General features: G+C 51.1%; 42 protein-coding genes, 1 tRNA gene and 1 other RNA gene. 8 read left to right on the forward strand and 36 right to left on the reverse strand.

Annotated elements, in window-relative coordinates:
* The 13 genes from V3U24_01960 to V3U24_02020 form a co-directional block, all read right to left on the reverse strand.
* A partial coding sequence (locus tag V3U24_01960) for a sigma-54 dependent transcriptional regulator (GenBank protein MEE9166217.1) occupies positions 1-1,191 on the reverse strand: 1,191 nt, incomplete at its 3' end.
* Positions 1,188-2,123 carry an NAD-dependent epimerase/dehydratase family protein gene (locus V3U24_01965; GenBank protein MEE9166218.1) on the reverse strand — a complete coding sequence of 312 codons (936 nt, stop codon included), beginning with the start codon at positions 2,121-2,123 and terminating at the stop codon, positions 1,188-1,190. The genes V3U24_01965 and V3U24_01960, both read right to left, overlap by 4 nt.
* Before the next feature lie 133 nt (positions 2,124-2,256).
* Positions 2,257-4,245, reverse strand: a complete 1,989-nt coding sequence (gene uvrB, locus V3U24_01970) for an excinuclease ABC subunit UvrB (GenBank protein ID MEE9166219.1) — start codon at positions 4,243-4,245, stop codon at positions 2,257-2,259.
* A gap of 90 nt (positions 4,246-4,335) precedes the next feature.
* A complete protein-coding gene (locus V3U24_01975; protein MEE9166220.1) occupies positions 4,336-4,575 on the reverse strand; it encodes a hypothetical protein in 240 nt (79 codons plus the stop codon).
* Between the two features lie 21 nt (positions 4,576-4,596).
* Positions 4,597-5,499 (reverse strand): signal recognition particle-docking protein FtsY, encoded by a 903-nt coding sequence (gene ftsY, locus V3U24_01980; GenBank protein MEE9166221.1) that lies wholly within the window; start codon positions 5,497-5,499, stop codon positions 4,597-4,599.
* 12 nt (positions 5,500-5,511) lie between these two features.
* Positions 5,512-6,090, reverse strand: coding sequence for a CDP-alcohol phosphatidyltransferase family protein (locus V3U24_01985; protein MEE9166222.1), 579 nt, complete (start codon positions 6,088-6,090; stop codon positions 5,512-5,514).
* Positions 6,056-7,396 carry an ATP-binding cassette domain-containing protein gene (locus V3U24_01990; GenBank protein MEE9166223.1) on the reverse strand — a complete coding sequence of 447 codons (1,341 nt, stop codon included), beginning with the start codon at positions 7,394-7,396 and terminating at the stop codon, positions 6,056-6,058. The genes V3U24_01985 and V3U24_01990 overlap by 35 nt, the downstream gene beginning before the upstream one ends.
* Positions 7,389-8,672 (reverse strand): glycosyltransferase N-terminal domain-containing protein, encoded by a 1,284-nt coding sequence (locus V3U24_01995; GenBank protein MEE9166224.1) that lies wholly within the window; start codon positions 8,670-8,672, stop codon positions 7,389-7,391. The genes V3U24_01990 and V3U24_01995 overlap by 8 nt, the downstream gene beginning before the upstream one ends.
* A 1-nt stretch (position 8,673) precedes the next feature.
* Complete coding sequence (locus tag V3U24_02000; protein ID MEE9166225.1) at positions 8,674-9,693, reverse strand: glycosyltransferase family 9 protein; 1,020 nt, start codon at positions 9,691-9,693, stop codon at positions 8,674-8,676.
* A 72-nt stretch (positions 9,694-9,765) separates the two neighbouring features.
* Positions 9,766-10,752, reverse strand: a complete 987-nt coding sequence (locus V3U24_02005; protein ID MEE9166226.1) for a polyprenyl synthetase family protein — start codon at positions 10,750-10,752, stop codon at positions 9,766-9,768.
* 37 nt (positions 10,753-10,789) lie between these two features.
* A complete protein-coding gene (gene tatC / locus V3U24_02010) occupies positions 10,790-11,524 on the reverse strand; it encodes a twin-arginine translocase subunit TatC (GenBank protein MEE9166227.1) in 735 nt (244 codons plus the stop codon).
* Complete coding sequence (gene meaB / locus V3U24_02015) at positions 11,521-12,459, reverse strand: methylmalonyl Co-A mutase-associated GTPase MeaB (GenBank protein MEE9166228.1); 939 nt, start codon at positions 12,457-12,459, stop codon at positions 11,521-11,523. Before meaB ends, tatC begins: the two co-directional genes overlap by 4 nt.
* Before the next feature lie 58 nt (positions 12,460-12,517).
* The gene (locus V3U24_02020) at positions 12,518-13,198 is read right to left on the reverse strand and encodes a Crp/Fnr family transcriptional regulator (protein ID MEE9166229.1); all 681 of its coding nucleotides are present in this window, start codon (positions 13,196-13,198) and stop codon (positions 12,518-12,520) included.
* 190 nt (positions 13,199-13,388) lie between these two features.
* Between V3U24_02020 and rpsT the strand changes: the two genes are divergently transcribed.
* On the forward strand, positions 13,389-13,646 hold the full coding sequence (rpsT, locus tag V3U24_02025; protein MEE9166230.1) for a 30S ribosomal protein S20: 258 nt from the start codon (positions 13,389-13,391) through the stop codon (positions 13,644-13,646).
* Between the two features lie 33 nt (positions 13,647-13,679).
* Here the strand turns inward: rpsT and guaB are convergent, their stop codons facing one another.
* The 22 genes from guaB to V3U24_02135 all read right to left on the reverse strand — a co-directional run bounded on the left by guaB (position 13,680) and on the right by V3U24_02135 (position 37,627).
* Positions 13,680-15,167: an IMP dehydrogenase gene (gene guaB, locus V3U24_02030; protein MEE9166231.1), complete on the reverse strand. Its 1,488-nt coding sequence runs from the start codon at positions 15,165-15,167 to the stop codon at positions 13,680-13,682.
* Between the two features lie 3 nt (positions 15,168-15,170).
* A complete protein-coding gene (hutH, locus tag V3U24_02035) occupies positions 15,171-16,691 on the reverse strand; it encodes a histidine ammonia-lyase (protein MEE9166232.1) in 1,521 nt (506 codons plus the stop codon).
* 285 nt (positions 16,692-16,976) lie between these two features.
* Positions 16,977-19,802 (reverse strand): helicase C-terminal domain-containing protein, encoded by a 2,826-nt coding sequence (locus V3U24_02040; protein ID MEE9166233.1) that lies wholly within the window; start codon positions 19,800-19,802, stop codon positions 16,977-16,979.
* Complete coding sequence (locus tag V3U24_02045; GenBank protein ID MEE9166234.1) at positions 19,799-20,833, reverse strand: UbiA family prenyltransferase; 1,035 nt, start codon at positions 20,831-20,833, stop codon at positions 19,799-19,801. Before V3U24_02045 ends, V3U24_02040 begins: the two co-directional genes overlap by 4 nt.
* A 19-nt stretch (positions 20,834-20,852) precedes the next feature.
* Entirely contained in the window at positions 20,853-22,226 is a 1,374-nt protein-coding gene (locus tag V3U24_02050) for a sodium-dependent transporter (protein ID MEE9166235.1), read from the reverse strand.
* A 4-nt stretch (positions 22,227-22,230) separates the two neighbouring features.
* Positions 22,231-22,662 (reverse strand): DUF5683 domain-containing protein, encoded by a 432-nt coding sequence (locus tag V3U24_02055; GenBank protein ID MEE9166236.1) that lies wholly within the window; start codon positions 22,660-22,662, stop codon positions 22,231-22,233.
* Positions 22,659-23,558 carry a diacylglycerol kinase family protein gene (locus V3U24_02060; GenBank protein ID MEE9166237.1) on the reverse strand — a complete coding sequence of 300 codons (900 nt, stop codon included), beginning with the start codon at positions 23,556-23,558 and terminating at the stop codon, positions 22,659-22,661. The genes V3U24_02055 and V3U24_02060 overlap by 4 nt, the downstream gene beginning before the upstream one ends.
* An 8-nt stretch (positions 23,559-23,566) precedes the next feature.
* Entirely contained in the window at positions 23,567-23,956 is a 390-nt protein-coding gene (locus V3U24_02065) for a Rid family detoxifying hydrolase (GenBank protein MEE9166238.1), read from the reverse strand.
* A 75-nt stretch (positions 23,957-24,031) separates the two neighbouring features.
* Positions 24,032-25,492, reverse strand: coding sequence for an aminomethyl-transferring glycine dehydrogenase subunit GcvPB (gene gcvPB, locus V3U24_02070; GenBank protein MEE9166239.1), 1,461 nt, complete (start codon positions 25,490-25,492; stop codon positions 24,032-24,034).
* Positions 25,485-28,082, reverse strand: coding sequence for an alanine--tRNA ligase (gene alaS, locus V3U24_02075; GenBank protein MEE9166240.1), 2,598 nt, complete (start codon positions 28,080-28,082; stop codon positions 25,485-25,487). Before alaS ends, gcvPB begins: the two co-directional genes overlap by 8 nt.
* Before the next feature lie 3 nt (positions 28,083-28,085).
* Positions 28,086-29,642 (reverse strand): thrombospondin type 3 repeat-containing protein, encoded by a 1,557-nt coding sequence (locus V3U24_02080; GenBank protein MEE9166241.1) that lies wholly within the window; start codon positions 29,640-29,642, stop codon positions 28,086-28,088.
* A gap of 49 nt (positions 29,643-29,691) precedes the next feature.
* Complete coding sequence (locus V3U24_02085) at positions 29,692-30,366, reverse strand: RecX family transcriptional regulator (GenBank protein MEE9166242.1); 675 nt, start codon at positions 30,364-30,366, stop codon at positions 29,692-29,694.
* Positions 30,335-31,366 carry a recombinase RecA gene (recA, locus tag V3U24_02090; GenBank protein ID MEE9166243.1) on the reverse strand — a complete coding sequence of 344 codons (1,032 nt, stop codon included), beginning with the start codon at positions 31,364-31,366 and terminating at the stop codon, positions 30,335-30,337. Before recA ends, V3U24_02085 begins: the two co-directional genes overlap by 32 nt.
* 11 nt (positions 31,367-31,377) lie before the next feature.
* A complete protein-coding gene (gene thpR, locus V3U24_02095) occupies positions 31,378-31,959 on the reverse strand; it encodes an RNA 2',3'-cyclic phosphodiesterase (protein MEE9166244.1) in 582 nt (193 codons plus the stop codon).
* 75 nt (positions 31,960-32,034) lie between these two features.
* Entirely contained in the window at positions 32,035-33,240 is a 1,206-nt protein-coding gene (locus V3U24_02100) for a competence/damage-inducible protein A (GenBank protein MEE9166245.1), read from the reverse strand.
* On the reverse strand, positions 33,237-33,695 hold the full coding sequence (locus tag V3U24_02105; protein ID MEE9166246.1) for a phosphatidylglycerophosphatase A: 459 nt from the start codon (positions 33,693-33,695) through the stop codon (positions 33,237-33,239). Before V3U24_02105 ends, V3U24_02100 begins: the two co-directional genes overlap by 4 nt.
* Positions 33,692-34,333 (reverse strand): CDP-diacylglycerol--glycerol-3-phosphate 3-phosphatidyltransferase, encoded by a 642-nt coding sequence (gene pgsA / locus V3U24_02110; protein MEE9166247.1) that lies wholly within the window; start codon positions 34,331-34,333, stop codon positions 33,692-33,694. The genes V3U24_02105 and pgsA overlap by 4 nt, the downstream gene beginning before the upstream one ends.
* Positions 34,334-34,344: 11 nt before the next feature.
* The gene (gene recR / locus V3U24_02115) at positions 34,345-34,938 is read right to left on the reverse strand and encodes a recombination mediator RecR (GenBank protein ID MEE9166248.1); all 594 of its coding nucleotides are present in this window, start codon (positions 34,936-34,938) and stop codon (positions 34,345-34,347) included.
* A 3-nt stretch (positions 34,939-34,941) separates the two neighbouring features.
* On the reverse strand, positions 34,942-35,277 hold the full coding sequence (locus tag V3U24_02120) for a YbaB/EbfC family nucleoid-associated protein (protein ID MEE9166249.1): 336 nt from the start codon (positions 35,275-35,277) through the stop codon (positions 34,942-34,944).
* An 18-nt stretch (positions 35,278-35,295) separates the two neighbouring features.
* The gene (dnaX, locus tag V3U24_02125; protein MEE9166250.1) at positions 35,296-36,927 is read right to left on the reverse strand and encodes a DNA polymerase III subunit gamma/tau; all 1,632 of its coding nucleotides are present in this window, start codon (positions 36,925-36,927) and stop codon (positions 35,296-35,298) included.
* 105 nt (positions 36,928-37,032) lie between these two features.
* Positions 37,033-37,297: signal recognition particle sRNA large type (gene ffs, locus V3U24_02130), an RNA gene on the reverse strand.
* Positions 37,298-37,554: 257 nt separating this feature from the next.
* Positions 37,555-37,627, reverse strand: a tRNA-Ala gene (locus V3U24_02135).
* A 546-nt stretch (positions 37,628-38,173) separates the two neighbouring features.
* Between V3U24_02135 and V3U24_02140 the strand changes: the two genes are divergently transcribed.
* The 6 genes from V3U24_02140 to V3U24_02165 all read left to right on the forward strand — a co-directional run bounded on the left by V3U24_02140 (position 38,174) and on the right by V3U24_02165 (position 44,747).
* Positions 38,174-38,965 (forward strand): class I SAM-dependent methyltransferase, encoded by a 792-nt coding sequence (locus V3U24_02140; GenBank protein MEE9166251.1) that lies wholly within the window; start codon positions 38,174-38,176, stop codon positions 38,963-38,965.
* 88 nt (positions 38,966-39,053) lie between these two features.
* Entirely contained in the window at positions 39,054-40,400 is a 1,347-nt protein-coding gene (locus V3U24_02145; protein MEE9166252.1) for a Gfo/Idh/MocA family oxidoreductase, read from the forward strand.
* A 222-nt stretch (positions 40,401-40,622) separates the two neighbouring features.
* The gene (locus tag V3U24_02150) at positions 40,623-41,699 is read left to right on the forward strand and encodes a Gfo/Idh/MocA family oxidoreductase (GenBank protein MEE9166253.1); all 1,077 of its coding nucleotides are present in this window, start codon (positions 40,623-40,625) and stop codon (positions 41,697-41,699) included.
* Positions 41,700-41,839: 140 nt separating this feature from the next.
* On the forward strand, positions 41,840-42,751 hold the full coding sequence (locus tag V3U24_02155) for an ROK family protein (GenBank protein MEE9166254.1): 912 nt from the start codon (positions 41,840-41,842) through the stop codon (positions 42,749-42,751).
* A gap of 226 nt (positions 42,752-42,977) precedes the next feature.
* The gene (locus V3U24_02160) at positions 42,978-43,934 is read left to right on the forward strand and encodes a DUF1080 domain-containing protein (protein ID MEE9166255.1); all 957 of its coding nucleotides are present in this window, start codon (positions 42,978-42,980) and stop codon (positions 43,932-43,934) included.
* Positions 43,935-44,294: 360 nt separating this feature from the next.
* Positions 44,295-44,747 (forward strand): hypothetical protein, encoded by a 453-nt coding sequence (locus V3U24_02165; GenBank protein MEE9166256.1) that lies wholly within the window; start codon positions 44,295-44,297, stop codon positions 44,745-44,747.
* Between the two features lie 62 nt (positions 44,748-44,809).
* Here the strand turns inward: V3U24_02165 and V3U24_02170 are convergent, their stop codons facing one another.
* Positions 44,810-44,995 carry a hypothetical protein gene (locus V3U24_02170; protein ID MEE9166257.1) on the reverse strand — a complete coding sequence of 62 codons (186 nt, stop codon included), beginning with the start codon at positions 44,993-44,995 and terminating at the stop codon, positions 44,810-44,812.
* Between V3U24_02170 and V3U24_02175 the strand changes: the two genes are divergently transcribed.
* Positions 44,971-45,816 carry an adenylate/guanylate cyclase domain-containing protein gene (locus V3U24_02175; GenBank protein ID MEE9166258.1) on the forward strand — a complete coding sequence of 282 codons (846 nt, stop codon included), beginning with the start codon at positions 44,971-44,973 and terminating at the stop codon, positions 45,814-45,816. The two genes, V3U24_02170 and V3U24_02175, sit on opposite strands and share 25 nt — an antisense overlap.
* Positions 45,817-46,192 lie beyond the last annotated feature (376 nt).

The raw sequence follows: 46,192 nt of genomic DNA on the forward strand, positions 1-46,192 counted from the left end.
TATTTTCTGTTTTTTTTCCAAACCATACTCGTTGATCTTGCGATAGAGGGTGCGTTCGCTGATGCCCAACACGCTGGCCGTCTTTCTCCGATTGTTATTGAATTTTTTCAACGTCCGGGTGATAATCTCGACTTCCAGATCTTTCATGGTAACGTCGCCAATGACCCGGGAACTGATAGCCCTCGGGTGATCCGCCTCTGAAACTTCGGCAGAGGGACCCAAGAGTAGACTTCTTGTGGGGAGAAACCCGACATCTCCGGTTCTCGTGACGTCATCATCCATCAGGACAGATTTCACGTCCCGGAGATCTTGCCGTATGAAAAACAGCTGTTGGAGAATGAGTTCCCTTTCGGCCTGAGAAGTCGATTTGACAAGGGGAACGGGTAAATCCTTTGAGACTTCCCCCAGATGTGGGGTTAGATGTTTAAGTACCAGTTCGGCGGAAACTCTGTTTCCCTTTTCAAGAATGATGATGCTTTCAACAAAGTTCTTCAGTTCCCGCACATTGCCTGGCCAGTCGTACTGTTTCATGACCTTCAACGCGTCAGAAGTGAACCCCCTGAAAACGATTTCGTTCGTTCTGGAGAACTGCAGAGCGAACCGTTCCGTAAGCTCGTCAAGATCTTCCAGGTGATGGCGCAGTGGTGGGAGTTCGATCGTCACCGTCTGAAGACGATAGAACAGGTCCTTCCTGAAACTGTCCCTTTCAGTTTCTTTGAACAGATCCTTGTTTGTGGCAGCTATCACCCGAACGTCCACGTTTCGTGTCTTTGCGTCGCCCACACGCATGAACTCCCCGGTTTCCAGTACCCGGAGGAGTTTCACCTGCGTTCCGGGAGGCGTTTCCCCGATTTCATCCAGGAAAATCGTTCCGCCGTCGGCCTCTTCAAAGTAACCCTTTCTGTCCTCCCCGGCACCGGTGAAGGCCCCTTTCTTGTGACCGAACAATTCACTCTCAATTATCCCGACGGGAATGGCTCCGCAATTGACTGTGACGAGCGGTTCGTTGAAACGCTTGCTCAGTTTGTGAATGGCGCGAGCAACCATCTCTTTCCCCGTTCCTGATTCCCCCACAATGAGTACGGACATATCGATGGGTGCTATTTGACCAATCATTTCCAATACCTGTTCCATGGAATCGGACCTGCCAACCATACCCGATATCTTTCGAATCCGGTCCAGTTCAGTCAACGTATCGTCTCCTCCTCCATTGAAAAATAGGCATATGTCTTTTCCAGTCCCTCTCTTATATCCGTCGAGGGCACCCACCCGAGTATCTTCTTTGCGCGGCGGTTGTCCAGCACGCTTCTTCTCTGTTCACCTTTCTTCGCAGGGCCGTGATGGGGTTCCACGGACTTGCCTGACGTCGTGGCCAGAATGCTGAATATTCTATTGATATCCGTCTCCCGACCGGTCCCAATATTCAAAACTGAGTTCTCACCATGGTCAAGGACCACCACATTTGCCTCAACTACGTCCGCCACATAGACAAAATCCCGCGTCTGCTTCCCGTCCCCATTGATTGTGGGCATTTCGCCACTCACGAGACGACGGGAGAAAATGGCCACAACACCTGCTTCACCATCTGGATTCTGCCGGGGCCCGTAGATGTTGGCATACCTGGCAATAAAACAGCGCAGACCGTAGGTCTTGGCGTAGAAATCGATGTACTTCTCAAGGGAGAGCTTTGACACACCGTATGGTGAGACAGGCCTGAGGAGATGATTCTCATCAGCGGGAAAGGTGTCCTGCTCCCCGTAAATGGCACCCCCTGTTGAAGCGAAAATGAATTGCTTCACACCTGTCTTTACTGAAGCCTGTAGTAGGTTCAGACCTCCCAGGATGTTGACGTCTGCGTCAAATACGGGATCGGCCACGGATGCCCTCACATCCATCTGCGCAGCATGATGATTCACCACGTCAAACCGCTCTCGTTCGAAGATCTCCACGATCGACTCGGCGTCCCTTATGTCCACCTCATAGAACCTGCAATCCCTGTTCACGAAGTCTTTCCGTCCAGTGTACAGATTATCGATAACGACCACTTCGTGGCCCAGAGCAAGATAGGCATCCTGCACATGAGAGCCTATAAATCCTGCTCCGCCTGCGACGAGGATCTTCATGTAATTCGGTCTAAGGGTCGCTCGGTGATGGGTAACGATGCCCGTATAGTCCTTCGGCTGCGTCTCAAGAAAACATTCGCCCCACGACTGACGAAAGACAACTTCACGACACGGGCCTCGCAACCGAAAAACGTCAAACGATTTCCTTCCTCAACTTCTCAATCTCGTCGCGGAGTCTGGCCGCTTTTTCAAATTCCAGGTTTTCGGCAGCTTCGATCATCTCGGCCTTCATCATGTCCAGAACCGCTGCCTTATCCATCTCGTCAAAGAAATCCCCTTTTCGACCGTAGTCAGTGACGGTGGTGTCCCGACACGCATCTGCCACAGAAGTAGTGGACAGCACCTCCTCCACCGACTTGTAGATGGATCTGGGCGTAATGCCATGTCTCTCATTGTAATCGTGTTGAATCCTGCGACGTCGGTCACTCTCGTCCATGACCGACTTCATGGACTTCGTAACGGTGTCTGCATAGAAAAGGACCTTGCCGTTCAGGTTCCGGGAAGCTCGCCCTGCTACCTGCATCAAAGAGGTTTCTGACCGCAAGAATCCCTCCTTGTCAGCATCGAGTACCGCCACCAGGGATACCTCGGGCAGATCAAGTCCTTCGCGGAGGAGATTTATCCCCACAAGCACGTCAAATTCCCCCAGCCTGAGGTCTCTTAGAATGGTCACCCTTTCAAGGGAACCGATTTCGGAGTGGAGATAACGGACTCTCAAGTTCATTCCTATGAAGTAATCCGTCAGGTCTTCCGACATTCGTTTGGTCAGGGTCGTTACTAATAACCTTTCCTTTCTTGCAACGCGAGACTTGATTTCGCCCATGAGATTATCGATCTGTCCCCGCGTAGGTCTCACCTCGATTTCCGGATCCACGAGTCCGGTGGGCCGGATGAGCTGTTCCACTACGACTCCCTTGCATTTCAACAGCTCACGTTTCCCGGGAGTTGCGGAAACAAATACCACCTGGTTGATCACGTCATCAAATTCTTCGGATTTCATGGGCCTGTTGTCCAGGGCGGACGGCAGACGAAATCCATGTTGTACAAGAACTTCCTTCCGACTCCGGTCCCCCCAGTACATCCCTTCAGTCTGGGGAAGCGTCACGTGTGATTCATCAGCAAACATGAGGTAATCATCGGGGAAAAAGTCCAGCAAAGTCCAGGGCCTCTGACCCGGCTCACGACCCGAGAAATACCGTGAGTAATTCTCAATGCCGGAACAGTAACCCACTTCCAACATCATTTCCAGATCGAAGTTTGTCCTCTGTTCCAACCGCTGAGCTTCCAGCAACTTCCCCTCTGAACGCAATTCCTCAGCCCTTTGGGACAATTCTTTCCGGATTTCGTCCACGATTCCTCTCAACGAAGATTCATCCGTGATGAAGTGCTTGGCTGGATAAACGATGACAGAATCTATGGATCTGATGATTTCTCCCGTAACCGGATCAAAAGAATGAATGGATTCAATATCGTTTCCCAATGTCTCCACCCTCACGGCGACATCCTCGTATGCGGGAAATAGTTCTATGATATCACCCAGAACGCGAAATCTTCCCCTTTCCAGCACGGAATCATTCCGTGCATAATGGATGTTGATGAGGGATGTGAACAGGTCTCGCCGGGAAATCTTATCTCCTCTCCGGAGGGAAACAGTTTTCTCCTCATATTCCTTCGGAGATCCAATCCCGTAAATACAGGAAACGCTACTCACCACGATTACATCACGCCGCTCCAGAAGAGAACTCGTAGTCTTCAGGCGGAGCTTGTCAATCTCTTCATTGATTGAGGAGTCCTTCTCAACATAAGTATCCGTAACCGGAAGATACGCCTCTGGCTGATAGTAGTCATAGTAGCTGATAAAATACTCCACGGCGTTTTCAGGAAAGAGTGATTTGAATTCTCCGTACAACTGAGCCGCCAGGGTCTTGTTGTGAGAGATGACGATGGTGGGGCGCTGAACAGATTCTATGATCTTGGCCATGGTGAAGGTCTTGCCACTCCCTGTCACCCCCAGCAAGATCTGATACTTCTCTCCCAGCTGCAAAGCTTCCACCAGTTCCCTCACAGCGTTCTCCTGGTCACTGGTGGGATGAAAATCGGTATGGATTCGAAACTCTGACATTATGTCTTAGAATTTACCTTCACCCGACAGATTTATCAAGGAACCGAGTGAGAATTATTTTCAGGTGACAGGGGAAATCCTTCCCCGCGGTCAGGTCACTTTACGCCTGAGCAGGTTCAGGAAGCGTCTGCCCGAATTGACTCCCATGAGGGCCAATCGCGTTGGCAGAGAACCCGATGCGATGGCAGCGATATAGGTGGCCATGTTCTCAGGCGACAGCATATGGAAGTCAGGCGGCCTTCGCTCATACACGTCAAAGAATTCGGTGTTCACCGTGAGATGCTCCCGGAAAACCGCAACCCCCGTAATCGGGATGCTATCCCAGCTCATGAACGGAACAATGCACTTCTCTTACGCCTCCTGTCCCAGCAGAGACGAGACGTATTCTGAGGGAACGAAACGGATCAGGTCGTCCAGTGTCTCTCCCACTCCGAGAAAAGTGACAGGAATATTCAACTCACGGCTGATCCGAAAAATGATCCCTCCCTTCGCTGTACCGTCCATTTTGGTCAGGATGATCCCGCTCAAGGGAATGTGCTCATTGAATACTGACGCCTGAGACAGTGAATTCTGACCCAGATTTGCGTCAAGAGTGATATAGTTGACAAGGCGGAACCGTGGGAATTTCGTGGAAACAACACGGTACATTTTTTCTACTTCTCTCATGAGATTCCCGGATGTATGCAGTCGCCCCGCCGTATCGATGATGGCAATCTCGCGTCCCCGCGATTCAGCAGCCTTCATCCCGTCAAATATGACAGAGGAAGGATCCCTTGAAGCGTCGTTCCAGATCAGATCCACTCCTGCTATGGCGGACCACCCTTTCAACTGTTCCACAGCGGCGGCTCGATATGTGTCGGCCGCAATAAGGAGAACGTTGCGTCCTTTTCTCCGTAGTCGATGAGCCAACTTGGCCACCGTGGTTGTTTTTCCAGTCCCATTCACTCCAACAACTAAAACGGCTGTCGGCACACTGTTTTCGAGATCATCTGATGCGTTCTGTTTCACCAGAATCGATTCAAGATGGTTCCGGAGGTCTTCTCTCAAACCGCTCTTATTTCCCCGTTCCCTCATCCATTCCAGTATCTCCTGGGTCGTCTTTACCCCCATATCTGAAGAGAGAAGTAGGGGTTCAAGCTCCTCCATCGTTTGCCGTGACAGTCCTTTCAGATCGATCCTACCCAGGATTTCCAATATCGATTTCCTGGATCTGGTCAGGGACTCAAGAAGTTTGACAAACGGAGAACCTACCACCCTATATCCACCTTATTGTCTTAGCAAGGACAGATGTAACAACACATACTGAATCCAGCTGACGATCGCTATCGCCGTTGCCACAAGTAACAGATAGAATCCCACGGCCTCCACGCGAATCACGTACAGGAAAACGGCTGCGGTCGAGATCAGCACTGTTAACTTTCCAAGCAAGGTGGAGCTCAGCACAACTGAATAGTGGTTCATGATGTACACTCCGCTCAAGGAAATGGACAAATATCTTACCATATAGACTATCATGAACCATAAGGGGAATTGACGCGTCTGGTCCATTGTCATAAACAGCACGACGGAGAGTAGGGCAATGGCATCCGCAGTGGGGTCCAGGATCTTACCCACATTCGTGATCTGGTGCGCGCGTCGAGCGAAAAAACCATCGAAGATATCGGTGGCAATGGCCAGGAGAATAAGACCAACGACAGGGGCCGTGGAATCCAGAGAGAGGAAGTAGACGATGGGAAGAGCCAGGAACGCCCGGAGAACACTCAGTCCATTGGAGAGGGTGATAACCCTTTGAGGGTCTGTAATAGAAGGCTTATCGGGATTTCCCCGCATGATGGAGAGACTCACTCCTCAGTGTCATTTTCTTAATCACACCATCTTCGATGCACACAGCTTCGTTGCAAAGCGCTCGGGCAATCCGTTTGGAATGACTGATCAAGACAAGGTGCTTCCTGGTCATGCACCCGCGTATGAATTCGATGAGTTTCGCTTTCTGATTCTCTCCCAGTGAAAACGTCGGCTCGTCAAGAACAACAAGATCGTAATTCGCCAGAAGCATTAGTACTACGAGAGCGACCCGAACGACAGAAATCTTCTCCCGATGAATCTGCTTGTGTCTCAGAATTTCCCAGGAGATCTGAAACTCCCGAAGCACATGCCGAAACAGTTTCTTTTTTCCTGGCTCAAATAGACCGCCTTGAGTTAACTCCTCAAGCACCTCGTCAAAAGTCCTGCCGCCGAAAAGACGCTCAGGCAGCTGGGGCAGTAATCCCTTTTGGGGCCGCCGGCCGTCACCTGCGGAAAGCGTGACATGCCCACGCAGTGGGCTCTCCATGCCTGCGATTAGATTACCCAACGTGGATTTGCCGCACCCGTTTTCACCCAATACCGCCAGCGATCTGAATGGACCGATCCTGATCGTCTGATCTGAAAAGAGAGACGGTGCGCCATCGTAGCGGAATGAGAGTCTGTCGATTTCCATAACGAGTTTCCCCCTGGGCGGTGAGTAATCAGTGTTGAGGGGTGAAGAGTCCACTATTCCGGAAATCAGCCTATCGAGGCGTAGCTCCCAGTAACTGGTGGCGTTCTTCAGGTCCCGCACGTCAGAAGTAAACCAGAGCACGACAGCATTCTCATTTCTGCAATGCGCGTTAAGAATCTCCGCGACCTTTTCTTTGTTTCTTTGACTTAAGAAGGCGAGACCGTCGTCTATGACCAACAAATCCGGTCGGACCGACAGCGCCGTTGCCAAGTTCAAGAGCTCCTTCTCTCCACCCGACAGGGAATTTGGATGACGATCTCCTCCCCATGGAAAATCGAATGTGTTCGCGATTCTCCGGACTTCCGATCCTATGTGCCGTGAGTCCCACCCCTCGTTTTCCATATTGAACGCCAGTTCTCGCAGGACCGTGGGAGAGACAATCTGGTCATCCGGATCCTGCATAACCAGCATTGGGTTTTGCATGAGAGTTGGGCGTTCGAGAAGGAATGTTCCCATTTCTGCTGGATCGGATACTGAAAAGATTTCGCGACAAAGGCGGGATTTCCCCACACCGCTCTCTCCGTAGATCAAATGAATGCCGGGACGAAGGGCTATTCTTGCCGAAGAAGTATCGAACTTGGGAAAGCGAATGGTAAATGAAAATTCAGTCACGGAGAATTCCCCTCACTACCCTTGTCGCAGAGCCGATATTCCTGTGAATGACACCGGTGGCAGCGAGACTCGACTCCACGAAGAAATCGTGATTATCGATCAACTTGTCCATAGTGGAACGGAACTCCTCCTGCGATGAGATTGTGAAACCACCTCCCGAGTTAAGAAGCTCCTCAGCGGCATGCGAATTGTGGAAGCGGGGGCCGAACACGGTTGGCAACCTGGCGATGGCCGGCTCCATAACATTGTGAATCCCTGTTGAGAATCCCCCTCCCACATAGGCTATGCGACCCTGCCAGTACAGTTCAGCAAGCATACCAACCTCGTCAACAATGACCGCCCTCGCTTTCCTGAATTCACCATTCTTGCATTCTGAAAACAGCTTCGGCTCGATGTCGGAGGAGTCAAATGACCTCATGGTCCGCTCCAGGAATTTCGAATCAGGTTCATGGGGAACCCAGTAGAGGAGCAGCTCTGGATGTTCATTCAATAGATCAAGTATGGGTGGTAGTACGACGTTCTCATCATCAGGCCAGACACTCCCTGCAATGACGCGCAACTGCCTTTCCAGAACGGATTTCGTTCTTTCAACTGACGGCCTATCTGCCATCTCTTTCACCTGATCATACCGGGGATTGCCCAAGACCCTGACGATACTCCTGCTTCGCTTGGCCAGGAGTCTCTTGATGGCTATGTGGTCCCGCTCTGAGACCGTGTAGACCGAATCGAGATTGTTGTAGATGTGTCTGTAGAGATTAGAAATGACAGGCCAGAGTCTCGAACTGCCTCGATTGATTCTCGCTGAAAAGAGCGTTGTTTTGATTCCCAACCTTCTGGCGGCCCAGATAAGATTGGGCCACAAGTCGTACTCCGCAAATATTAATTTGTGAGGTCTGACGAGTTTCAATGACCGCCGGCAAGTCCAATAGAAATCAAGAGGCAGGTAAATCTTGCAGTCAATATTGGGATCAAAGACGTTCTTGTAACCTGAGGGTGAAAAGAAACTGACAACCACGATGCTGTCCGGTTCCACCTCTTTCAGTCCGGCCAGAACCGGGCGTACCTGTTCATACTCTCCGTGAGATGCGGCATGGAACCATAGTACCAGTTGATCGGGATTTCTGCGAGAGAACTGTGCCGTCAGTTTTCGCAGGGAGTTTCTCCGTCCTCGAAATCCCTCCCGGACTTTCTCATTGAAGATCGATACAATAAACCCGGCCACCATCAACAGTGGAAGGAAAGCTAAGTTGTACAGAATCTTCCAGATGACCTTCATTCTAGCCCCCGTTCAAAAGAGATTTGAAGGACGTGAAAACGGCATCGGACCTGATCCCGGTCATGCAGAACCGATCAGTGCGGTAGCAGGGACGACTTCCATTTTTTGAGCAGGGCTGGCACCATGGGTGGGCCGTAACCATCACGGAGTTTCTTCTTCTGACCCGTGCTCCCGTCTCCCTGGATGTGGGACCGTTGATCATCACGACGGGAGTTCCCAGCGCCTCCGCCCCATGAATCAGCCCCGTGTCACTGCCTATTGCCGCTCTGGCACAGGAAAGAATGGCGAGAGACGTTCGAAGATCTGTCACTCCTCTCAGGTTGACAGAATCGGGAACCTGGCTGGCTATGTCATCACAGACGGAATCTGACGAGCCACCGAGCAAAACAATGCCCAGCTTTTCTTCCCGGGCAATAGCTGTCAACACCTCGATGTAACCAGCGACCGGCCAGATTTTTGAGCGCCAGGCGGCACTCGGAATGACGGCGGCAAAGTCTCCACTGATTCCGTACGATTTCAATTGGAGGCGGGCCCGCTCCTTTTCCAGGGAAGAGATGTACAGCCTGGGTCTTAGGTTGGGACGTTCCCCGTTCTCGCCGTTTAAGAGAGCCCAGTAGTCCGAAAGCACGTCGTAGTTTCCACCGAATCGGTTGTGGTGGAGATAGAATAACAGGAATCGATTCAATCTCGGTTTTCTGTACGTAAGCCAGTGACGATTCTTCAGCCACCACCGGATATACTTCGTCCGTAACGAGTTATGAAGATCCAGGCAGAAATCATAGTCAAAATCACTCAATCTCATTGCGAGGCGCCGCAATGAACCTACGGTAGCGCTTCTCTCAACCAGAATGATTCTGGCCAGATGGGGATTGCCTTCAAGGATCGAGCCGTAGTCCCGAAGCGTCAGGAAATGAAATTCATATCCCGGCATCTTACGATGAAGATACTCCACAACCGCCGTCGTGAGAACAATGTCTCCGATGGAGCTGAAGCGAAGGATCAAAAGCCTGTTCCGACCCATACTTTGGTGCTGCCGTTGATGCTCAATCGATTTGACGATGGTGAGGAATCAATCTACCGACCATTCCCACCCCTAGCGAGTTCGCCGGGTGTTGTAATGGGTAAGGTCGGTCAGCGATTTCTTATAGGGAGTATCGGGAAAAGTACCCAGAGCTTCAACTGCCTGTCCTGAGTAATCTTCAATCCGGCTCTGAGCGTAATCAAAACCGCCATGCCGGTCAACAATATCTTTGAGCGTTTCCATGTCGTTGGAGAGCGAACCGTTGAAGAGTATCCGGTTCATCCTTCGACGTTCTGCGGGTGTCAATTCGGAAGATAGTGTATGGATGACCGGGAGCGTGATCATATTCTTTGTCATGTCGAGCTGGGTCTCTTTCCCCATCTCCTCCTCTGAGCCCAAAAAGTCGAATAGATCGTCCTTGATCTGGAATGCCATACCGAAGTTTTCACCGTACGCCTGAAGTGCCCGCTTCTGTGATTCGTCCTTTGACGAGGTGATCACGCCGAGCTCACAGCAGGTGGAAATGAGGGCTGCAGTCTTGTCCCTTATCATCTGGTAGTAGACGTCTTCCGTCATCGATTTACGGAAACTCTCTTCAATTTGCTGCATCTCCCCTGAGCTCAGTTTCTCTGCCGTGGCTGAAATAAGATCGAGCACCTCAAAGTCCCTGATTCGAATAAGGTTGGACAGGACCTTGCTGAGAATGAAGTCCCCCATGATGACGGATGTTTTGTCTTTCCAGATACGATTAACGGTGGGAAAATCTCGTCGAATCTTAGCCCCGTCGACAACATCGTCGTGCATCAGTGACGCAACATGAAGGAGTTCAACGATGGCGGCTGCTTTGTAGCTGTTGAGGGTGGGACCTCCACATATGCGGGCTGAGAAAATGGTAAGAATAGGTCGTATTCCCTTCCCTTTGAGACGGAGAAGATAATGCCCGATAGCGTTGATGAGCCTCACTTCGGACTTCAGAGCATCTTCAAATTCCTTCTGAAAGATTTTCAGGTCTTCAAGGATGGGCTCCACGATAGACGTGAGTTCTGTCGATTTCTTCATGGATGTTAATTTACCCTCAATCCATCCTCAAGGTCAGCTAAAATTTTCTGCTGAAGAGTCCGGAGACACCGATACTCAGTTCATAGAGAACGACGAGAGGAAAGGTCATGAGTCCAAGACTCAGAGGGTCTGGAGGAGTTATTAACGCTGAAAGGACCATAATGAAAATGTACGCGTGCCGCCGATAATGCCTCATGAACGCTGGAGTCACGAGGCCGATAGAAGAAAGTATCATCACAAGAACGGGCAACTCGAAAATAAAACCCGAGGCCACGAGGATCCAGAGAATGTAGCTGAAATAGTAGTTGATTGAAAAATCATTGCGGATGTCCACATGACCCATGGACATAAAGAAATTCAGGGAAAAGGGGATGATCACAAGATAGGCAAACAGTACGCCTGCGATAAACGAAATGAAAGAAAACGTGATAATGGGAATCGCATACTTCCGTTCATTCTTCAGAAGTCCCGGTGCGGCAAATTTCCACGTTTGATATGTGATGACGGGTAGTCCCAGGACAATGCCTCCCACGAGAGCGATTCCCCATTTCAGCATGAACATCCCATGGACACGAAGTACCTGAAGCTCAGGAGGGGGGTTCAGTGACGTGGCGGGTCTCAACAAAATCCAGAAGATGGGATCTATGAAAATGAATACGATAACGGCCCCCACGACGATTCCACCAAGCGATTTGATAAGTCTCCAGCGCAATTCCTCAAGGTGATCGAGGAATGGCATTTCGCCTGCACCTTTGCGATTCTCGTCTTTCATGCCAATGAAGCCATAAGATCCCGGGCAGCTTCGTAGGGGGAGACGTTATTCTTCCTGAACTGTTCGATTCTCCGGTTGAGATCGTTCTCCCTCACTTCCCCCAAGAACCGCCTGGTCAGCTCTTCACGAACTTCGTTTCGTACCCGGGCCGAATACTGCTTACGACGCCTGGAGCTGAATGTCCCCAGTTTCTTCAGTTTTTCGACAAGACCTACGATCTCTCCGTAGACGTCTTCCACCCCTTCACCCGTGGTCGCCACGGAAAGAAGGGTTTTGGGTATGAATTGTCTCTCCTGGAACGATTCTCCAACATACTCCTCAAGCGTCCGGGCAACAATTCGAGCCCCCTTCCTGTCGGCCTTGTTGACAACAAATATGTCGCCAACTTCGATGGGACCCGCTTTCATGAACTGAATTTCATCGCCCGATTCCGGGACGAACATGACGATGGTAACATCCACACTCTCAATGACTTCCAGCTCAACCTGCCCGATCCCAACGGTTTCGAAAAGGATATAGTCTTTGCCGGTACAGGCCAGAATTTCACCCACGTGACGGGACATTCTTGCTAGCCCACCTGTCCGACCTCGCGTTCCCATGCTTCTTATGTACACCTTTTTGTCAAGTGCGTGTCGATCCATTCTCAGGCGGTCACCCAGCAGAGCACCTCCTGAAAACGGGCTGGTGGGATCCACTGTGACAACCCCCACCGATTTCGAGTCCTTACGCATCAGACGGATGATTCCATCGATGAGAGTACTCTTTCCTGCACCAGGGGGTCCGGTGAACCCTACCCTGATGGCTTCCTGTGCGTATGGGAAGATCAGGCTGAGAATGTCATCCAGGTCTCCCGTCTCATTCTCCAGACGAGATATCAATCTGGAGACCGTCCGGAGATCGTTCTTCCTGAGGTCGTTCAGGATGTCTGAATTCATTGTGGAGCCAGGCTGCTTACTGGGATTGAATGGGGAACAAGACCCCGGAAAGACGAGGTTAGCCGAAAGCTCGTTTGAACTCGGTGTAATCCAGGATCGAAAGAGTGCGACCGCGTCGCTCAATCATCTCCTTCTCCTCGAGCTTTCTCATCATCCTCGAGACCGTCTCTCTGGAGGTGCCGGCCATACTGGCGATATCCTGCTGGTTCGGGAGATTCCGGATATGCACGACACCATGTCGAATCATCCCCAGCTCTTCAGCAAGACGAAGGAGGGTAATACCAACGCGGTGCTGTGCATCGGTTAAGGAAAGGCTTTCAATCTGCTGATCACTCTTTCTGATCCTCCCGGCCAATTCAGTAAGAAGAGAGATGGCCATCTTGGGAAATTTCTCGAGGATTTCAAGGAAGTCACGGCGTCTCAACATCAACACTGTGGAATCTTCAAGGGCGATGCAATTCGCCGACCTTGTTTCTCCGTCCAAGAGCGACATTTCCCCGAAAAAATCACCTTCACCCAACATGGCCAGGATAACTTCCCTCCCGTCCTCGCTCACCCGCGTAATTTTTACGCCTCCGCTACCGATGATGAAGAACGCATCGCCAAACTCTTCCTCCATGAGAATGATATTGTTCTTATTATAAGAACGCTTGGTCATGCGGGACAAAATATTTTCGAGGGCGGAAGAACTGAGCTCAGAAAAAATAGGGACGGTAGAGATGAGTTCGAGATCAGTCACGACTCAAAAGTAAAGCCTCGCGCCAATAAATCAAACTGTTTTCGACCGTCCCGGGAGCAGGTGTCCCGTTCACGAAACCAACGCATCCTTTCAATCATTGATTATTCCGTGCGTGACCGATAAATTCGCACCGGTTTTCTTTGAAGGGATTGTGATGCAAATCATCCTATAAGTCGAACAGGGAATCGAAGTGGAAAAACAGAAAAGATCAGCCTTGAAGGGACAGAGACAGCAGAAAGTACGGTACGAAAGAAACAAGCACTATAGATCTCGAATGAAGACAGCGATCAAGAGGGTACTTTCCTCATCAAAGAAAGAGGAGGCGGAGACCCTTCACAAAGACGCGGTATCTCTCATTGACCGGTTGGTTACAAAAGGGATTATTCACAAGAATACTGCTGCCAGACGGAAATCTGCTATCAGCCGTCATCTGAATTCCCTTTCATAGCCTCTACGCTCTCGCTCACGGGTCTCAGACCATTCACCCCACGTCATTGATCCTGTCGAGGACTTGATAGTTGGGGGATGCCTTTATTATTTTCACATCGTGGGGGTGACCTTCGCGGTAAGACGAAGGGGAAATCTGGATGAAGCGAGTCTTAGTTTGCATCTCAGAAATGTTGGCGGCACCGCAGTAACCCATCCCTGTTCTTAAGCCCCCCACCAGTTGATAAGTGGCTGACCGGACGCTTCCCCGGTAGGGTACCATCCCTTCCACGCCTTCGGGAACCATCTTGATTATCTCTTCACCTTCCTGGAAGTATCTGTCGGCACTCCCCTGCCTCATGGTCCCCAGTGAGCCCATTCCCCGGAAAGACTTGTACTGGCGACCCTCATAGTGTATGACCTCACCCGGACTCTCGTCCAATCCCGCCAGCAATCCTCCCAGCATGACACAGTCAGCTCCAGCAGCGACCGCTTTGGCGATGTCACCGGAATAGCGGATTCCACCATCTGAAATGAGAGGGATATTCTCCGCCGATGTCACTTCGCGGCAGTCTATAATCGCCGTCAACTGCGGTACGCCAATACCGGCCACCACCCGGGTAGTGCAACTTGCCCCTGCTCCGATCCCTACTTTGACGGCATCCGATCCTGAATCAACCAGTGCCTTCGCTCCCTCGGAAGAAGCCACATTCCCAGCTATGATAGAGACCGACGCATATTCCTTCTTCACCTTTTCCAGGCTATCGAGAACACCCTTGGAGTGTCCGTGGGCGGAATCCAAGAACAGGATGTCCACACCCGAATCGATGAGCGCCGCGGCCCGGTCCAGAATGTCCTCCGTGACACCTATCGCGGCTCCCACCCTCAACCGGCCGTGGCGATCCAGTGTGGCTTTGGGGTGTTGCTGTTTCATGAGAATATCCCTTACAGTCACCATCCCGGCCAGTTTCCCGTTCCCCTCCACAAGGAGAAGCTTCTCAATTCTGTGCTTCTGGAGAATCTCCTTTGCCTTGTCAAGAGTCGTGTCTTTTGAGGCCGTTACGAGATTCTCCCGTGTCATACAATTGTGTACAGACTGATCGAGATTTGTCTCGAATCGAGTATCGCGTTCGGTCAAAATGCCAAGGAGATTATTATCGTCATCCACGATGGGAAGGCCGGAGATGTTGTGCTCTTTCATCACAACGATTGCCTCCCGGATCGACCGGTCAGGAGAAAACGTGACGGGATTGAGAATGACGCCACTTTCAGCCCGCTTGACTTTCACCACCTCCCTGGCTTGCCTTTCTATGGACATCGCCTTGTGGAGAACGCCGAGACCGCCCTCCCTGGCCATGGCGATCGCCATATCCGCCTCGGTGACTGTATCCATGGCGGCACTGATAATCGGGATTTCCAAGCCGATGCGCCTCGTCAACCTGGTGGAAACGCCCACGTCCCGCGGGACCACCTCGGATTTACTCGGTACCAGGAGAACATCGTCGAACGTCAACGCCTTCCTGAAATCTCTTTCCTTCGCCATCGTCTACTCCAATCTAACTTTTGATTCGACACTTGAAATGATCTTTCCAGTCCCTACCAGATCGACAGCTTTGTCGATTTCTGGAGATAAGACACGGTCCTCCCTTGAAAATCTCACGTGCCTTCGGACCAGTAACCTCATGGCCTGAGTGGCCGGTGAGGGTCTGAGGGGACGATGGAGATCAATCATGTGAGTAGCAACCAATAACTCAATCCCGAGAATGCGAATTACATTCTCGACGATACGGAGAAGCTTCCTTCCGGCCCAGAGCGCCATGGATACAAAATCCTCCTGGTTTGACTGCGTGGGGATCGAATCTACAGATGCGGGAAATGCCTGCGTCTTGTTTTCGGAAGCGAGCGAGGCGGCCGTCACCTGTGCCATCATGAAACCCGATTCGAGTCCGGGATCGCCCGCCAGGAACCTGGGGATCTTTCCCTCTATACCTTCCATGATCCGGAATATCCTCCGCTCTGAAATCGCGCCAACCTCTGCAGCCGCGATGGACAGAACATCCATCGCCTGTCCTACTATCTCAGCATGAAAGTGACCCGACGTCGCTATCTGTCGCTTACGGGGAAAGAAGATGGGATTATCGCTCACACTGTTTATCTCATTCTCGATTATTCTCTTCGCACAAAAATAGAGCTCCCTGCTGGCCCCGTGCACATGTGGAATGCACCGGAAACTGTAGGGATCCTGGACAATCTCACAATCGGAATGAGAAGCGACGATTTCGCTTCCCTGCAATATTCGCCACACATTGGTTGCCGATTGAAACTGGCCCCGATGCTTCTTCAGTCGATGAATGGTAGGATGAAATGTCTCCCGGGATGAAAGCGTCGCTTCCACGGACATGGCCCCCACACAATCCGCCGCCTTGAGAACCCTTTCCATGCGTATCAAAGCAAGAATGCCGAGAGCCGTGGAAGCCTGAGTCCCGTTAATGAGACTCAGAGCCTCCTTGGGCTGAAGTACCAGAGGCTCCAATCCCACTTCCCGCAGAACCACCATTGAGGGGAGAATACGGTCACTGAAATGAACTTCCCCTTCACCAATGAGCGCCAGTGCCATGTGGGAAAGGGGAATGAGATCACCACTCGCCCCCACTGACCCCTTTGACGGGATAACCGGCAAGATGTCCTCGTTCAGAAAATCCCGCAACTGCCTCACCACTTCCCATCTCACACCGCTGTATCCAAAACTGAGATTGATTAGCTTGAGAAGCAGTATCGTGCGGGTGACCCCGTAGTCGAAGGGATCGCCCATACCCGCAGCGTGACTCCGCACCAGATTCAACTGTAACTGGTTCTGGTCCCTCTCATCAATCTTTTCCTGACTCAAAGCACCAAATCCGGTATTCACACCGTAAATCATCTTACCGGATTTCAGCATCTCCTGGAACTCTTTGTGGCAGTGCATGATTTTGTCTCTTATATCAACTGATACTTGAATCCTCTGAGATTGGTTCAGAAGAAGTTTGAAATCGTCAATGGAGAATCTCTGACCTTTTATGCGAATCATGGGGACTTGAGAATTTACCTTCCCATCCTCTTCTGAATCAAGCCATTTGCCCGGGTCTAGCCTCTACTACTCTCCGCAAAAACTCTCCGCAGGATCAAGTGGAGAAGAGACAGAATCTAATGATGATCATATTTGTAAGAAGACCGAGATCTAAATCCGGTTGTTTGGAAAATCACTGTCATGTTCTCTTATTGGTCGATCCATAATTATCCCTTTATCCCTTGCCTGCCAGCCCTCATTCTTCGGGAGCAGGCTGGCGGGGTGACTTCGTGGTTAGTCTATCCATCAAGACAGCTCAGAGGGATCGTGAAAAGGAATCATGGAAACGGGGATCGCCTTCTGAAAATAGTGTCCATACCTCTTCTTCACCACGCGGTTGTCCATGCTGATGAAAATGCCTTCGTCACGGGTTGTCCTGATTAGCCTGCCAAAGCCTTGCCGAAACCTCATCCTCGCTTCAGGTACAGAGTACTCGAGAAATGGGTTGCGTCCCATTTCGAGCAGTTTTTCTCCGTACGCCTCTACCACCGGATCATTGGGTACGTCGAAAGGGAGTTTTGTGACGATGAGAATTTCGAGAAGATCATTCGGCAGATCCACCCCTTCCCAGAAGGATCTCGTTCCCATGAGAATCCCCTTTCTGGAGTTCTTCAAGGCGGTCAACAGGGAGGTGCGCGAAGAGACCGGGCTCTGAACAAGCGGGTTGATATTGTGAGCCACTCCCCGGGCCACCAGTTCCCTGAAACTCTGTTCCAGTGTCTTCCACGAGGTAAAGAGAACCATGGTTCGCCTTCCCCACTTGCTGTGGACATGTTCAATGAGGTCCGAAATCAGACCGGGGAATTTCGAGGAATCGGGAGATGTGTCACCGGCCCACTGGAAATAGCGGCACTGCTCTTCGAATCTGAAGGGACTGTCAAATGAATCCTCAAGAATTCGCTTGTCCCCGACAGCATCTATTCCCAGCCGGGAAGCCACATACTCAAAACCGTCACCTCCCCTCAAAGTGGCAGACGTGACGACAACAGAGTCGAGTGGGCGGAACAGAATCTCAACCAGATCCTTACCCACATCGACCGGGACACCATTCAATGAGAGGGTCAGTTCGCCATTTTCAAACCTCCCTGTCTCCCAGTAGACCCACTGCTCCTGATGCTGAATCGCCACCGCATCGATACGGGATTTGATTTCCGAAAAGGACTCGGTTAACCTTTCGACAGTAGCCGCGGTTTCCTCATCCGCCGATTTCTCGGGAAGTCCGTTCAACTTAGCTTCTAGAGAACTGACCTCGCGGAGCCCGGACTGGATGGCTTCTGCCAGATCCCGCAGATCCGGACCGACCGACTGGAATTCATCTTCAAAGGATCGGTACCTTTTCCTCTGCTCAAACCATGCATTCGCAGCGTAATTTTCCGCGTGATTCCCGGCCAACTTCTGGAAGAACTGTCTGCTTGCATTGAGAACATTTTCGGTCGCCTCCTGAACGCGGTCGAACTGTCCCACCACTTGAGGATGACTCCTTCCAGTTACCTCCATCCGGTTCCTCAGACGACGGGATCGACTGGAAGTCCTGTCCGCCGAACTCAAGAGATTCCTTATCCCGCGGTGGTCTATCGTCACCTGAAACTGATCATAGGCCGACCGTACAAGGTTGTGCGCCTCGTCGACAATAACCCGCGTCACGGGGGGAAGAATACCGGGATTTGACATCTCCGCCAGCAAGAGAGAATGATTGACCACGACAAGATGAGCCCCTCGACTCGCTTCACGGATGGGTCCCAGAAAACAGCCGTCATGACCGGCGCAGAGTTGACGAGTACAGAAACCCGGTTCGCTATGGATCAGCTCTTTGACACGCCTCGATTTTCTATGGAGGAAACCGGGACATTCGTCGAAGTCCCCCGATTTGGTCCATGTGAGCCAGACAATGACGGGAACCAGACTTTGGGCCTCAGACGGCGAAAGCATCCCCTCAGGATTCTCCAGCAACCTCTCGAGGCGAGTCTCGCAGAGATAATTCCGTCTCCCTTTCAAGAGAGTTGCGGTGAAAGGAATATCCAGAGCCGCGGCCAGTTTGGGTATTTCCTGAAGAAATAACTGGTCCTGCAGGTGTTTTGTGTAGCACGAAATTATGGTTGAATCATCTCTCTTCTTTGCCTGCTCGAGGGCAGGATAAAGATAGGCCAATGATTTCCCCAACCCTGTGCCGGCCTCGGTGATGCCGATTGCCCTCTCAGAAAAGACTTTGTCGATGAAACTGGAATAACGGATCTGGTGGGACCTCACCTCAAACAATCCAGCTCCTTCTCCCCCACTTTTAGCGTTTTGAACAAAAAGACCGTTCTCGCCAAAAAGGTGATCCGAGGAAGGGGGAAATTCCTCTGATGAACCGCGGTAATCGAAGACATTGGAACTCAGATTCTTATCGATCTTTGACTCCACCAATCCTGTTTCCGTAAGATTTTCCTTCACCAGATGATTGGCGAGATTCAAGAACAGCTCTTTTGTTGATACGGGAAACGGTTTGAGAACGGTCAGAATCTTCTGAATCACGGAGAGGGGATACGAGCTCGCTTCTTCGACCAGACGAAGAAATATGTGTCCCGCCTGTACTGCGTCTTCCAACGCCCGATGCCCGTGACCCTCGTCGTAGCCGAAATATGATCCAACCGATCTCAGGTTATGGCTGTTAAGAAAAAAGAGGAACGACTGAGCCAGAAAAAGAGTGTCGTAAGCAGGGTATTGCTTGGGAGGGTCATGGGGACGGTGTCTGTGCATCAACTTTTTCAGGAAGCCAAGGTCAAAACCGATATTGTGGGCGACAAGGGGATCTTCTCCCAAGAAGCGAGTCATCTTGCCAAGAACGTCCTTTTCCGCAGGGGCTCCGGAAACCATGTTGTCATCGATGCCCGTGATTGCGGTGATAGTCGAAGGAATGGGCCTTTGGGGATTTACGAGTGTGGACAGGGAATCTTCGACCTCACCATCCCGGAATCGCACGGCCGCAAACTCGATAATTCTGTCTCTGTCCGGATCCAGGCCTGTCGTCTCGAAATCAAAGGCAACAAAACTGTTAAGATCCAGTATCCGGAGAAGACCAGAAAGTCTCATTCAGGATGCGGTTCGGTGGGCAAGTCGTGACTTACATGGAAGGTTGGATAGTCCACATTGAACCGAAAATAATAGTAGAATTTCGAGAAGTAGAACAAGACTATGAGGGCCAGGAAAAACCATGGGTACCTGACGCACACGAATGCGGCGAGAATGAAGACGGGATAGCGGACTGCTCTCTGAATATGATCCATTCGTGTGAAGGCTAGCGCCACCAGGAAAAAGGGGAGCGACACAGCAGAGGAAGTACTGATCACGGCGTCGTGGTGGAGGTAGCCGAGAATCATGGAGATGGACAGGAAAACGGTTCCCCAGACGACGGCCGGACGGGATCCGAATCTCACGGCGAAGGTACTCTTCTCGGCCTCCCTATCCCCTTTCAGGTCGGAAACACCACCCATGACCGACCAGGCCACAAACGCCAGTACGTACGGCAAGGAAGAGAAAAGTCCTGACAGAGTACCGACTGAAGCGTGGTTCCATCCAAGCATAAAAAGGGACGTGGCCGCAAGAGCGTGTGAAATCAGACTCAATATCGGTCTCCCGCTCCAAAGGAATTTGGGATCGTTATGAAGGATACCCCACGCGAAATAGAGGAGCAAGGCCCAGACGATACCCATGGGAACACCGCCTATCACTGATGTTCCGATGACCAAAAGTGATCCCGACACTGCCAGAACCGTTATCAACTTCCGGACTTTTTCCGGTTCCATACCTTCTTCTTGAACAAGGGTGATTCTCTGATTAATCCTGTCGGCGTGACTGTTCCGAATCTGGTACTGAACGAAGGTGGCTCCCACAAGGAGTGTCACTCCGGACACAAGAAGGAACGCTTGCCAGCTTATGTTTTCAACCCAGTACAGCTCTGGGTTTTCTCCAGCCGCAGCTACGCTCACTCCAGCCAGAATCATGATCCAGATAGGAAAGAAAAGCGGTGGGTTCATAAGAAAGAAAGTGTCAAAGAAGCGGATCCGTTCCCTGATCTTGTAATACAACTCCGAGTCGTACTTTATCAAACGAGCCACAATCATACGGGTATTTTCAGCACCGCTACCCCACCAGAGGATGCCCGGTGATCGTCTTAAATATCTCGTTCACAATAATCAGAAAAACCACAAGTGCAGCAATACCGAACATGGTCTTCCCCAGCCTGACAGACACTATTTCTCTCCGCAAACCCCGGGCCAGTTCCTCCAGAAATGACGGCAATCCCCACTTCGCGAGGATGAATATGCCCGTCAACATTCCACCGATGGGCAACATGTACTTTGAAGAAGCTTTGTCGAGGAAGTCAAAGAAACTGACTCCAAAAAATGTGGGAAAATCGTCAGGACCACCGAGAGAGAGGGAGGAAAACGCTCCCACGACTCCGATGATTCCACCGAACAGATAAGTGGCCCGGGCTCTTGGCCAACCTTTTTCGTCGATGAAATATGCTGTCACCACTTCCAGAATGGAGATGGCTGATGTGAGAGCGGCCAGAAAAAGAAGAAAGAAAAAAAGCGTGCCCCAGATGAGCCCACCGGGAATCTGCGGAAAGATTGTGGGCAGAACGACGAAAATCAGTCCCGGCCCCTCAGCCGGGTCCGCGTTCAGAGCGAACACCGTGGTAAAAATGGCAATTCCCGCGAACAGGGCGATAGCCGTATCGATGGCAATCACCCAGAACGCGGAAGATAGGAGATTCTGACTTCTCCCCAGATAGCTGCCGTAGGTGATCATTGTCCCCATGCCGAGGCTCAACGTGAAGAACGAATGCCCCAGCGCCAGGACGATGCTTGATGCCGTCAGATCGCTGAACTTGGGTAGAAATAGAAACTTGACCCCTTCAACTCCTCCTGGCAGCGTGATCCCGCGAAAGACGAGAACCAGAAGGATGACAAGAATCAGAGGCATCATGATCTTGCTCCAGCGCTCAATCCCGGATTTAACCCCATTTACAATAATCCACATGCAAAGCCCCATGAAAATAGCGTGCCAGAACAGGGGGTTCCATGTGTTGGTAACAAAGTCATTGAATCTCTCACTGGCCAACGTGGAATTGCCCGCGAGATCCACAAAACTGCCAGACAGCGACATGGCCGCATACTTTAAGGTCCAGCCTCCCACAACGCTGTAGAATGAGAGGATCACGAAAGCCGAAGCCACTCCCAGGAAACCCACATGCTTCCACACTGTCCCTGGGGCGAGTTTCTTAAATGCACCCACGGGACTCAACTGGGTACGCCGGCCAATCACAAACTCTCCGATGACGATGGGCATCCCCACGATCACGATGCATATGAGGTAGATCAGAGTAAACGCGGCCCCGCCATTCTGACCGGCCATGTGTGGGTATTTCCAGATATTTCCGAGACCCACGGCAGATCCCGCTGCGGCCAGGATAAATCCCATTTTCGAACCCCAATGCTCGCGATCTTGCACTATCTCACTCCTTCCGTAGATTACTCAGCGCATGTGGAGTCCCATCAACGGACTTTATCTCCTCTTGAAACTCTCCAGTGTCAAAGCTGGAAAGATGGCTGTCGACAAGGGCGTCCACCAGATTGTAGACATAAATGAATCCCGCCCACCAGGCGTATTTGTTCCTCTTTTCGCGATACCGGTGTTTTGGCAGGTCGGAATCCTCGGTCCAGTCCCTGTACGCCACACGATTCTCGCGAAATTGGTATGCCACATAGAGTTCGGCACTAAGAATCAAAATGGCCTTCAAATATTTCCCATTATAAACCTGACCACCGCCCGGAATGAGAGAATAGAGTACGGCTCTTGTTGGTGATTTTTCTGCATACGTGGTGTCAGACGACTGAGTTGATAGAAGCGTTGAGAAGGACACGAGGAATGGAACTAGCCACTTCACTCGGCATTAATACCCTGGCCCGCCTGGTGCCAATTGCCTATCACCGAGAGCCCTTTCGGTATGATCTCAATGTGAAGGTCGGTTGTCTCTCCGTCCGGGATTTCACCGTCAATGTGAACGGGAAAAGGAACTTCGCTCTGAATGTCGATTCGGCGGGACCGGTGGGATGTCACCTCATCGATATCGTTGATATTTCCGTTGAACAGCTTGGGAAAATTCATCACAACCTTCATGGAAGAGATATCGCTCACATGGCAAACATCAAACGTGCCATCGTCAAGTAGAGCGTCCGGCGTCAATTTTAGACCGGCACCCACGGACCACCCATTGCCCACGCACAGCAAATATGTGGTCTCCTCAATCACCTCGTTGTCGAGTTCTATTCTCATGGGGATCGATTCATATTTGGCCAACGTCTTCAACGTGGCCCACAAGAATAGCGCCGTTCCCTTAAGCCAGGCAGTTTTCAGACTTTCACGATTGACGCGAGCATCGAATCCGACACCCACCACATTCGTGAAGAAGCGGCCGTTCACCGTCCCAACGTCGATTTCCTTTCGAACGCCCTTAACCAGCAACCTCGCAGCCTCTTCGATGCGCAACGGAATTCCACAACTCCTGGCGAAGTCATTCCCTGTTCCAAGAGGGATAATTCCAAGGGGTGTGTCAGAGCCAATAAGGCCGTTCGCAATTTCATTCACGGTGCCATCTCCGCCAAAAGCCACGACCAGGTCAAATTTTTCCATCTCCTCTGTGGCAATTTCGGTAGCGTGCTTCGGGGCCTCTGTCCAACGAACCTGGTAGTCCTCGTTCGCCTCGTCCAGCAGGGATGTGAAGTGGGGCATCCGCTTCAAAGTCCTCCCCCGTCCACCTCCAGGATTGGCAATGATGAGCATTGACACGATTAGCCTCTTACTACTGCAATACAGTCGATTTCGATATCGGCTCCAAGGGGCAACCGGGACACCTCCACCGAGGTTCTGGCAGGCGGTTCATCCTTGAATAGTCTGCGCAGAACCTGATTGAGCTCCCCGAGTTTTGAGAGATCTGTCATGTAAACCGTCAACTTTACTGCGCAATCCAGACTGCTTCCCGCACCACTCAGGATGCCGTTCACGTTTCTCAAAACCTGCATGACCCTTTCCTTGAAATCTCCCGTCACAAGCTTTCCCGTTGCCGGGTCGATGGGTATCTGGCCCGCCGTGAAAATGAGATTGTCGCTCACAATCGCCTGACTGTATGGGCCTGAAGCTTTTGGGGCCAGTTCCGTTCTCACGGCAAATCTGTTCGTCATTTCTTGGTCTCCTTACAGAGGAGTCACTCCCTTGCTCTCTGCACTTTTTCTTGGATTCCTTCCATTTCGGACCCGCTATCTCCGGGATGGTCCAGGCGTCCATCTCAGCTTCAGGTCACGATTGGCCGTCGTCTCGTCCAAACGCCTCACAGGTGTAGTGTAGGGAGCACGGCGAACCTGGTCCGGGTTCTCTCTTGACTCTTCGTCAATTTGAAGGAGAGCATCCGCAAACCGGTCGATACTCTCCTTCGACTCAGATTCGGTGGGCTCTACCATCAGGGCCTCGGGGACGCTGATGGGAAAATAGACAGTTGGCGCATGGAATCCGAAATCCAGCAGACGCTTACCAATATGGAACGCCCTCACACCCCTTTTTTTCTGCCTTGCCCCGGAAATGACGAACTCATGCATGCAATGATCATCCGCGAAGACCTCGTAGCGATCCCTAATTCTGCTTTTTAGGTAGTTGGCATTCAGGATAGCCTGGCGGGAAACCGTTTCCATCCCTTCCCCGCCAAGCATGCTGATGTAAGTGTAGGCTCGCACAAGAATGCCGAAATTCCCGAAAAAGGCATGCAACCGACCCACAGAATTCCGGAGATCATAGTTCAGACCATAGCGGTCTCCCTGGTGGTCTACAACGGGTACTGGCAGGAATTCGGTAAGTCTGTCAACCACACCAATGGGGCCCGCACCGGGACCTCCTCCTCCATGAGGTGTGGAGAATGTCTTGTGGAGATTGATGTGAACAATGTCAAAGTCCATATCGACGGCTCGAACGATTCCCAGAAGAGCGTTCAGGTTGGCTCCGTCCATGTACATGAGCCCATCCACCTCGTGGACCAGACGGGCTATTTTCGTAATATCGTATTCAAATAACCCAAGGGTGTTTGGCTGAGTGAGCATCATTCCCGCGACATTTTCGGAAAGCTTCGCTTTCAGGTCTTTCAGGTCAACTCGTCCCCTGTTATTGGAATTGACCTCCATTACCTCAAATCCCCCCATGGCCACGCTGGCAGGATTGGTTCCATGAGCGGTGTCCGGTATGAGAATGTACTTTCTCCTGCTTCCCTTCGTTTCGTGATATTTGTGCATAATCAAGACACCGGCCAATTCACCCTGGGACCCTGCGCTGGGCTGAAGGGTGAACCTGTCCATTCCCGTGATGGATTTCAGTTGACCCTCGAGTTCTGCCATCACAGAAAGGGCACCCTGAACCGTCTCCTCGGGTTGACGCGGATGAATGTGCAGGAAGCCGGGAAGTTGCGCCATCGCGTCATTGATTTTTGGATTGTACTTCATGGTGCAAGACCCGAGGGGATAAACGTCCTTGTCCACGTGATGGTTCTTCGTTGAAATGTTGGTGAAATGACGTACGACTTCAGGCTCCGATACCTCTGGAAGGAGAGCATCCTCTGTTCTCAGAATGTCCCCTTCAAAAATATCGGTAGCCTGGATTTCGGGAACGTCGGGATCAGGAAGACTGAATCCAACTTTCCCCTTTCGACTCTTGTCAAAGATGAGATGGTCAGACATCGGTTCCCTTCAGGAGCAGGGTGAGCTCGTCCAGGATTTCTCTGAGAACGGTATCAAGTCTTTTTGAATTCTTGCCTCCCGCCGTAGCAAGGTGGGGCTTTCCTCCACCGCCCCCACCCAGCTTCTTGCCGAAAGACTTTGCCAGATCATCGGCTCTGATTCCCTCGCGGACGAGATCGGGCGAAACAACGCACACCAGAGACGGTTTTGTTTCTATGCTGGTACCCAGCACCCCAATGCCGCTTCCCAGGACCTCAATCAGGTGATCGCCCACTTGTTTCAAGTGATCCAGGTCATCCTCCTCCACCCGGGATACCAGAATACGGTGGTTCCCTACCTCCCGGCTCTCTTTCAACATTCTTGCCAGCTTGTCGCCACCCCCGGATGACCTCCGTTTTTTCAGATCTTTCTCAAGCTTCTTTCTTTGCTCAAGTAAAGCTACCACCCGGTCGACGATCTCGTCAGCGGGAGCATTGAGCAATTCCCGGACTTTTGACAGAGATTCAAATCGTCTTGCCACGTGCTCCACAGCTCCGACACCGGTAACAGCAAAAAGTCTTCGTACGCCGGAAGCGAGCGAGGACTCTTCAGTTATCTTGAAAAAACCGATGTCTCCCGTCCGCTTCACATGAACGCCCCCGCACAACTCCTTTGAGAAGTCACCAATGGAGATTACCCTGACCTGAGCCCCGTACTTTTCTTCGAATATGGCGACGGCTCCCCCCTCCCGTGCTTCATGGAAATCCCGGACACTGATGTCCAGTTCGGTGTTGTTCCGGATTTCCCTGTTGACAATGTCTTCGATTTTTCTCAATTCTTCCGGGGAAACCTTTTCGTAGTGGGTAAAATCAAACCTGAGGTAGTCGGGCCCGACGAGAGATCCCGCCTGCTGGACGTGATCGCCGAGAACAAGTTTTAGCGCCCTGTGGAGCAGATGTGTGGCCGTGTGATTCAGCGTAATCTTCTTTCGTCTTTCCCCCTCCACCTGTGCGGTAACGCGCTCCGAGGTGATCTCGGCCCTTTCCAAAAACGTGCCCACATGAATATGAGTGTCTCCATCCTTAACCGTGTCCGTCACTTCAAGTCTGAAACCGTCGCCTGTGAGGATTCCAGTATCGCCGACCTGGCCCCCCTGCTCCCCGTAGAACGGTGTCTTGTCCAGCACCACCAGGATATGACCACTGGACTCCTGGTAGCGGCGGATGAAAGATTCCGAAGAGAGATCCGTGTAACCCAGGAATTCCGAATCGTCCCCTTCCGTAACGACTGTCCATTGCTTCAAGGAGGGGTCGAAACTGAATCTTGCCTCCGACCGGGCTCTCTCCCGCTGACGCGTCATTTCCCGTTCAAAACCCGCCGTTTCCACCCCCAATCCCTTCTCCTTTGCCATCTGTTTCGTTAAGTCCAGGGGAAAACCGTACGTATCGTAAAGTCTGAAAGCATCCTCTCCGGGGATTGTTTCGCCGGACAGATTCTCAGTGATCCGTTCGAACTGCTCCAGTCCCCTGTCGAGAGTCTCGTTGAATTTGATTTCCTCGACTTCCAGCACTTTTTCCACGTGAGCCTTTCTCTCCACGAGCTCGGGATAGACCTCGCCCATTTCTTCGATCACGGTTTCAGCCAGGCGGTAAAGAAACGGCTCGTGAAATCCGAGCTCCCGGCCGAAACGGGCCGCCCGTCTCAAAATCCGGCGTGACACGTGACCTCTCCCCTCGTTGGAAGGAAGCACGCCATCTGCGATTGCGAAGGAAAGCATCCGAGCGTGGTCGGTAATGGCCCGGTAGGCAACCGGATGATCTTCGCATTGTGTGGTCGTGATCTCTTCGAGTCTTCGGGTCAACGGCTGAAAAAGATCCGTTTCGTAATCGCTTGTTTTATTCTGGAGTACAGCCGTAATTCTTTCGAGGCCGGCCCCCGTATCCACATGTTTAAGCGGAAGATCGTCCACGGAACCGTCCGGGTTCAGATTATTCTGAATGAATACGAGGTTCCACAGTTCCCAATACTGGGGGGAGGCATTGATCTGTTTCCTGTCCTGCTTTGAAACATCTTCCCCCACATAGTAGTGAATTTCGGAGCAGGGACCACAGGGGCCCGTCTCTCCCATTTCCCAGAAATTGTCTTTCTTTCCAAAGCGAAGGACACGTTCGGGCTCAATGTCAGTCACCTTTTTCCAGAGCTCGGCTGCTTCATCATCTTTCTCGTATACGGTGGCCCAAAGACGGTCCTTGGGCAATTGCCAGACTTCTGTCATGAGTTCCCAGGCCCACCGGATCGCCTCCTCTTTGTAGTAATCACCGAACGACCAGTTGCCCAGCATCTCGAAGAATGTGTGATGAAAGGCGTCGTATCCCACATCTTCGAGATCGTTATGCTTACCGCTTACACGAATACATTTCTGAGAGTTGACCAGACGGGGGTGTTTCGCTTTCTCTTTGCCAAGGAACACATTCTTGAACTGATTCATCCCGGCATTGGTGAACAACAGGCTGGGATCATCCCTCGGAATGAGGGAGGAACTGCGGACTGAGGCGTGGTCCCGTTCTTTGAAAAAGTCGATGAAGGTTTGTCGGACTTCTTTCGCTTTCATAATTCAGAAACTGAAGGACGTCTCTATGGTGGTGATATTGATGGACTCACCTTTATCGCTCACGTCACCGTCCCCGTTCACATCGGAAAAGGTTCTGCGGTTCACGTAATTGAGGGTAAGACCTCCCGCCAGCTCAATGCTTACCCGGTATCCCATGACCGTACTCTCGGAGGCCATGAATTCGAATGGATTTTCAACATTCCGCTGATAGTAGAACAATGAGGCCCCCTTTAATCTTGAAAATCCTTGCCGAAGCAAGACTGTCGCTTTCAAACTCTGATTCTGACGTTCTTCGAATTGGTCGAGGTCGGGCTCCCAGATCTGTCCCGTCAGGTTCTGGTACTCGGTCACAAGGGAAACAAGGCTGCCCAGATTCACACCGAACTTACCGTAGAATCCCCTCTGCTTCCCAAAGGTCCCCAGCTTACTTTCCTTCGTTTGAATGGTCATCCGCCCCAGGGAATTCTGACTAAAAGTTGCCCTCTCAACCTCGTAGGACAGGTCCCAGTACCAGAAGTCAAATCGTCCGTCCCCGGGGATAATGCGGTATTCCAGATTCAAGCGGACCGGTCCATAACGGGTGACAAACCCCACGGGAACGATCCCCACTCCCAAATCAACTTCCGTGCTGTCACTCGGGTCCTTCGTCTTTCCTATCAGTTTGGCAATCTCTGCGTAAACGGCGACGGACACGTTTTCACTATCAAGAACTGGATAGGCCACGTCGACGGCAGCACCCACTATCGCGTCACTATTGTCCTTCACGTTTATGGGTTCGCTTTTTGCCCTGATGTCCTTATCCAGGACGTACGGGACACCGCTCCAACCGGAACTCGCATTTAGAGTGTCCGTAATCCCATCGCCGTCTATGTCCAGGTCCTCAGAGTCGCGGATGCCATCACCATCGCTGTCGAGGTATTGACTCTTGTCATCCGGAAAATCGTCCACAAGATCGGGTCGTCCGTCGTCGTCACGGTCTTTCAAACCGAGATATTGGTTTCTATCGGCAACAAGGGAGACACCGATTTCAAAATAACCGGGTACGGAAGTAGTCACCCTCGCTCCAAATAGACCCACGTTCTCTTTGAAATCGTTGACGAATCCGGTTATCCCGTATCTGTCCGATTTCGCCTTGTACTCCAGGCCAACCTTTCTCACCTGAGGATATTGAATGGTATTGGAGTAATCGGCCACCAGAATGCCATACCCGAGCGTTACATGATCCAGGGAACCCACGCGGACATAGAGGGGGTCAACGGGGGAGCCGTACCGGATGTAGTAGATCTTGTCAATAATCGTATTCTTGAAGGCCGAGAGGGATGAAAAATCCCATTCGTCCCGGTGAATATTACCATCAGAATCCATGTACAAGACAATGTCGAGAGCAACGCCGAATTCTCCCATGGGAATCACCGGGCGAAAAGCGAACTGATTCCACAACTTCCTATCGATTGTGACAGTGCCGAAACTCCCTTCCATCGATTTTTCCGGCTCATCCTGAGCCAGGACGAGACCCGCGAAAATGGAAAGGAAAAAAGCGGTGCGGTGTACTTTTTTCATCGTGAGAGACTCCGAATAAAATCGAATTTACCGTCCACTCCAGGCATATTCAATCGCTTTTTAGACGAGAAATCACGGGTTCCATATCCTCCCATGTGTACCCTTTCCTCCTGAGTAGATTTATCAATCTGGCTCTCTCTTTCCGCTCCAGCCGTTCGCCCGGCTCAATACCTTTGTTTTTCAGGAGTCTCTCAATGAGAACGCTGGGAGGGTGTTGGCGATAGGTATCTTCAAGGATTTCCTCGATCATATCCCGGTCTACTCCGGCCTTCATGAGCTCGTCCTTCAGAGCCCTGGGGCCCAGTTGTTTCCTGCCTGTCCGGTCCCGGGCGAGCATTTCGGCAAACTCCCTGTCGTTCAAGAAACCCTTTTCCTCCAATTCCCGGAGAACGGGCTCTATCATCTCCATGCTCCACCCTTTCTTCAACAATTTTCTCTGCAATTCGCGAGTGCTCCGCTGCCGGTAACTCAAAAGATTGAGGGCCGCACCCTTGACCTTTCCCTGCTCGTCCTGAGAGACGAGCATGTTGATTTCCCCATCTGTCAAACGGTCGCCAATCTCGATCCCATGGTCATAAAAAATGCCTTCAGCGATGCTGAAGGCAAACTCCCCATCAAGATAAATGGACCGCCGATCCGGACGTTTTACATTGACCTTGATATGCGTAACTTCATTCTTCCTTGCCATCCCATCAGGTGCCGGGCTCTTGACCGGTCTTCTCAACTTCCATGCCCAAAAACGCCCTCACTTCACTCTCTATGCTTGAGCGAACATCGTCATATTCTTTGAGATAGCTCCTCACGGCTTCCCGTCCCTGGCCGAGCTTTTCGTCCCCGTATGAATACCAGGCGCCGGACTTTTCCACGATATCGCCGCTGACGGCTAGGTCAAGCAGATCCCCCTCCCTGGAAATACCCTCACCGTACATTATGTCAAACTCCGTCTGCCTGAACGGCGGGGCACACTTGTTTTTGACCACTTTTACTCTCACCCGCGACCCGATGCTTTGATCCCCATCCTTTATGGTTGAGATGCGACGAATATCCAGGCGGATAGAAGTGTAGAATTTCAATGCCCGGCCACCGGGGGTAGTTTCAGGACTCCCGAACATGACGCCTATTTTTTCACGGATTTGGTTGATAAAAATGACGGCCGTGTTTGACTTCGACACAGCCCCCGTTAGTTTTCGAAGAGCCTGAGACATCAATCTCGCCTGCAATCCAACATAACTCTCACCCATTTCACCTTCGAGTTCCACTCTTGGAACCAGAGCTGCCACGGAATCAATGATAACCAGATCGACGGCACCGCTGCGAACAAGCGTCTCACAGATATCAAGGGCCTGTTCACCGGTATCTGGCTGTGAAACCAGCAAATCGGTAATATTCACACCCAGTTTTTGGGCATAGAGAGGATCGAGGGCGTGTTCGGCGTCTATGAAAACGCCATATCCCCCTTTTTTCTGGGCTTCTGCGAGGATGTGTAAGGAAAGCGTTGTTTTTCCTGACATTTCCGGTCCATATATCTCCGTTGTTCTTCCCCGGGGAATTCCCTCGATGCCCAGAGCGGCATCCAGCGACAGGGCTCCGGTGGGAATGACATCGAATTTCCCCGTCATTTTGTCCTCTCCGAGGCGCATAACGGATCCCTTCCCAAACTGACGGTCAATTTGACCAATCGCGAGTTCCAGCGCCTTGAGCTTCTTCTCATCATTTTTGCCCATTGTTCTCTCCGTTATTTTGTGGGCGTTAATTCAAAGATTCCAAGTACGGAGTAGATAGGTCCTCCAGGGACAAGGTCACTCTGAAAAAACTTCACCTTCTGAACACTAAAATCGATAGGATCGTACTCAGAATTTATAAAAAGGGATACATCCGGGGTAACCTTTTGTGGATATCGAACGCGCCCGATGGTCACATGGGGCGAGTATTCCCTATTCTCAGGAGGGTATCCCAGCTTTTTCAGATTGGCATTGATATCCTCCACAAGCGCCTTGAGTTTTTCCACCTCTCCACCGATCCCCAACCAGAGAACCCTGGGTCTCTCCTTTTTCGGGAACACACCGGTATCCCGGACTTCCAGCGAAAAATCGTGGTGCCCTTCTACCGCCTTTGCTACTGCCCGTTTGATGTTTGAAGCCTCCTCCGGAGGGGTGGCACCGATGAAGCGGAGAGTGAAATGAATGTTAGCGGCCTTGATCCACTTCACCACTTTTGCCTTAGCCTCAACCGTTGTCTGGAGGTGGATTGCCGTCGACTTCACCCTGTTGGGAAGTTCCACCCCCAGAAATGTGCGAAGTAATCGCTCAGCTGCCATCGCCAGGAAGAAGTCCCCTCACTTCCATTCCATAAAGTATCTCTCTAAGTGAAAATGCTATCACACAACCTGATGTTAAATTGCGAGTCTCAACATATTCAGCGCAGCCTGAGCAGCGAGTTCCTTGTTAAAGCGTCTGTTTTCGGAAAAAATGAATCGTTTCACCTGTCTCTTTCCGGAGAAGTCGAGACCTATATAGGTGAGACCCACGGGTTTCTCCTGTGTGGCACCGCCCGGCCCGGCGATGCCTGTAGTGGAGATTCCCATCTGGGCTTGAAATCTGTCCCTTACCCCCTGTGCCATCTGTCTGGCCGTTTCTTCACTCACTGCGCCTTCAGCCTCGAGTGTCTTCTTTTTGACTTCGAGGATTGAAATCTTGGCCTCATTACTGTAAGTCACGACGCCTCCAAGAACGTAGTCAGAGCTGCCCGGTACATTGGTCAATCTATCGGTCAGGAGTCCACCCGTGCACGACTCAGCCGCGGCAACGGTCACGTTATTTTCTCGCAGCAGCTTCCCCACCACCTCTTCAAGTGTTTCCCAATCTTCCCCGTACACATAGTCGCCTGCCCGGTCGTAGACAGCGGACATGAATTCCGTCACAGCGTCGGGGTCTGTATGGGTCAGACGAAGATCAACGCCCATGAATCCAGGCAGGAATGACACTTCAATTTCAGAAGTCTGCACAAGGTCGGAAAGAAGATCGTAGAGAGCCGACTCCATGATTCCGGTGGTTCGTATCGTATGCACACTTAAGCTCTGTGTGACAATTCCCTGGAGATTTGGAAGAACGATTTCTTCCATCATCGTCTTCATCTCCATTGGAACGCCAGGAAGGACATAATAACGAGTCTCATCTTTTTCGAACATGATACCGAGCGCGGATCCCTTGGGATTTGGAATGACACTCCCCCTGTCTGGAATATAGGCCTGTACCTGGTTAGAGTCCGGAATCTCAAGACCTCTCCGGTCGAATTTTTCCACCAGTTCCCCATAATATTCCTTATCAAACTTCAAGTTGGCTCCCATAAAATCACAAAACGCTTCTTTGGTCACGTCGTCATTCGTGGGTCCCAGACCGCCCGTACAGATAATCAGGTCCGCTTTCTCCCCTGCGATTCCCAGCGCCTCAACGATATCCTCCCGTGAATCTCTGACAGACATTTTGAATGTTGTTCGAATGCCCAAGTCCATCAGTTTCCGGCCGATCCAGGTTGAATTCGAATCGAGGGAAAATCCCCCCAGGAGCTCATTCCCGATGGAAATGATAGCGGCCTTCATTTCACCAATTTGACCACTTCGATCACACCGACGGTATATGCCGCCGCGATGACGTCATCCAGCATTATTCCCCAACCCCCTCCGAGACTCTCACTCTGTCTTGCGGGGAACACCTTGACTATATCGAAGAAGCGAAAAAGGAGAAAGGCCAGGACCATTAAACTCCACGTTTTCGGGACAACGGCAAGAGCAATCCACATGCCCACCCACTCGTCCACAACAACGTAAGATGGGTCGATTTTACCGTTCCCGTTCGATACGATTGCCGAAACGATGACTCCCACGAGAAAAAGGTTCAGGAGGATCAGAACGTAGGGGAACGTTTCAATCGCTGGCAGGACCCACCATATGACCAGGGCAACCGCACTGGCCCATGTTCCCGGGGCGAGAGGAAGGTATCCGATCTTGGCGATTGAGGCAATCCAATCAGATGCACGAAGGAGAAACGCCCTCACGGCGTCTGATGCGGGGTTGAGATGAATTCCCAGATTGTCTGACGGTTGATGAACAGGTAGCTGAGGCCGGTGTAAGCGGTAAAGAGAGTCACGGCGAGAAGCGCGTAATAAATAAGGTGCAAAGAATCAACAGCAGATGTGATTGTGTCTGTGGCCAGAAGCGATAGTTTCTTCATCGCGAGGTATGAAAGAACAAGGAGAACGCCCGCGACTTGAGTTACGGTCTTGAATTTTGCGATCTTGCTCGTCACAAGGCTGATTCCCCGACTCAAAAAGAGCATTCGAAGCCCGGTAACGAACATGTCACGGAATATGATCAACGCGGCCATCCAGTAGGGTACCTTTCCCATAATGGCAAAGGAAATAAACGCGGATGATACGAGAATCTTGTCTGCCAGTGGATCGAGGAATGCTCCCGCTTTGGTTACGAGATTCCGCTTCCTGGCTATGTACCCGTCCCATGCGTCCGTCACCGATGCCACGATAAACACGAGAAGCGCCGCCGGTCTTGCCCACGGAGCATCATAGAATAGACAGATGATGAAAATGGGAGTTAGCAGAATCCGTCCCACGGTGAGAATGTTGGGCATCATTGAGTGGAGAGAAGAGCCTTTCAATATGCGTGCAATCAGCTTCATAAACTAAACGGCTAGAGTTCTCTTCTCCCCTCCAAGGCGCTCACAATCGTCGCCTCGTCGACGTATTCCAGATCACCACCCACGGGAATACCTCTCGCCAGCCGCGTTACCTGAACACCATACGGCTTCAAGATCTTTGCCAGGTAGAGAGTCGTTGTCTCTCCTTCGACACTGGGGTTCGTCGCAATAATCACTTCCTTTTTTCCATCCATTCTTTCCAGAAGAGGATCCACATGTAGGTCATCGGGACCGATCCCATCCAGAGGCGACAGAACACCACCCAGAACATGGTACTTCCCATTGAACTCACCGGTCCTCTCAAGTGCCAGAACATCAATTGTGTCCTCCACCACACACAACAAAGTGTCATCTCGCTTGGCATCGCTGCAGATGCCACAGGGACCCGTTTCGGATATGTTGAAACAGATTGGGCACTCATGAATCATGTCTTTGACGTCGAGGACCGACCTGGCAAGATTCACGGCCAGGTCTCTCTCGGACTTCAATAGATGAAATGCCATCCGTTGAGCCGTTTTCTTCCCAATTCCCGGAAACTGGGATAAAGCATCGATAACTCTGTTCAAGGAATCTGGGAGTACTTTCACGAATCACGTTCCGGGGATCTTCAAGTCTCCAAGGGATCCTGTGACGCCACTGGAAACGGAAGACAATCGTCTCTGTGACTCCTCCCCCGCGTTTTTCATTGCTTGATTGACAGCGGCCACCACCAGATCTTCCACCATCTCCATATCCTCTTTCAGAACCTCAGGGTCGATCTTGATAGAGAGTAGTTCCTGTTTCCCGTTCACTCTCGCCGTCACCATCCCACCTCCCGCCTGAGCTTCAATCTCCAGCTTCTCCAGTTCCGCCTGAGCCGCCTCTAATTTCTCCTGAATATGTTTCGCCTGTTTCAACAAGTTTTGGAAATTGCCTTTCGTTATCATGGTACCTCCTTCAGTTCTTCACTTACGGTCCTGTTCGACGATCTCTCCTCCGAACAATTCCAGCATGCGCTTTGCCACGGGATGGGTTTCCTCAGGTGCTTCTTCCACCACAAATTCAATTCTCAATGTTTCATCGACAATTTCTTCCACGGTCGATTCAATCATCCGCACTTTCTTTTTTAGCACGTCAATGTGAAACTTGTACTTTTTGGGAAACGAGACTGTCAATCGTTTTCCCTTCAATTCGGCAGGGAATCCCTGGCTCAAGAATGTGCCCAGGGAAGTTCCATTCTCTGAAACCTTTGAGATGATGTCATCCCATCTCTTCCGTATCGTTTCGAGCGGTTCAGAGGATGGATCGTCCTCACTTTTCTTCACTTCCGAATCGGACACTCCCCCATCCGCCTTCCCTCCATCCTTTTCCGTCTCCTCGGTGGAGGTTTGCTCGGCTCCTTTTGATGAGGACTGCTCAAAGAGTCCAGGTTGTTCCGAATCTTCCGCCGATTGTTCTTGAGCAGAGGGCCTGACCGATAATTTCGTTATTATGTCACTTATGGTTACCGATGAATCCATTTCCAATAATTTCAGCATCATCGTCTCAACAAAGATTCTGGGCTGCTGGACAATTTTGAGTTTAGATTCCGTCTCCGTCACCTGATCCATATACCGGAGAATATCTTTCCCTTTCCACTCCTTGCTCTCACTCACGTAACGTTCAAGCATCTCCTCCGTGGTTTCAAGTACCTCTCCCGCAGAGTCTGCCTTGCAAATCAAGAAATTGAGAAAATGCCGATTCAGACCAGATAGGAAATTGGCGAGTGAATATCCCTCCGAATGAACGCTTTGCATGTGACGCAGAAGACTCTTTCGATCCCTGGCCTTGATCGCGTCCGTTATGCCGAAGAAAAGTGTTCCCGGGATAATCCCCAGGAGGGACGATGCCTGTTCAAAAACAATGTCGCTGCCACAATATGCAATGATCTGATCTAGAAGACTTAAGGCATCCCGCATACTGCCGTCGGCCATATTCGCCACAAGCTTTTCAGTCCTATCGTCAATAGAAACTTTTTCACTTTCCAATACCTGCCGCATGCCCTTCAGAAGATCATCCACCGCCAACCGATGGAAATCGTGCCTTTGGCACCTTGAGAGGATTGTAGCCGGGACTTTGTTCGGTTCCGTAGTGGCAAAAATGAATTTCACGTGTGGAGGAGGTTCTTCCAACGTTTTGAGAAGAGCATTGAAGGCCGCTGTCGTTAGCATATGAACCTCATCGATAATGAAAATCTTGAACTCTGCATTGATAGGCGGATACTTGACCAGCTCTCTCAAATTCCGGATTTCATCGATTCCCCTGTTGGAAGCACCGTCGATTTCCAGCACATCCATACTTCTTGAGGTGGCGATTTCCTCACAGTTCCGGCATTTATCACACGGATTTCCGTCGTCATTTTTCAGACAATTCAAAGCCTTGGCGAGTACACGTGCCGTGGTTGTCTTGCCGATCCCCCTGGGACCGGCGAACAGATAGGCATGAGCTACGCGGTCCTGGGCAAAAGCGTTCAGGAGTGTTTGGGTCACGTGTTCTTGACCGATAATACCCTGGAATTTTTCCGGCCGATATTTTCTCGCTAGTACCTGGTACGCCATCTTCTGGAATCTCTATGCGTAATGCGTAATCGGTAATTCGTAATGCGAAATTTGTAATGCGTACAATGCTGACACTCTGTGGCCTCTGTGGCAAGAAATGTCCGGTCGTGCACCATGGATTGAAATCACCGGCATGAAATCCTTCAAGGCAGCCAGCTCCTCTTCAGCACTCCACCGGCACATAGAAAATGTTGCCTGCCGCTGCTCCCTCCCGGGTCTGACGGGGTTCAGCAATATTCTATTGCGATGGACTGAAAATTCAACACCGCTTGACTTCAAGAACTTCAGTGGGCAGCCCCGCTCCATGGCATGGGCCCTGCTGTAGCGGATTGCAGGTTACAGGGCACCGCTAGCTCCCCGCCTGGCACGACCGAAATCTTTCCCGGAGTACTGGATAACCGGAGTATTGGAGGCTTGTGGCCCAATTCTCCATTCCCCCATCTGACGTTTGACGTTGGACGTTCGACGTTTTACGAATCACGTATCACACCTCACGTCTCATTTTTCAATTCTCATTTTTCTTTTTTCAATGAGTGCTATTCCCTTTCACGCCCCACGTCTCCATTTCTCCAAGTCTCCACTTCTCCTCCAGAGGAGTTCCTACGGAACAATTCTCCATCGAAATCGTGGAGCCGAAGGGGATCGAACCCTCGACCTTCGCATTGCGAACGCGACGCTCTCCCATCTGAGCTACGGCCCCCATCAAGATGAAAGATAAACGACTAAAGACGAATGAACCAGTCATCAGTAACCAATAACCGCTCTCTGATCACACATTACGTCAAAGCGCAGCGGAGATCCCGACGCAGGTCGGGAAATCACGCCTCACCAATCACGCATCACATGGCAAGCGAATTTATACGGAAACCCGGCGGATTGCAAGAGGTAGGAGGTGGAAAAACAACCTGACACGTTGCAGGGAACCTGTTAGACAGCGCGTCCGACGGGTGTACATTCGATCCAGTTCACGTCGGCGATTTCCGTCCGGATGCTGAAATGTTTTGCTCGAATTCTATCTCTCCCCTGGTCCAGAAGTCACGGTGAAGTCACACGGTTAACTCAACATTTTTTCGCTTGACTACTGAGACGTAGGCGTATAACATCCAATAATTTTAAGGCATCGTCTTTGACGAAAAATCACGCCAAAGCAAGAACAAGATGATAGTAGTATAATTCCCACAAAGATGTCCGCTGAAAATCATTTAGTATTTTCGTTGAATAAGATATGCTGGGAAGTCGAGACAAGATGAGAGAAAGAGACGAAGTCGCAGCTGCGAACGAAAGGCTCTGGGAGAGAGAGGTACAGAAGGGGTGTGGGTTCACGACCCCTTGGCTGGAGCTTGACCCCGAGGTGATTATGCAGTACGCCAAAGGCACGTTGGAGCCTGTACCCGAGCCGCTGACGGTGGTGTCTCCCCACGACATACTCGCTGAGGTCGAGGGCAGGGACGTGCTCTGCCTCGCATGCGGCGGCGGGCAACAGTCAGCCGTGTTTGCGCTGCTTGGCGCACAGGTGACAGTGGTCGACCTGGCCCAAGGGCAACTCGAGGGGGACAGGAAGGCTGCGGCGCACTATGGCTACGAGATAAAAACGATCCACAGCGACATGCGCGACCTTTCGTCGATGGATGATGAGTCATTCGATACTGTGTACGGAACGGCCGTCTGCTACGTCCCCGATGCTCGGGAGGTCTACCGCCAGGTCGCCAGGGTATTAAGGCCACGTGGATTGTACCGTACCGATTGGGGCCAGCCCGCGATCCACTTCGTCGCCTGGGACGGAAGCGGCTATCGGGTAGCGAAGCCATACGCCGAGAGGATCGATCGGCGGGAGGACGGTGGAATCGAGTTTCGGCATTACATGGATGACATCTTTAACGGACTCCTCGAGGTCGGCCTCTCAATTCGGCAAGTGGAGGATCTGTCCCGGCACGTAAAGCCGGACTCTGAGGCTCTCCCGGGAAGCTGGGCTCATGAACGGACGTACTTCGGTGGAGAGTTCGTTGTCGTCGCTCGGAAGGAACGGGGATCTTCCTAATCATTGCTTCCAGCGGATCCCGACCCGTCGGGACCGCTCAACTCGAAACTCTATTCAAGCAATAAACAATATGTTATAGGAGCAGTTAATGAAAACTCTCAACAGGCGAAAGTTCTTACGTCTCTCCACCACTGCGGTTTCTTCATTCATGATAGTTCCGAGAAGTGTGTTGGGCGGTAAAGGTTATGTGCCGCCGAGTGATAAGCTCAACATTGCAGCAATAGGTATAGGGGGCCGGGGAGCAGAGGATCTGCAAAATCTTGAAAGTGAAAATATTGTAGCGCTATGTGATGTGGATTGGGCGTATGCTGAGGAAATCTTCAAGCGCTACCCAAATGCAAGAAAATATCGTGATTTTCGCATCATGCTTGAAAAAGAAAAAAATATCGATGCCGTGCTTGTGGCGACGCCAGACCATACACATGCAATAATATCGATGCATGCCCTGAAAATGGGCAAGCATCTTTATTGTGAAAAGCCTCTGACGCACACAGTTTACGAAGCCCGAAAAATTGCCGAGGCTGCAAGGGAGGCAAAGGTGGCAACTCAAATGGGCAACCAGGGTATGGCCTATAAAGGAAACCGATTGATCAATGAATGGATATGGGATGGAGCGATAGGCCAGGTTCATGAAGTGCATGTCTGGTCCGATCGCCCGACTCGTTTGGGGACTGGGGATTTGTGGTGGCCTCAGGCAATGGAACGGCCGCTCGATGAACCGGAAATACCTGCGACCCTGGATTGGGACTTATGGCTTGGGCCAGCTCCATATCGTCCTTATCATCCGGCTTACGTACCATTCTTGTGGCGCGGCTGGTGGGATTTTGGGGAAGGCGGCCTGGGTGATATGGGAATACACAATATCGCCCCTGCTTTTTCAGCTTTGAAGCTCGGGGCTCCCACGAGTGTGCATTCAAGTTCGACTCCCGTTTACAAAGAGACGTTGCCCTGGGCATCCATAGTGCGTTATGAATTTCCAGCGCGCGGTGATATGCCCCCTGTGAAGCTGCATTGGTATGATGGCGGTATTATTCCGGAATACCCGGAAGAGTTGGAAGATGGAAGAAAACTGCCGCGCGAAGATGGGATGATATTTGTCGGTAGTAAAGGCAAAATGTTGGTCACAGGCTGGGGAGGTGAAAGTCCGCGGTTAATACCGGAGTCGAAGATGCAAGAATATGAACTTCCACCTGAAACACTGCCCCGTTCTATTGGGCATCATCAAGAGTGGATTGAAGCATGCAAGAAAGGCACCCCGACACGATCAAATTTTGACGTTGCCGGACCATTGACCGAAGCTGTTCTGCTGGGACTCGTTTCTGTCCGACTGGGAGGAAAGAAACTATATTGGGACAGCGAGAATCTTTCGGTGAAAAACAGTCCCGAAGCCAATGAGCTTTTGCATTATCAGTACCGTGAAGGTTGGACGCTGTAATTGTTGGTTTGTGGAAATGAAGTAATGACTCGACTGGCTGCCGGATACCTTTTTTCAGAGATTTGATATCTAGCCAAAAATGACACGAGTTTTCGCGAACATGAATATGAGCCATTCTGTTCGCATCAATTCGTGAAGATCTGTGGCTGAAAATCACGCTTTGGTTTGCAACATTGAAAAAAGTGCCCGGCGGTACACTAACTCGAATAGGTGGAAATTGACATGAACAAGAAAATAGGCGTTGGCCTTGTTGGATCGCAGTTCGTCTCAACGATTCATGCGGAATCTCTGAAAACTGTGCATGATGCAGAAATCGTGGCGGTCGCATCGCCCTCGAAAGAACATGCGCGGGATTTTGCAGAAAAATTCAATATTCATCATCATTTCACGGACATTGACAAAATGTTGGAAATAGATGAAATCGACATGATTGTGATTGGTGCGCCAAATATGTTTCATTGCGAGATCACGTTGGCAGCAGCGCACGCCGGCAAGCATGTCGTGGTTGAAAAGCCACTGTGTCTGAACCTTGATGAAGCGGATCAAATGATAGAAGCTTGCAAGAAGGCCGAGGTCAAGCTGATGTATGCCGAGGAGCTTTGTTTCGCGCCAAAATATGTGCGTCTCAAGCAATTGTTGGACCAGGGCGCCTTGGGCGTTCCGGTGCTGCTCAAGCAATCAGAGAAGCACGACGGTCCGCATGCTCCGCATTTTTGGGATGTGGAACAGTCCGGCGGTGGTGTCGCAATGGATATGGGATGCCATGCTATTGAATTCTTCCGTTGGATGCTCGGGCGCCCCAAAATAAAATCCGTTTATGCACAGATGGGTACTTACTTCCATAAGGATAAAACCAAAGGCGACGACAATGCCATCATCATCCTCGAATTTGAAAACAATGTTATGGCTGTGGCGGAAGAAAGCTGGACGAAACTCGGCGGCATGGACGATAAGGCCGAGGTTCACGGCACAAAAGGGGTCGCTTACGCGGACCTGCTTCAAGGTAATTCTATCCTGACCTATAGTCTTGCGGGAGTCGATTATGCCGTAGAAAAGGCTGGAAGCACGAAGGGCTGGAGTTTCACCATGTATGAAGAAATCTGGAATTACGGCTTTCCCCAGGAGTTCGCCCATTTTGTAGATTGTGTTAAGAATGATAAACACCCAGAAGTTACAGGAGAGGATGGTCGCGCTGTCCTGGAAGCGATATTCGCTGCCTATCAATCTGCCGGAAGTGGCCAAAAAGTGTCTCTTCCGTTTGAAACAGACGCGGATAAACCCTACAAGCTCTGGAAATAATGGAACGTTGAAAACGGAGAAAAAACTATTCGAGCAAAAACATAACTGCATCTTTTCAAGCATCTTTTCTATGGCTTCATTCAAATGTAACGGTTCTCTATGACCCGGATGCTGCCGTTTCTCTTTAGGGAAATAGTGTCATGAGAGAACTTGTTTTGGGCGTGGATATTGGCGGAACCAAAACCTCAATAGGCCTCGTGGATTCATCAGGATACATTTTGCACCAAGACAATATTCCGACGAATCCCAAAAAAGGTTTTGAAGATTTCATTGAGCGGTTACTCAGTTCCATCCACAAGATTCTTTTGGATGCCAATTGCTCCTTGCCCGAAATCAAGGGAATCGGTGTTGGCTGTCCGGGCCCTTTAGATCTTGAAAATGGAACTATCCTTAATCTCTACACCCTTCCCTCATGGGAGGGACAAGACATTGTTTCCACAATCAGACAGGCTTCAGGGCTTCCCACTTTCTTGGAAAACGATGCCGATGCAGCCCTTTTAGGAGAATTGTTTGCAGGAGCTGCTCGTGGGCACCAAAATGTAGCCATGCTGACCTTAGGAACGGGAGTCGGTGGCGCCGTTCTCAACAGTGGAAAGATTTACCGGGGATTCCGAGGAGAGCATCCTGAATTCGGCCATATTCCTGGATTGCCGGAAGGCCCCCTTTGTTACTGCGGCTTGAAAGGCTGTCTGGAATCGTTGGCATCGGGAACAGCTATCACAAATTCGGGGAGAAAACGAGGTTTTCGATCCAGTTACGAGGTTTTCCGACAGGCAAGGTCAGGAAATCCTATGGCCCGGGAAATTATCGATCGAGCCTCGAAAGCTCTTTCTCAGGCTACATGGATGCTTCTTCATACCTTTGTTCCGGAAATGATTCTTTTGGGAGGCGGCATAATGGACGATAATTTCGATCTTTTCAAAGACCAAATCGAAGAGACACTCGGAAAAGCCAAATTGGTGGAGCAGATACCTGTAAAGGTTTCCAGGGCAGAGCTTGGCAATCAGGCCGGAATCGTCGGCGCCGCCTATCTGGTAATGAGGTCACCCTAAATCGGCCGGGGCACATCGTATCATAATTCCAGGCCAGAGCATGAAGTTAGCGAAAAGACCAGTCAGGAGTTAAGCGCCCTTCTTTGTCACTCCTCTACTGCAAAATCATTTGCTTGATGCCAAATTATCATCTATCATAACAACAGTCCAAGTAGTTCATTACACATAGGTTGTACGGGAGTTCCGGACAACGGCGATTCGATTCACGCAAAAAGAGACTAGGATTATGCAAAGCAGAATATGGCTCGTTTCATTGTCATTGCTCATGGCAAACTGTGGCCCTGAATCACTGAACGAAGGATCGGAAAATGCCACCTTTGATAAAAGCATTGTTTTAGGGCGATGGGATTTAACCGTTTATGACATCCAGGGCGTCTATCCTTCCTGGTTCGAGATCAAAGAGGAAAATGGCGAATTGAAGGGCCAATTTGTCGGTCGAGTCGGGAACGCCCGTCCCATTCGGTATATCCACTTTGACGGTAACCAGCTTTATCTGTCATTACCTCGGCAGTATGAAAGGCCAGCTGAAGATTTGCTCTTTATCGGCAAAGTAAAAGATGGGAAAATCGAAGGGAAAACCAGAAGTGAGACCGGACATGTTATCCGCTTTCATGCCGAGCGAGCGCCGGCACTCGAATTTCGAGGAGAGCCAGAGTGGGGTGAAACGATAGAACTTATCCAAAGCGAGTTGTCGAATTGGATGCCCCGGAATCCAAACAATGACAATCAATGGGAAATTGAAAATGACATGCTTGTTAATAATGATACGGGTGTCGACCTCGTATCAAGACAAACATTTACTGATTTCAAATTGCACTTAGAGTTTAATATTCCTGATAGCGGCAACAGTGGTATCTATTTGCGTGGGCGGTATGAAGTGCAAATAGAAGATAATTTTGGCAAGAAACCTGACAGCTTAAAGGCAGGCGGAGTCTATGGATTTATTGTGCCACGGAAAATGGCGATAAAACCTGCAGGTCAATGGAATTCATACGATATGACTTTTCTCGGCAGGAAAATAACAGTTATACTCAATGATGAGATGATCATCAATAACATCGAGATTCCTGGCATAACTGGTGGGGCGCTGGACAGTAGAGAGGCAGAGCCAGGTCCACTCATGTTGCAAGGGGATCACAGCGCTATTCGCTTCAGGAATATTTTCCTGACGCCGGCGAAGTGAAATGAATCAAATGAGAATTACTTACCCTGATGCGAACAGACCCCGGCCCAGAATACGGATGAAAACCGGTAATTATTACCCGTGCATCTCAGTCTGTCGTTGCAAATTCAGGGATAGAATATAACACTTGCATTCACCTGACCGGGAACAACCGGGCGCGATTTGAGCTTTGGGATGTCTTTCGAACGCCTTGATCTGAAGCAAAATACAAACTTTCTCACGTTCCCGGTAGGTGATGCGATGGTTAGCTTCCGCCGGGATAATGGATTTTGCATAAGGTACCTGGTCAGCGCATGCGAAAGGATCTTTCACCCCAATTCCGCCTTTAGCAAGCGGCAGGTACCAATGAGGTAATCATAAGTGACACCGGGTGAAGCGATTGCATTTGTTGAAACCCAAGGGATTGTCCTTGAATCAGGAAAGGGGTCTATTCCGAACTTGGCTGACACAGTGGCAGGCGAGCCTATCCGAGGAAGTTACTGGGGCCATCCAAAGGGAAACGAGATTTTCCAACTCACTCGCGCGATCCGTTCCTCGAACGAAGTTGTCGTTTGTCGGCTGGTGGACGGGAAGATCACCTACGTCCACAGGCGGGTATGGCCAGCGGTTGTGCGATTGCAGGAAAGTTTCGACAAAGAACGCTTAGGAGCGGTAAGCGAGATTCATAGCCCATCAGGGAAGCACGAGGTGAGGGTCACTCCGTTTCCCGACTGGGTGCCGACCAGTGTTAGAGAAGAAGCACAGCAGTTGACGGCGTCGGAAGCTGCTTCCCAATTGGTAGAGTGGTTTGAGGGACTATCCGCGGATCTGTGAAACCAGGGCGCAAGCTAACAACTCGCTGAAGCTGACGCCGCGGGCGAGGCGAAAATTAATGCTTAATGATCAGCGACGCAGCTTAGCTCGAGGGCGTTATGGGATAGGATGAAATCGTCTGGCTCAACAATAGGCAAGAATGTCTTGGTTTCACCGGCCACCTGCTGACCGGCCCCCAGGGCGAAATTTGACAGGTTAATCAGGAACGGAGAGGATGCGACGTATGACACAACGCATAGGCGGGACATTTGAAAATCCGGATCAGGTTGAAGAAATTGGTGAGGTTCGCGCCGAAACCCTTGAGCTTGATAATATGACTATCGGACGATTTGTCCATCCACCTGGCTGGCGATGGTCTATCCACCTTCGCCCGATCGTCGGCACCGAGAACTGCCAGTTCCGGCACTTAGGGTTTGTGATCTCTGGGACCCTCGCAGTCTCCCTGACAGACGGCACAACCCACGAGCTTTCCGCAGGCAGCGCTTACGACATCCCCCCGGGGCATGACTCTTGGGTGGTAGGCAGGGAGCCGGCGGTTGTACTCGAATGGAAAGGGCTGCGCGATTGGCTCCAGCCCCGGCACGGTGAGCGGATTCTAGCGACCCTCGCTTTTACAGACATAGTTGATTCCACGGTCCAGGCACGACGCTTGGGCGACCGTGCCTGGCGAGCGCGGCTTGCGCAGCATGACGAGACGGTGCGACAGGTTCTGGCCGAAACGCGCGGATATGAGGTGAAGACGACCGGCGATGGCTTTCTTGCCCGTTTCGGCGGTCCTGCTCAAGCACTGGACGCCGCCACCCGGATCCGGGAGCGGGTAGGCAACTTGGGCCTCGATGTCCGTCAAGGGATACATGTCGGGGAGGTTGAACTGTTGGGGCGTGATATTACTGGGCTTGCGGTACACGAAGCGGCCCGAATCTTAAACGAGGCCGGGACCGGTGAAATCCTCGTCTCAAGAATCGTCCGCTCCCTTGCAGAGAGTGCAGGGTTCTCATTCGAATCGAAAGGAGCCCGGACCCTGAAGGGCATCCCAGGGACGCGAGAACTGTTCGCCTTAATCCCATAGCACCTGTGTCAAAGAACATCGAACGTCATCCCCAACTGAAGATAGGTATGACTTTCGATTTGGTATTGACGTGATTATTTGTGCAGGCCTCACTGACTTGGTTGATCCATGAGCATTTGAAGAATAGGAGAGGGAGATTCACATGGAAGGCCCACCCTATGACAAGAGGATGCAACTGACGGCTAAAACGTACAAGGTATTCGCAAGCTGGGTTCGGACTGTGGACGTCCCTTTCACAGCAGCTGATCGCCAGTCCGTTATACGAATCCGAAGGTTTCGTGAAAGTCGGTGAATCCGGAACATCCTGGACTCTAAAGCTCGAATGATAATCTTAAGCGAGTAAGTTCAGGGACGTTAGAGTTAAGTCGCCTCTTTC

It is taken from the genome of Candidatus Neomarinimicrobiota bacterium, assembly GCA_036476315.1.
GTDB lineage: Bacteria > Fidelibacterota > Marinisomatia > Marinisomatales > S15-B10 > JAZGBI01.

Coding starts and splice junctions, on each gene's coding strand:
- V3U24_01965 (MEE9166218.1), bottom strand. CDS start 2,123: ATGAAGATCCTCGTCGCAGGCGGAGCAGGATTTATAGGCTCTCATGTG.
- uvrB (MEE9166219.1), bottom strand. CDS start 4,245: ATGTCAGAGTTTCGAATCCATACCGATTTTCATCCCACCAGTGACCAG.
- V3U24_01975 (MEE9166220.1), bottom strand. CDS start 4,575: ATGAGCTGGGATAGCATCCCGATTACGGGGGTTGCGGTTTTCCGGGAG.
- V3U24_01995 (MEE9166224.1), bottom strand. CDS start 8,672: ATGAAGGTCATCTGGAAGATTCTGTACAACTTAGCTTTCCTTCCACTG.
- V3U24_02000 (MEE9166225.1), bottom strand. CDS start 9,693: ATGGGTCGGAACAGGCTTTTGATCCTTCGCTTCAGCTCCATCGGAGAC.
- V3U24_02005 (MEE9166226.1), bottom strand. CDS start 10,752: ATGAAGAAATCGACAGAACTCACGTCTATCGTGGAGCCCATCCTTGAA.
- tatC (MEE9166227.1), bottom strand. CDS start 11,524: ATGAAAGACGAGAATCGCAAAGGTGCAGGCGAAATGCCATTCCTCGAT.
- meaB (MEE9166228.1), bottom strand. CDS start 12,459: ATGAATTCAGACATCCTGAACGACCTCAGGAAGAACGATCTCCGGACG.
- guaB (MEE9166231.1), bottom strand. CDS start 15,167: ATGGCGAAGGAAAGAGATTTCAGGAAGGCGTTGACGTTCGACGATGTT.
- hutH (MEE9166232.1), bottom strand. CDS start 16,691: ATGATTCGCATAAAAGGTCAGAGATTCTCCATTGACGATTTCAAACTT.
- V3U24_02040 (MEE9166233.1), bottom strand. CDS start 19,802: ATGAGACTTTCTGGTCTTCTCCGGATACTGGATCTTAACAGTTTTGTT.
- V3U24_02045 (MEE9166234.1), bottom strand. CDS start 20,833: ATGATTGTGGCTCGTTTGATAAAGTACGACTCGGAGTTGTATTACAAG.
- V3U24_02060 (MEE9166237.1), bottom strand. CDS start 23,558: ATGCTCATCATTGCCAATCCTGGAGGTGGACGGGGGAGGACTTTGAAG.
- V3U24_02065 (MEE9166238.1), bottom strand. CDS start 23,956: ATGACGAACAGATTTGCCGTGAGAACGGAACTGGCCCCAAAAGCTTCA.
- gcvPB (MEE9166239.1), bottom strand. CDS start 25,492: ATGTCTGACCATCTCATCTTTGACAAGAGTCGAAAGGGGAAAGTTGGA.
- alaS (MEE9166240.1), bottom strand. CDS start 28,082: ATGAAAGCGAAAGAAGTCCGACAAACCTTCATCGACTTTTTCAAAGAA.
- V3U24_02080 (MEE9166241.1), bottom strand. CDS start 29,642: ATGAAAAAAGTACACCGCACCGCTTTTTTCCTTTCCATTTTCGCGGGT.
- recA (MEE9166243.1), bottom strand. CDS start 31,366: ATGGGCAAAAATGATGAGAAGAAGCTCAAGGCGCTGGAACTCGCGATT.
- thpR (MEE9166244.1), bottom strand. CDS start 31,959: ATGGCAGCTGAGCGATTACTTCGCACATTTCTGGGGGTGGAACTTCCC.
- V3U24_02100 (MEE9166245.1), bottom strand. CDS start 33,240: ATGAAGGCCGCTATCATTTCCATCGGGAATGAGCTCCTGGGGGGATTT.
- pgsA (MEE9166247.1), bottom strand. CDS start 34,333: ATGAAGCTGATTGCACGCATATTGAAAGGCTCTTCTCTCCACTCAATG.
- V3U24_02120 (MEE9166249.1), bottom strand. CDS start 35,277: ATGATAACGAAAGGCAATTTCCAAAACTTGTTGAAACAGGCGAAACAT.
- dnaX (MEE9166250.1), bottom strand. CDS start 36,927: ATGGCGTACCAGGTACTAGCGAGAAAATATCGGCCGGAAAAATTCCAG.
- V3U24_02140 (MEE9166251.1), top strand. CDS start 38,174: ATGAGAGAAAGAGACGAAGTCGCAGCTGCGAACGAAAGGCTCTGGGAG.
- V3U24_02145 (MEE9166252.1), top strand. CDS start 39,054: ATGAAAACTCTCAACAGGCGAAAGTTCTTACGTCTCTCCACCACTGCG.
- V3U24_02150 (MEE9166253.1), top strand. CDS start 40,623: ATGAACAAGAAAATAGGCGTTGGCCTTGTTGGATCGCAGTTCGTCTCA.
- V3U24_02155 (MEE9166254.1), top strand. CDS start 41,840: ATGAGAGAACTTGTTTTGGGCGTGGATATTGGCGGAACCAAAACCTCA.
- V3U24_02160 (MEE9166255.1), top strand. CDS start 42,978: ATGCAAAGCAGAATATGGCTCGTTTCATTGTCATTGCTCATGGCAAAC.
- V3U24_02175 (MEE9166258.1), top strand. CDS start 44,971: ATGACACAACGCATAGGCGGGACATTTGAAAATCCGGATCAGGTTGAA.
- V3U24_02170 (MEE9166257.1), bottom strand. CDS start 44,995: ATGTCCCGCCTATGCGTTGTGTCATACGTCGCATCCTCTCCGTTCCTG.